A 56,280-nucleotide genomic window follows, 5' to 3' on the forward strand; every position below is an offset into this window, starting at 1 on the left:
CGAAGCCAAACGCGCGGAACTTGCCGAGCGTGAATGGGCGCGAATGAAAGAAAACAACTCGGCAACCTGCCGCTCCTGCCATAACTACGATGCGATGGATCATGCCAAGCAGCATCCTGAAGCGGCACGTCAGATGAAGGTGGCAGCGAAAGATAATCAATCCTGCATCGACTGTCATAAAGGTATTGCCCACCAGTTGCCGGATATGAGTAGTGGCTTCCGTAAGCAGTTCGATGAGCTGCGCGCCAGTGCTAATGACAGTGGCGACACACTGTACTCCATTGATATTAAGCCGATTTATACGGCGAAAGGCGATAAAGAAGCCTCTGGTTCTCTGCTGCCTGCCTCGGAAGTGAAAGTCCTTAAACGTGACGGCGACTGGCTGCAAATTGAAATTACCGGCTGGACAGAAAGCGCCGGACGTCAGCGTGTACTCACCCAGTTCCCTGGCAAACGCATCTTTGTTGCCTCGATTCGTGGTGATGTGCAGCAGCAGGTGAAAACGCTGGAGAAAACCACCGTTGCCGACACCAATACCGAGTGGAGCAAGTTGCAGGCCACTGCGTGGATGAAGAAAGGTGACATGGTGAACGATATCAAACCGATCTGGGCTTATGCTGATTCGTTGTACAACGGCACCTGTAACCAGTGCCACGGCGCACCGGAAATCTCTCACTTTGACGCTAACGGTTGGATCGGCACGCTCAACGGCATGATTGGCTTTACCAGCCTCGATAAACGTGAAGAACGCACCTTGTTGAAATATCTGCAAATGAATGCGTCTGACACCGCAGGTAAGGCTCACGGCGATAAGAAGGAAGAAAAATAATGAACAATAACGATCTCTTTCAGGCATCACGTCGGCGTTTTCTGGCACAACTCGGCGGCTTAACCGTCGCCGGGATGCTGGGGCCGTCATTGTTAACGCCGCGCAGTGCGACTGCGGCGCAAGCGGCGACTAAGGCTGTCACCTCGAAAGAGGGCATTCTTACCGGGTCGCACTGGGGGGCTATCCGCGCGACGGTGAAGGATGGTCGCTTTGTGGCGGCAAAACCGTTCGAACTGGATAAATATCCGTCGAAAATGATTGCCGGATTGCCGGATCACGTACACAACGCGGCGCGTATTCGTTACCCGATGGTACGCGTGGACTGGCTGCGTAAGCGCCATCTGAGCGACACCTCCCAGCGCGGTGATAACCGTTTTGTGCGCGTGAGCTGGGATGAAGCCCTCGACATGTTCTATGAAGAACTGGAACGCGTACAGAAAACTCACGGGCCGAGTGCCTTGCTGACCGCCAGTGGTTGGCAATCGACGGGGATGTTCCATAACGCTTCGGGGATGCTGGCGAAAGCGATTGCCTTGCATGGTAATAGCGTTGGTACGGGCGGAGATTACTCTACCGGTGCTGCGCAGGTGATCCTGCCGCGCGTAGTCGGTTCGATGGAAGTGTATGAACAGCAAACCTCCTGGCCGCTGGTATTGCAGAACAGCAAAACCATTGTGCTGTGGGGCTCCGATTTGCTGAAAAACCAGCAAGCGAACTGGTGGTGCCCGGATCACGATGTTTATGAATATTACGAGCAGCTAAAAGCGAAAGTCGCCGCCGGTGAAATTGAGGTCATCAGCATCGATCCGGTTGTCACATCCACCCATGAGTATCTGGGGCGCGAGCATGTGAAGCACATTGCGGTTAACCCGCAAACTGACGTGCCGCTGCAACTGGCTCTGGCGCATACGCTGTACAGTGAAAACCTGTACGACAAAAACTTCCTCGCTAACTACTGTGTAGGTTTTGAGCAGTTCCTGCCGTATCTGCTGGGTGAGAAAGACGGTCAGCCGAAAGATGCCGCATGGGCTGAAAAACTGACTGGCATTAATGCCGAAACCATTCGTGGGCTGGCGCGGCAGATGGCGGCGAACAGAACGCAGATTATTGCTGGCTGGTGCGTACAGCGTATGCAGCACGGTGAACAGTGGGCGTGGATGATTGTGGTTCTGGCGGCGATGCTGGGGCAAATTGGCCTGCCAGGTGGTGGCTTTGGTTTTGGCTGGCACTATAACGGCGCAGGCACGCCGGGACGTAAAGGCGTTATTCTGAGTGGTTTCTCCGGCTCTTCGTCGGTTCCGCCTGTTCACGACAACAGTGATTACAAAGGCTACAGCAGCACCATTCCGATTGCCCGTTTTGTCGATGCGATCCTCGAACCGGGGAAAGTGATCAACTGGAACGGTAAATCGGTAAAACTGCCGCCGCTGAAAATGTGTATTTTTGCCGGAACTAACCCGTTCCATCGTCATCAGCAGATCAACCGCATTATTGAAGGCTGGCGCAAGCTGGAAACGGTTATCGCCATAGATAACCAGTGGACCTCAACCTGCCGCTTTGCCGATATCGTGCTGCCTGCGACCACGCAGTTTGAGCGTAACGATCTCGACCAGTACGGCAACCACTCCAACCGTGGCATTATCGCCATGAAACAGGTGGTGCCGCCGCAGTTCGAGGCGCGCAACGACTTTGATATTTTCCGCGAGCTGTGCCGCCGCTTTAATCGCGAAGAAGCCTTTACCGAAGGGCTGGACGAAATGGGCTGGCTGAAACGCATCTGGCAGGAAGGTGTACAACAAGGCAAAGGACGCGGCGTTCATCTGCCAGCGTTTGATGACTTCTGGAATAACAAGGAGTACGTCGAGTTTGATCATCCGCAGATGTTTGTTCGCCACCAGGCATTTCGCGAAGATCCGGATCTCGAACCGCTGGGCACGCCGAGTGGCCTGATTGAGATCTATTCGAAAACCATCGCTGATATGAACTACGACGATTGTCAGGGGCATCCGATGTGGTTTGAGAAAATCGAACGCTCCCACGGTGGGCCCGGCTCGCAGAAGTATCCGTTGCATCTGCAATCTGTGCATCCGGATTTCCGACTTCACTCGCAGTTATGTGAGTCGGAAACGCTGCGTCAGCAATATACGGTAGCGGGTAAAGAGCCAGTGTTCATTAACCCGCAGGATGCCAGCGCGCGCGGTATTCGTAACGGTGATGTGGTACGCGTCTTTAACGCTCGCGGTCAGGTGTTGGCAGGGGCAGTGGTTTCTGACCGCTATGCACCCGGCGTGGCACGAATTCACGAAGGGGCATGGTACGATCCAGATAAAGGCGGCGAGCCTGGTGCGCTGTGCAAATACGGTAACCCCAACGTGTTGACCATCGACATCGGTACTTCGCAGCTGGCGCAGGCGACCAGTGCGCACACTACGCTGGTGGAAATTGAGAAGTACAACGGAACAGTGGAGCAGGTGACGGCGTTTAACGGCCCTGTGGAGATGGTGGCGCAGTGCGAATATGTTCCCGCGTCGCAGGTGAAATCATGACCACGCTGACAGCACAACAGATTGCCTGTGTTTACGCCTGGCTGGCGCAGTTGTTCTCCCGTGAACTGGACGATGAACAACTGACGCAAATCGCCAGTGCGCAGATGGCTGAATGGTTTTCGTTGCTGAAAAGCGAACCTCCGCTCACTGCGGCGGTGAATGGGCTGGAAAACAGTATTGCCACTCTGACAGTACGTGACGATGCCCGTCTGGAACTGGCCGCTGACTTTTGCGGCCTGTTTCTGATGACCGACAAACAAGCGGCGCTGCCATATGCATCGGCCTACAAACAGGACGAGCAAGAGATTAACCGCTTGTTAGTTGAGGCAGGGATGGAAACCAGCGGCAATTTCAACGAACCGGCAGATCATCTGGCGATCTATCTCGAATTGCTCAGCCATCTGCATTTTTCGCTGGGAGAGGGGAGCGTTCCTGCGCGAAGAATCGACAATCTGCGGCAAAAAACACTGACGGCGCTGCGACAATGGTTACCAGAGTTTGCTGCGCGTTGCCATCAGTACGACAGTTTCGGTTTTTACGCGGCACTAAGCCAGTTATTGCTGGTGTTAGTGGAATGCGACCACCAAAACAGATAACGTCGTTTGTTGGCCTGATAAGACGCGTTTAGCGTCGCATCAGGCATCAGGACGCAGTTGCCGGATGCGTCATCACATCCGGCAAACACACATCACGGATGAGCTACAAACCGGGAAAGCCGCTGGCGTAGCAGGCGGTTTTCCTGCTTCAGGTGCGCAATATCATCCATTAACGTCAGCGCCACCGCGATCCCCGGCCAGTCCAGAGCCAGTTCATGACGCAGGCGTACTGCGCGTTGCACCACAATGGCGGCATGGTCGTCAAATACCCAGGTTGTTTCCTGGATCTCACGCGGTTCAACCACCCCCAAACCGACAATTTCATTCAGCTCCTCTTCAGAGATGCCGGTATGCAGGCAAAATTCGGTAATAGTAAAAGTCACCGTAACATTAGCCATTATGCTTTCCCCCAATCTTTACGTGGATCAAAAGACGACTGGGCGTCTGCCAGTTGCTGCCATAGCGCGGCAGTGTTTTCATCCGGTTTCGGCGGCATCACGATTTTCAGTACCGCATACAGATCGCCGGTCTGTTTTTTGCTCACCAGACCTTTGCCTTTAACGCGCAATCGTTGCCCTGCCTGGCTGCCAGGCGGGATAGTCAGCAAAATGCTTTCTTTCAGTGTTGGAACGGTGACTTTAGCACCCAGCGCCGCTTCCCATGGGCTAACCGGCACCACAATTTCCAGATCCTGGCCGACAATATCAAACAGCGGATGTGGCGCAATATGAATCACCAGCCACAAATCGCCATTTGGACCGCCGTTTTCGCCCGGCGTCCCCTGGCCTTTCAGGCGGATGCGTTGACCATTGCCGACGCCCGCCGGGATCTTCACATTCAGCGTTTTCGGGATTTCCTGTTCGATCATGCCAAAGGCGTTATAAACCGGCAGGTTATAGCTGATGGTACGCTTATGCTCAGTAAGCGTTTCTTCGAGGAATACCGCCACTTCGATTTCAATATCGTGGCCGCGTGTGGCGGGGCGTTGACGGCTCTGGCGGGCATGCTGACCGAAAATTGACGAGAAGATATCGTCAAAATCTTCGGCGTTAAAACTCTGACCGTCGCCATGATGGAACTGACGGTTAAATTGCGGATCGTTGCGATGTTGCCACATCTGATCATACTCAGCGCGACGTTGTTCATCACTTAACACTTCCCAGGCTTCAGCGACCTCTTTGAAGCGGGCTTCGGCATCCGGTTCTTTGCTGACATCAGGATGGTATTTGCGGGCCAGTCGACGATAGGCGGTCTTGATTGTCTTGAGATCGTCCGTCGGTTTCACGCCCATGATGGCGTAATAATCCTTTAATTCCATAGCGTTATCTCGCGTAAATCAACACAAATTGAAGGAACCCCTGTAAGGTAACTCCTATAAGTGTAGGGTAATCCTCAAAATTTCATATGCCAACACAGAATATGTTATTGAAATCATCGCGGAGAGGAGGTCGCCTCAAGGTGGGGTGTTGAACATATTTTAAACAGGTGAAAAAGGGTGAGCGATTTTTGATAGTTGAAACAGGCACTTTAAGTTTTACTAGTGCGTCATTATTTATTAAATTTTATAGGCGCTATATATGGGTAATATACATGGAATTAGTTGCACTGCAAATAATTATTTGAAGCAAGCCTGGAACGATATAAAAAATGAGTACAAAAAAAATCAAACATATTCAATCACGCTTTTTGAAAACACACTGGTGTGTTTTATGCGGTTGTATAAAGAAATCAGACGTCAACAAGCTGAAGACTACATTCCATGCCTGGAATGCGATTCACTAGAAAAAGAATTTGAGGAAATACAGAATGATAATGATTTATCATTATTTATGAAAACATTGCGTACTAATGATAAACAAATTTATTCAGGGGTTTCAGGAGGTATTACATATACTATACAATATGTTGAAGATGTTAATATTGTTAGAGTGTCCTTACCGGGCAGAGGGTCAGAGTCTATCACAGATTTTAAAGGTTATTATTGGTATGGCTTTATGGAATATATTGAAAACATTACTGCGTGTGATGATGTTTTTTCTGAGTATTGTTTGGATGATAATGAAAATATGAGTATCCAGCCAGCGCGGATAAATACGCCGGGAATATCTGATTTGGATTCTGGCATTGATTTGTCTGGTATATCTTTTATTCAGAGTGAAACTAACCAGGCATTAGGATTAAAATATGCTCCTGTAGATGGCGATGGATATTGTCTGTTAAGAGCTATACTGGTTTTAAAACAACATGATTATTCATGGGCGCTGGTCAGTTATAAGACGCAAAAGGAAGTTTACGACGAATTCATTAAAATGGTTGATAAAAAAACGATCGAGGTTCTTGTTGATACGGCATTCTATAATCTCAGGGAAGATGTAAAGACGTTATTTGGCGTTGATCTACAATCTGACAACAAAATTCAGGGGCGGGGTGGTTTTTTATCATGGAGTTTTTTGTTTTTTAAAAAAGAATTTATTGATAGTTGCTTGAATGACAAAAAATGCATACTGAATTTACCCGATTTTATATTTAATGATAACAAGACACACCTTGTTTTAGACACCGACCCAGAGAAGAGGATTAATGAGGTGAAAAATTTCCTCACTGCTCTTTCAGATAGCATTTGCTCATTATTTATTGTTAATAGTAATGTGGCATCAATCTCCTTGGGGAATGAATCCTTTTCAACAGATGAAGATCTTGAGTATGGTTATTTGATGAACACTGGCAATCATTATGACGTTTACCTCCCTCCTGAACTTTTTGCTCAGGCTTACAAGTTAAACAATAAGGAAATGAATGCGCAACTCGACTATTTAAATCGTTATGCAATTTACTGACAAGGGCATGTGCTAAAAACCATTGTTATTAGTCTCACACTTTTTTATTGGTAAATATTGCCTCTGTATTGGTAACGCCGCTGATATTCTGTTTAGCCACAGGTGTAATCATCAGCGGCGTGCATGAGGCAGGGGCTAATCAGGTATAGTTTTGCGTCATAACTTGCCTGTTTTTAAAGATGAAGATACAAAAACAGGCGCTCAACAAGCCATTTTGCGAACCTGTTCCCGGAAAAATGTCATATTTCTGTCACACTCTTTAGTGATTGATAACAAAAGAGGTGCCAGGAATGAACAAAACGCTAATCGCCGCAACTGTGGCAGGGATAGTTTTACTCGCTTCAAATACTCAGGCACAAACCGTACCGGAAGGCTATCAGCTACAGCAAGTGCTCATGATGAGCCGCCATAACTTACGTGCGCCGCTGGCGAACAATGGCAGTGTGCTGGAGCAGTCGACGCCGAATAAATGGCCAGAATGGGACGTCCCCGGTGGGCAACTCACCACCAAAGGTGGCGTGCTCGAAGTGTATATGGGCCATTACATGCGTGAATGGCTGGCAGAGCAGGGGATGGTAAAATCGGGGGAATGCCCGCCGCCGGACACCGTTTATGCCTATGCCAATAGTCTGCAACGTACCGTTGCGACCGCACAGTTCTTTATTACCGGCGCATTCCCCGGCTGTGATATTCCTGTGCATCACCAGGAAAAAATGGGCACCTTGGACCCAACCTTTAACCCGGTGATCACCGATGATTCCGCCGCATTCAGTGAACAGGCGGTGGCGGCAATGGAGAAAGAGCTCAGCAAACTCCAGCTTACCGACAGCTACCAGCTACTGGAAAAAATCGTTAACTATAAAGATTCCCCTGCCTGTAAAGAGAAACAACAGTGTTCGCTGGTGGATGGCAAAAATACCTTTAGCGCCAAGTATCAACAAGAACCAGGTGTTTCCGGGCCGCTGAAAGTCGGCAACTCGCTGGTAGATGCGTTTACTTTGCAATACTACGAAGGTTTTCCGATGGATCAGGTGGCCTGGGGAGAAATCAAATCTGACCAGCAGTGGAAGGTGTTGTCGAAGCTGAAAAACGGCTACCAGGACAGCCTGTTTACCTCACCGGAAGTGGCGCGCAATGTTGCGAAACCGCTGGTCAGTTATATCGACAAAGCCCTGGTCACCGATCGCACCAGCGCACCGAAAATCACGGTGTTAGTTGGGCACGACTCCAACATTGCCTCTCTGTTAACGGCGCTGGATTTCAAACCGTATCAGTTGCATGACCAGAACGAACGCACGCCGATTGGCGGCAAAATCGTTTTCCAGCGTTGGCATGACAACAAAGCCAATCGCGACCTGATGAAAATCGAGTATGTGTACCAGAGTGCGGAACAGTTACGTAATGCCGATGCGTTAACCCTTCAGGCACCTGCTCAGCGCGTGACGCTGGAATTAAGCGGTTGCCCGATAGATACCAACGGTTTCTGCCCGATGGATAAGTTTGATAGCGTATTGAATGAAGCGGTGAAATAACAGAAAACTCCCCCGCGTGAAGCGGGGGAGTCGCGGATTAAACGTTTTTACGTTCGATGGTCTGTTCGCCCCAAAAAAGCGAATCTTTATCGGTTTTAGCAAAGGCTTTGACTAACACTTCATCGCTACCTTCTTCCCAAATCTTTTCCGCCATTTTTTCGTCGTACCCGGCGACTTCGAAAATGGCCTCGGCTATTTCCGGCGACGTATTGCGCAGAGATGCCCATTCACCGACGTGATGAGCTTTCGCTTCTTGAGTTGGCATGCGTATCCTCCTGTTGAAGATTAGCCGTTAAGTTTAACTGCCAGACCTGCGACATATTCCCCTTGATAACGAGCAATAGACAGTTCTTCCTGGCTTGGCTGGCGTGAGCCGTCACCGCCTGCGATGGTGGTTGCGCCGTACGGCGTACCGCCGCGAACCTGTGAAACGTCAAATAATTCCTGCGCTGCGTAGCCAATGGGGACAATCACCATGCCGTGATGCGCAAGGGTCGTCCAGGTGGATGTGATGGTTTGTTCCTGACCGCCGCCAGTACCGGTGGAACTAAAGACGCTCGCCAGTTTTCCGTATAGTGCGCCGGAAGCCCACAGGCCGCCCGTCTGGTCGAGGAAGGTACGCATTTGACCGGACATGTTGCCAAAGCGGGTAGGTGTACCAAAAATAATGGCGTCGTAATCGGCCAGTTCTTGCGGGGTTGCAACCGGTGCAGTTTGCGTTTTACCGCCTGCTTTTTCAAATAATTGCGGCGGCATGGTTTCCGGTACACGCTTAACGACAACTTCTGCGCCATCCACTTTGCTTGCACCCTCAGCGACTGCGCGTGCCATCGTTTCAATATGTCCGTACATGGAATAATAAAGCACCAGAACTTTAGCCATTTCTAACCACTCCTCGTGTTATCTCTATTCCGTAGCGATTCGCTACCACTTATTTAAAGATAAGACGTCCTTTTCAGAGTGCAAATTTCACAACCACTTATTTGATTTATAACAACTTTCACAAGCACGTAATTTTGTCGCAAAATGACACATTTTTATCTCATCGCGTTTTTTTAATCATAAGAGCGGCTTATGGATAATTATTGGAGATGATATCTATTCTCGCTAAGAAGCTGTTGCAGGATATTACTAAACGCGGGTCTGCCCGCGTCAGTTCACTAAGCTTAGTCCCACGTAGCGAAAATATGGCAGCCGCCATACGCCGCGTTAATTCTATGCAATATGATGTCTATACCCAGACGGAGGTCAGTAATGGCAAACCATCGTGGCGGTTCCGGCAATTTTGCAGAAGACCGCGAAAGAGCATCAGAAGCAGGTAAAAAAGGTGGACAGCACAGCGGGGGTAATTTCAAGAATGACCCGCAGCGCGCATCAGAAGCAGGTAAAAAAGGTGGCAAGAGCAGTCACGGCAAAAGTGACAACTAGCCGGACTAATCAGTGACGAATGGACGAATGCATTTTTGTCTGAAGCTCGTCAAAAAGTCATCACCGCCGGTAACCCCGGCGGTTTTCTGTTTATGGCTCCTGATGAACAACTTCTGGCGGTGGAACGTCAACCAACCTTCTGCTTAACAACGCATTGAGTAAAATCGCGCCAAAGGTGGCTGTACCGATCCCTCCCAACGTAAAACCGCCCAGCGTGAGAGCAAAATCACCCGCGCCCAGCACTAAGGTTACTGCGACCATAATCAAATTACCGTTCTGGCTTAAATCGACACGGTTTTGTACCCAGATCCTTGCGCCTGCGACGGCAATCAGCCCGAACACAACAATTGATGCACCACCAATCACCGGTGCTGGAATGGTATGAATCAGCGCGCCAAATTTCGGCGAAAAACCCAACAGCATGGCGATGACGGCAGCAGCAACAAACACCAGCGTCGAATAGACTTTGGTCACGGCCATCACACCGATATTTTCAGCATAGGTGGTCACGCCGCTACCGCCGAAAGAGCCGGAAAGCATCGTTGCCAGCCCATCGCCCACGAATGCCCGCCCCATATATGGATCCATATTGCGTCCGGTCATCCCGGCGACCGCCTTGAGATGACCTAAGTTTTCTGCCACCAGAATCACCGCCACGGGCGCAATCAGCATCATTGCCTGACCATTGAAAGCAGGAGTGGAAAAATGTGGCAAACCGAACCAGGCAGCATGGCTGACGAGAGTAAAATCGACGGCTTTTCCCAGCCCTAAAACGTTGGTCATCACGCCATACAGCAGACAGGCGACAATTAATCCTACGAGAATCAATAATCGCTGGATCATGCCACGGGTAAACACCGCCACCAGCCCAATACACAGCACCGTCATTACCGCCATCCAGCTATCAAAGGCCGAAGCCGATACACTTTTCACTGCGATAGGCGCTAAGTTCAGGCCAATCGCCATCACCACCGCACCCGTCACCACCGGCGGCATTAGCCGTTCAATCCAGCGCGTACCGATTTTCATCACCACCAGGCCAATGACGGTATAAACCAGCCCACAGGCGATAATCCCGCCCAGCGCAATGCTGATATTCGGGTTAATGCCCTGACCGTTAAAGCCCGTTGCGGCGATCACCACGCCGACAAAAGCCGCGCTGGAGCCGAGATAACTGGGCACGCGCCCGCCGGTAATAAAGAAAAACAGTAACGTGCCGATCCCTGACATTAAAATGGAAAGATTGGGATCCAGCCCCATCAGAATCGGCATTAACACCGTCGCGCCAAACATCGCCACCGCGTGTTGAACGCCCATTATTGCCGTCTGAGCAAACGGCAATCGTTCATCCGGCGCGACCACGCCGCTCTCTGTAGAGGTCGATTTTAACTGCCAGTGAGGAAGACCGAACATTGCCATCAGCTGTCTCCTTAAGGAGGTTAACAAGCAGGGCGCATCAGCGCGTGATAACTGCGATCGAACCACACCAGCCCGTAGGGTGTGGCGTGACGATGAATCGCTTCGATGGCGCAAAACAAAATGTCGTGGGTGCCGACGCTCACCACCTGGCTGATACGGCAGTCAAACGAAACCAGCGCCTCTTCCAGTTGCGGGCATCCGGTCACACCAGTCTGCCAGCGGGCGGCGGCAAAGCGTTGTTCCATGGGCGTTTTGCCGCCAAAAAGGTTTGAAAGCGGCTCCTGCCCGGCGCTAAGTGTATTTACACACAGCGTTCGATTTTCATTGAATACCGGCCAGACGGACGCCCCACGATTCAGGCACACCAGTAATGTGGGCGGCGTATCGGTCACGCTGCAGACCGCGCTGGCGGTGAACCCGGCGCGCCCGGCTGGACCGTCCGTGGTGATGATATTGACCGCCGCGCCCATACAGGACATCGCATCGCGAAAAGTTTGTTGATCGACAATGTTCATAGTTTGCTCCTTACAACAGCCCGCAGGCTTCTTCAAAGGACAGACGTGGCAGGCGCGCAAAAAGTTTGCTGCTATCGCCATAGCCGATATTAATCAGCAGATTGCTCTTCAGCGTGCTGCCTGCAAAAAAAGCGTCGTCTACGTGTTGACGATCAAAACCCGACATCGGGCCGGTATCCAGCCCCAGCGCACGGCAGGCGATGATCAGATAAGCCGCCTGCATGGAACTGTTGCGAAACGCTGTTTCTTCGGCAAGTTGTGGGCTGGAGGTAAACCAACTGCGGGCATCGCCGTGAGGAAACAGCTGTGGTAACCGTTCATAAAATTCACTGTCCCAGGCGACGATCGCGGTGACGGGCGCGGTCAGGGTTTTTTGCAGATTGCCGCTGGAAAGCGCCGGGCGCAGACGTTCTTTTCCTTCTGCAGTGCGGATAAACACGATCCGTGCCGGAGAACAGTTAGCTGATGTCGGCCCCCATTTCATCAGGGCATAAAGCTCCCGTAACGTCTCATCGCTGACGGGTGTCTCCCGCCAGCCGTTGTGAGTGCGGGCATCGGTGAACAAGGTACTAAGCGCACCTGGGCTAATGGCTTCGTTCATAGCAATTCCTTACAGGGCGGCTTCACGGTGATGTAACAGGCTGGCAAGCCCGTTGAGTAACAGAGCATTAAACGTTTCGGGATCGGTCACGTTGCAGGCGTGTCCGCCATAGCGCATCACCATTTTCTGGCTATCGGGCAGGGCGGCATGAAGTTCACTGGAACATGCTGATGGCACCAGCAGATCATCACTGGCGCAGATGATTTGCACCGGGCAGCGAATGCGATCCGCATGGCGACTAAAGTCAGCGCGTTTGAGGGCGTTAAGTCGACGCAGTAAATTATTTTTGCCCTGAAAATGCGCCAGTGCCAGCGCGTCTTCAGCTTCCAGGCGAGGTGCGCGGGCCGCCATCCAGTCGGCGGGATAGAGGAACAATGGCTGAGCTTCCACCCATGCCTGCGCGCCGCCGCTATGTAGTAACTGCTCGCGAACCTGAAAACAGCGGCGCGTATGGGCGTTTATTCGTAGCCAGCCGTTAACGCTGACCAGCACAGTTACCGACGCGGGATAATCCAGCGCCAGCTGCATTCCCACCAGCGCACCGAGCGCATGGCCGACCACCGCGTAACGCTCAATCCCTGCGGCTACCAGCGCCTGATGCAGTTCCGCTGCCATCAGGGTGATACTGTAATCTTCTGCCAGCGTGTCGGGATTATTGCCGGTGCCGCGCTGGTCGTAACAGACTACCTGATACTCCTGCTCCAGTACCGCCAGTTGCGGTAACCAGTAACTGCCGCTACCGCCAAGACCCGAAATCAACACCACTACGGGCGCATCAGCATAAGGGGGAGGTGAGAGTGAAAGTTTCATCGCGGCCTCACTTGGCGATATGCGCAATTGTGGCGATTTCCACCAGCGCGTCAGGTTTTACCAGTCCGCACTGAATGCAGAATCGCGCCGGTTTATCACCCGGAAAAAACTCGGCGTAGATTTCGTTAATCGCGGCGTAATTTTTCCAGTCGGTAATAAAGATGCTGTTGAAGGTCACATCCGCCATCGTGCCACCCGCCGTCTCGATCACCTTGCGGATAGTTTCCAGAACGTGGCGGGTTTGCGCCTTTGGGTCATCGGCAAACAGCACGTTATTATGTTGATCAAAAGCCAGCGTACCGGAGACATACACCACGCCATCAGCCAGTGTGCCGGGAACGAAGGGGGCCAGCGGTACGCTGCTGCCAGCGGGAATAATTACGGATTTTGGCATCGTTAAACTCCTTAAGCGATACGAGCAAAGGTCGTGGGAGAAAGCGCGTCGCAGAACGTTTCGACGTCGCTGACCCAGCCAAAAAAGGTTTCGATATTGAACAACGCGGCTTTCTGTGCAAATTCCGGCCCCGCCTGGTGTGTTGCGTCTTCCAGCACCACGCCGAAATACTCCAGAAAAAAGCCATCGCGTAGCGTCGATTCGACGCAGACGTTGGTAGCGATACCGGTGAAAACCAGATGGCGTATTCCGCGGCTGCGCAAAATGCTGTCCAGCGGTGTATTGAAGAAACCGCTGTAGCGCGGCTTCGGCAGCACAATATCGCCAGGCTGCGGCACCAGTTCATCCACCAGTTGATAATCCCAGGAGCCTTTCGCCAGCAATTTTCCCTGCAGCTGCGGCTGCTTACGCATGGTTTTCAGGGCGTTCGATTTATGAAAATTTGGTGAGCCGGGGCCGCCAGCCTCGACATACTGTTCATCCCAGCCATTTTGAAACCAGATAATCAACATCCCTGCCGCTCGCGCTGCGGTCACGGCGGTTTGAATGTTGGCAATGACCGGGCGAGTGGTTGAGACATCAAACCCGGCGAGATCTAAGTAGCCGCCTGGCGTGGCATAAGCGTTTTGCATATCCACCACGATCAGCGCACTTTGCTGCGGATCGAAGGTAATGGCTTCTGGTCGAGCGGTTAAGGTCGTCATCATGCCACCTCCTGAGTCAGCGCAGGGAGATGGGCGCGGCACTGCATCAGTGGTTGAATGCGCTCGCCGAAGGTTTCGATTCCCGACAGAAAATCATCGAAGGTTAACAGCACGCCTTCGGCACCAGGCACGCTTGCGACTTCATCTAACATGCGCGCGACACTGGCGTAAGAACCGACTAACGTCCCCATGTTGATGTTTACCGCCGAAGTGGGATCGGCCATCTGACGGACGTTGGTGTCAGTACCGGAGCGGGTATCTTTCTGACTTTGTTCGGTTAGCCAGCTTAACGCCTCTTCATCCGCGCCCGCTTTGTAGTGTTCCCATTTGGTGCAAGCGGCATCGTCGGTTTCGTCGGCAATCACCATAAACAACACATAAGAGCCAACGTCGCGCCCGGTTTGCTCTGCGGCCTGTTTCATCCGCGCAGCGGTCGGGGCGAAAGCCGTGGGCGTATTTACGCCTTTGCCGAAACAGAAGTTGAAATCGGCATACTGAGCGGAGAACGCCATGCCAGCGTCGCTTTGCCCGGCGCAGATCACTTTCATGGGTACGCTCGGTTGCGGACTGACGCGACAATCATTCATGGTGAAAAAATCGCCTTTAAAATCGCTTTTGCCCGTGCCCCACAGGTCGCGCAGCACCTGAACATATTCGGTGAGATAGTCGTAACGACGGGAGAAATAGTCATCGCCAGGCCAGATACCCATCTGCTCATACTCAGGCTTTTGCCAGCCAGTCACGAGGTTGACGCCAAAACGCCCGCCAGAGATGGAGTCAATGGTTGCGGCCATACGGGCGACGATTGCCGGAGGTAACGTTAAGGTGGCGGCAGTGGCGTAAATCTGAATGCGCGAGGTGACGGCCGCCAGCCCCGCCATCAAGGTGAACGACTCAAGGTTGTGATCCCAGAACTCAGTTTTGCCGCCAAAGCCACGCAGTTTGATCATCGACAGGGCGAAGTCGAAATGGCAGTGCTCCGCTTTTTGCACAATGGCTTTATTCAGTTCAAAGGTCGGCATGTACTGCGGCGCGTGGGTCGAAATGAGCCAGCCGTTGTTGCCAATAGGTACGAATACGCCAATTTTCATCATCAACCTCTCTTCGTCTCGTAAAGTGAAAGTCAGACGGGGCGCTGCATCCTGCATATCCTTTTCAGCCGCGTAATGGTTTGTTTGCAAAGCGGATGCCAGTTTTTAAAAAGTGAATGTTATTAATATGTTAATGTTAAGTTGTCTAAAATATCTGGAAAAAAGTGGACTAAACGGTCAAAACAGTTGCACATAAAACATGCATCCGTGCGCGATGAAAGTGCAGAAGGTCGAGGCCGGGCAGGGGTTTTGCTATCCTGTTGCCAATCTACAAGAGGGGAGAGCGCATGACGCAAGGCGCAGTGAAAACAACGGGTAAACGTTCGCGCGCAGTGAGCGCGAAGAAAAAAGCGATTCTTAGCGCAGCACTGGACACTTTTTCACAATTCGGTTTTCACGGCACAAGGCTGGAGCAGATCGCAGAGTTGGCGGGTGTTTCAAAAACCAATCTGCTGTATTACTTTCCGTCAAAAGAGGCGCTGTATATTGCCGTGCTGCGGCAGATTCTCGATATCTGGCTGGCACCGTTAAAAGCGTTTCGTGAAGATTTCGCCCCGCTGGCGGCGATCAAAGAGTACATCCGTCTGAAGCTGGAAGTCTCACGCGATTATCCGCAGGCTTCGCGCCTGTTCTGTATGGAGATGCTGGCAGGCGCGCCGTTGTTAATGGATGAACTGACGGGCGATTTGAAGGCATTAATTGATGAGAAATCGGCGCTGATTGCCGGTTGGGTAAAAAGCGGCAAACTCGCGCCGATTGACCCGCAGCATTTGATTTTTATGATTTGGGCTTCCACTCAACATTACGCCGATTTCGCCCCTCAGGTGGAGGCGGTGACAGGCGCGACGTTGCGCGATGAGGTATTTTTCAATCAAACGGTTGAAAACGTGCAGCGGATTATTATTGAGGGGATTCGACCACGTTAAAGATGCCGGAGGAGGTTGTAACATCCTCCGGCTACCTGTTTAACCGATCGTCATTAAACTGGCGTTACCGCCAGCGGCAGCGGTATTCACACTCAGCGAGCGTTCGATATACAGCCGTTCCAGAAGGATATTGCTTTCGCCTCGGGCAAAACCCTGCACCGAAACAATTGCGCCATCCCGCGCGGCAACGGCTTCACACAATGCGCGAAGCTGATCCGAATCACCGTGGAAGATCACCGCATCAAAGGGTTGAGCGGTTATATTTTCCGCTTTCGCCAGTTGAATACGTTCGCTGACTGCCGATGGCAATGCCTTCACTAACTGACGATGCAGCGTGTCATCCGGCCACAGTACCTGGCTGCCCACCGCCAGCACGGCGGCGAGCTGAGTCAGCGCATCCTGTTCATCATCCGCAATACACAACACGCGCTCACGCGGCAGCAGCGTCCAGGTGTTGCGTTCACCCGTCGGCCCTGGCAGCAATCGTTGTGTTCCTGCCTGCGCCAGCTCGCCATATTGCGTACATAACGCCTGCAATTCTGGACGGTTTGCCGCCCATTCCCGCAGTGCATTTAGCGGCTGAGTCAATGCGGCTTTCAACTGCACATCGACCGGATACTCTGCATCCTGACGCGCGAGCGTCACTGCCAGTGCACTTTCCGGGCGATTCGCCAGCAGACGGTAGAGATAGAGCGGACCGCCTGCTTTCGGCCCGGTACCGGACAACCCTTCGCCGCCGAACGGCTGCACACCCACCACTGCGCCCACCATATTACGGTTAACGTACAGGTTACCGACATGCGCCGAGCCAGTGACCTGGGCGATGGTTTCATCAATACGCGTATGAACGCCAAGCGTCAGGCCATAACCGGAAGCGTTAATCTGCTCGATCAGCTCCGGCAGCTGGTTACGGTTGTAACGCACCACATGCAGCACCGGACCAAAGACCTCTTTTTGCAATTCGGCAAAGTCATCCAGTTCGATCAGCGTCGGGGCGACAAAGGTGCCGCTTTGCCATTCACGGGCATCTTCGCTGTTTTCCCGCACCGCCTGGAACACCGGACGGCCTTTGCTACGCATGGTCTGAATATGACGCTCGATATTGGCTTTCGCTTCGCTATCAATCACCGGACCGATATCGGTGGTCAGGCGACCAGGATTACCCATCCGGCATTCGGCCATTGCGCCGCGCAGCATTTTCAATGTGTGGTCGGCAATCTCATCTTGCAGGCACAGCACGCGCAGCGCCGAACAACGCTGACCCGCACTGTCGAACGCCGAGGCCAGTACATCCACGACGACCTGTTCGGTCAGTGCTGAAGAATCGACAATCATCGCGTTCATGCCGCCGGTTTCAGCGATGAGCGGAATAGGGCGACCCTGAGCGTCCAGGCGGCTGGCGATATTGCGTTGCAGTAACGTAGCGACTTCGGTTGAACCGGTAAACATCACCCCGCGCACGCGATCATCACCCGTCAGTTGCGCGCCCACGGTTTCACCCTGACCTGGCAGCAATTGCACCACGCCTGGCGGTACACCCGCTTCCAGCAAAATGGCGATCCCTTGCGCGGCAATCAGCGGCGTTTGTTCTGCCGGTTTTGCCAGTACGCTGTTACCTGCCGCCAGTGCGGCAGCGATCTGCCCGGTGAAAATCGCCAGCGGGAAGTTCCACGGGCTGATACATACCACAGGCCCTAATGGACGGTGGGTTTCGTTAGCGAAATCATCTCGCACCTGTCCGGCGTAGTAGTGGAGAAAATCGACCGCTTCGCGCACTTCGGCAATGGCGTTACTGAAGGTTTTTCCGGCTTCACGCACCAGAATACCAATCAGTTGCTGCATCTGGCTTTCCATCAGCACGGCAGCGCGATGCAAAATTGCCGCGCGTTCAGCCGGAGGCGTGGCAAACCAGATTGGTGCGTTATTAACCGCACTTTCCAGCGCCTGTTCTACTTCACTCGGCGTGGCTTCGCGCACATAGCCCACAATATCTTTCGGCTCTGCCGGGTTAATAACGGGCGACATCTCACCAGCCGCGACCGATTGTTCCAGCATTGGCAAGGCCTGCCATTTTTGCAGTGCACTATTGAGCAGGGCAGAAGAGAGCGATGCCAGACGGTGTTCGTTAGCGAGATCCAGCCCTGCCGAGTTGTCGCGCCCGTGACCGTAAAGATCGCGCGGCAGGGGAATTTTCGGATGTGGTAATCCAGTTTGACCTTCCTGTTGCGCCAGTTTTTCTACAGCAGTGACCGGATCGGCAACCAGTTCATCCAGTGGCAAAGAGGTGTCAGCAATACGGTTAACAAACGAGGTGTTAGCACCGTTTTCCAGCAGGCGACGCACCAGATACGCCAGCAGCGTTTCATGGGTACCGACAGGAGCATAAATACGACATGGACGGTTAAGTTTGCCGTCGGCAACTTTCCCGGTGACCTGCTCATACAGTGGCTCGCCCATACCGTGCAGGCACTGGAACTCGTACTGACCCGGGTAGTAGTTCTGACCCGCCAGTTGATAAATTGCCGCCAGCGTATGGGCGTTATGCGTTGCGAACTGCGGGTAGATTAGATTCGGCACCGCCAGCAGCTTTTTCGCACAGGCGAGATATGAAACGTCGGTATACACCTTGCGGGTATAAACCGGATAACCTTCAAGGCCGTCCATCTGCGCGCGCTTGATTTCACTATCCCAGTACGCGCCTTTCACCAGGCGAATCATCAGACGGCGACGGCTGCGGGTGGCGAGATCAATCAGGTAATCAATCACCAGTGGGCAGCGTTTTTGATAAGCCTGAATAACAAAACCGATGCCGTTCCAGCCTGCCAGTTCCGGCTCGAAACAGAGTTTTTCCAGCAGATCGAGGGAGATCTCCAGACGATCGGCCTCTTCGGCATCGATGTTAATACCAATATCGTACTGACGCGCCAGCAGGGTGAGTGATTTCAGACGTGGGTAAAGCTCTTCCATTACCCGGTCATACTGGGCGCGGCTGTAACGCGGATGCAGCGCCGACAGCTTGATTGAAATGCCCGGACCGTCATAGATGCCACGACCATTGGACGCTTTACCAATGGCGTGAATCGCCTGCTGATAGGAAACCATATACGCCTGTGCATCTGCGGCGGTCAGCGCGGCTTCGCCCAGCATATCGTAGGAGTAACGGAAACCTTTCTCTTCCAGCTTGCGGGCATTGGCTAACGCTTCCGCGATGGTTTCGCCAGTGACGAACTGCTCGCCCATCAGGCGCATCGCCATATCCACACCTTTGCGGATCAGCGGTTCACCGCTCTTACCGATAATGCGGTTCAGCGAGCGGGAGAGGCTGGCTTCGTTATGGGTGGAAACCAGTTTGCCGGTAAACAGCAGCCCCCAGGTGGCGGCATTAACAAACAGGGACGGGCTACGACCAATGTGTGACTGCCAGTTACCGTTGCTGATTTTGTCGCGAATTAACGCATCACGGGTGGCTTTGTCGGGAATACGCAACAACGCTTCTGCCAGACACATCAGCGCCACGCCTTCCTGCGATGACAGCGAAAACTCCTGCAATAACCCCTGGACCATACCTGCGCGACCACTGGCATTTTTTTGATTACGCAGTTTATCGGCCAGTTGATATGCCAGTTTATGCGCCTGTTCAGCAACTGGCTGCGGCAGGCGGGCTTGTTCCAGCAGCATCGAAACCGCTTCGGTTTCCGGGCGGCGATAGGCAGCGGTGATCGCGGCGCGGGAAACCGACTGGGGCAAAATTTGCTCGGCAAAGTCGAGGAAAGGCTGGTGTGGTTCCTCTGCCGGAGTCGGTGCTTCATCGCTCTCATTGGCAGCGCCAGAAAGCAGCGCAGGTAGCTCCGGAAGAGTATCGCTGTTTTCCAGTTGTTCGAGATAAGAAAAAATCGCCTGCTTAATTAACCAGTGTGGTGTGCGATCGATACGTGTCGCGGCAGACTTAATACGCTCACGCGTCGCGTCGTCCAGCTTAACCCCCATGGTGGTGGTTCCCATGCCATTACTCCTGTTGTTCTGAAAGGTGCAACTTAACGTTATCGTGAAATATCCATGATGTTGCAACTTTGTGCAACCATGTTAAATGTGACCTGCGTAGCAAGCTTAAAAATGAATGAAATGTTAATAAAAGAAATCGATATGACAGGGATTAAAAAAATAACTCAGACTTTTTCTCTGCGGCAGTTAACATTTTTGAAAGGTGCAACCGCAAAAAATGTGAGAGAGTGCAACCTGATGAAAAATAGTGTCGCTGAGCACTAAAATTTAATGTAAATGGTGTGTTAAATCGATTGTGAATAACCAGCGCTTCCGGCAGGATACGGGCGCCCTGGTAAAACATAAACTCTGTTACCCCGTTCCGGTGGCAGATATAACGGCAAGTTTCGACATTGCCGATAATAATTTTTTGGAGACTTTAGATGGCTATTAGCACACCGATGTTGGTGACATTTTGTGTCTATATCTTTGGCATGATATTGATTGGGTTTATCGCCTGGCGATCAACGAAAAACTTCGACGACTATATTCTGGGCGGTCGTAGCCTTGGGCCATTCGTGACGGCATTATCGGCGGGTGCATCGGATATGAGCGGCTGGCTGTTAATGGGGTTGCCGGGCGCTGTTTTTCTTTCCGGGATTTCCGAAAGCTGGATCGCCATTGGCCTGACATTAGGCGCGTGGATTAACTGGAAGCTGGTGGCCGGGCGGTTGCGTGTGCATACCGAATACAACAATAACGCCTTGACATTGCCGGATTATTTCACCGGGCGCTTTGAAGATAAAAGCCGTATTTTGCGCATTATCTCCGCGCTGGTGATTTTGCTGTTCTTCACCATTTATTGCGCTTCGGGCATCGTGGCAGGCGCGCGTCTGTTTGAAAGTACCTTTGGCATGAGCTACGAAACGGCTCTGTGGGCGGGCGCTGCGGCGACGATCCTTTACACCTTTATTGGCGGTTTCCTCGCGGTGAGCTGGACTGACACTGTACAGGCCAGCCTGATGATTTTTGCCCTGATCCTGACGCCGGTTATCGTCATTATCAGTGTCGGTGGCTTTGGTGACTCGCTGGAAGTAATCAAACAAAAGAGCATCGAAAACGTGGATATGCTCAAAGGGCTGAACTTTGTTGCCATTATCTCGCTGATGGGCTGGGGACTGGGTTACTTCGGGCAGCCGCACATCCTGGCGCGTTTTATGGCGGCGGATTCTCACCACAGCATTGTCCATGCGCGTCGTATCAGTATGACCTGGATGATCCTCTGCCTGGCAGGGGCGGTGGCTGTCGGCTTCTTTGGTATTGCTTACTTTAATGAGCACCCGGCGGTAGCAGGTGCGGTAAACCAGAACGCTGAACGCGTGTTTATCGAACTGGCGCAAATTCTGTTTAACCCGTGGATTGCCGGGATTCTGCTGTCGGCGATTCTGGCGGCGGTAATGTCAACGTTAAGTTGCCAGCTGCTGGTATGTTCCAGTGCGATTACCGAAGATTTATACAAAGCGTTTCTGCGTAAACATGCCAGCCAGAAAGAGCTGGTGTGGGTAGGGCGTGTGATGGTGCTGGTGGTGGCGCTGGTGGCGATTGCGCTGGCGGCGAACCCGGAAAACCGCGTGCTTGGCTTAGTGAGCTACGCGTGGGCAGGCTTTGGCGCGGCGTTTGGTCCGGTGGTGCTGTTCTCGGTGATGTGGTCACGCATGACGCGCAACGGTGCGCTGGCGGGGATGATCATCGGTGCGCTGACGGTTATCGTCTGGAAGCAGTTCGGCTGGCTGGGACTGTACGAAATTATTCCGGGCTTCATCTTCGGCAGTATCGGGATTGTAGTGTTTAGTTTGCTGGGTAAAGCGCCGTCAGCGGCGATGCAAAAACGCTTTGCCGAGGCCGATGCGCACTATCATTCGGCTCCGCCGTCACGGTTGCAGGAAGGGTAAGCTGAAGAGCAATAATTTATCTTTTGCTTTTTAATCCGAATGTTCCCTGCCATGCCGTATAAATTGCCTGGCAGGGAGTGTTCGGGGGCAATTGCTATTTGCCACCTGGCTCAGATGAACAAAATTGCCGCTATCGGTACCTTCAGCTTATGTCCTGCGGCTGGTAGGTTGGGCGAGATAGTGTGGATTCGACATATTCCCGCTCTTGTTCAGCCACGCCAGTTTTTTCGCGCCTTGTACCGTCAATCCGCTCAATTTCAGGTAGGATCTGGAAGTAGACCACTGGAAGCCGCGTCCTTTACTCCACTTGTGGGCTCCCCCTGCGCGGTCACGATCCTCCTGGCTCATATTCGCCCATTGCACGATGTCCCCGAAGGTGAAAGAGACACATTTCTGCGGCCCTTTCAGCTTCAACTCACCCAGGGCGGTAAGCCCGTCGTTCTTCAGGTAGTTCCTGGCAGTAGTCCGCGAGAGGTTTCTTTTCTTACACCACTTTTCTAAATAACCAACCGGTTTTCGCACATGCTTGTCTAAGGCTGCCCACTGGCGGATATGTTCAAGGGTGAATTTGGCATATTCATGCGGCCCGTTTACCTTTACCTCTCCCGCGTAGTTCAGGCCGTGATCGGTCAGGTAATTCCTGGCATTTTTGATATTAAAATGATTGTGCGTACACCATCCTTGAACTCCCCCTAGATCGTTTCGCGCCTGCTGGTCCATCGCCGCCCATTTTCGCATGTCGTCGACAGTCAATTTAACATATTGCTGTGGCTCGTCCGCCTCTGGCTGGTCCTCGGTGGTCTGCCTGGTGTTGTTTATGTCGTCATTTGCATTATTTGGTGGGAAGTTGCTTGTATTACACGATTGCTGTAATTCCCCATCGTTACGCCACGCCAGCGGGGACATATTTCCAAATTCTCGCATGCCGTTGTTGGTAATGTGTGTTTCTTCTCCTCCGTATTGTTGGGCCGGGGAGTAGCGAGCTGCTTCATGCACCCTGTTTTGACTTTCATCCGTGAGTATTGGCCGTACGGACCAGAGATCAAATGTTCCATACTGACTGCGTGACATCAGTGTTGTGACGATGGAGTGAAACAGCTCAAGAGCAATATTTGTGCTGGTGCATACACCGTTCTTACTGACTGCAATTTTCACGAGAGTGCCCGTGTTGTCATGCTCTTGCGTCTTCGTGAAGGTGATGGTGAAACCGGCAACATCGAAGGTGAACGGTTCAGGAAGTTGCAGATCATTTGCATTTACCACCGGTTGAAACTGATGTCGATGTAGTTCGGTTGTCATCGCAACAGCCAGCAAGTGAACCTCTTCAGGAACCAGTGGAGTAACAGCCATGCCCGTGCTGTAGTCCGCATCCCTTTTGATATAATTATTCATCTGCACCAGAAGCGACAAAGTTTCCAGACAACTACTCGGGAGTTGCTGCGGTGGAATATAGGTTGCTGCGCTCGTATTGAGGTTGGATATTGGTCTCATGTCATGCTCTCCGTATCCTTACAGGGTTAATGATTCGTATTAAGTCGTAGCCATCCGCATGGCTCCGGGCGATTCAGTCTGCGCACCAGGATGTACACTTCGGATGCGTTCTTGATGTAGTAATCAATCCGCTCATTCTGGTGTTAATGGTGTAACTACGAAAGCACCCGTAAAAAGCAGGAGGAATGCCAGTTATTGGCGAATTTACAATGCTGCCATCGGGGTGAGTTTCATGAAGATTGTTATTTTTTTTACGCCTTGAATCATCGCGGTAAATAATAATTTCTTCCTGTGTTTCATAAAGTACGTAGTTACAATTATTCGTGAGCCTTGTTGTTAATTCGATGTTAGCCCTTGGCCAGAGGGAAAATTAACGCGTAAGATTTTCAAATTCATCGACCGAGAAATAGATGGATTATATGCTCGACCCTAATTACAGGGTTCATCTGAAAACAGTGGCGTCTCATCTTATTCCTTCTCTTTCTGTATTCAATACTAGTGGGGTTGTAATAATATAGTAAAAAATCGTGAGTAAAAAGCTTTGATTAATTATCAGCTTATTGATTTTTATGTGTTAGTGTGTTTGATGATTGATTTTCACGAGAATCTCTTACTTTTGGTTAAGATTTCTATTTTTATTCTATGTGACTTTTTTAATTCGCATCCTGCTTCGTTTTATCGTGATGTAGAATTGTATATAGCATTAGCCATAAAATGATATCACTGGAAATATAATAAGGAGGATTATAGTTTTTGGGGTTAATTACGCACTATCAAAAATCGCTCATTCCAGGCTTAAATACACGTTTTCTCCTGTTTAGGTTGGGGCGAAAAATTCGATGAGGAGATGAGGTATAATTTTATTCACAACCTTATCACTATCTATTAATAAGCAAAAAACAACGTTCTTTTGTGAAACCACAAAATGAAAATTCAACCCTTCGGGGCACGCTGCAGCGAGTTTGTCGCCACCAACATTCGTGCAAGCTTCATCTGCCGGGCGAAAAGTCAGCTAAATACCTTAAAATAATCGCTTTTATCTCCTGATTTGATCTCCTCGTTTTTACATTCCAACATCATTTTATAAACATTCCGCTTGTATTTTTCTTTACCGTAATGATAATCGCTATCACTGCGATTTACTTTTCTTTGCATAGATTGACTCAGAAAAACGTTTAAGGGTGGGTGGCATGTTTGTTCCGTTTCTCATTATGTTGCGCGAAGGACTTGAAGCCGCGCTGATTGTCAGTTTGATTGCCAGCTATCTTAAGCGTACCCAGCGAGGCCGATGGATTGGTGTGATGTGGATTGGCGTGCTGTTTGCCGCTGCGTTGTGCCTGGGCTTGGGTATCTTCATTAACGAAACCACCGGCGAATTTCCGCAAAAAGAACAGGAACTGTTTGAAGGTATCGTGGCGGTGATCGCCGTGGTGATCCTTACCTGGATGGTTTTCTGGATGCGCAAAGTGTCGCGCAACGTCAAAGTGCAACTGGAACAGGCAGTCGATAGCGCATTGCAGCGTGGAAATCATCATGGCTGGGCGCTGGTGATGATGGTCTTTTTTGCCGTTGCAAGGGAAGGGCTGGAGTCGGTCTTTTTCCTGCTGGCGGCATTTCAACAAGATGTCGGGATCTGGCCGCCGCTGGGTGCAATGCTCGGTCTTGCTACAGCCGTGGTGCTCGGCTTCCTGCTCTACTGGGGCGGTATTCGCCTCAATCTTGGTGCATTTTTTAAATGGACCAGCCTGTTTATTCTCTTCGTCGCCGCAGGGCTGGCAGCTGGTGCTATTCGCGCATTTCATGAAGCCGGATTGTGGAACCACTTTCAGGAAATCGCCTTCGATATGAGCGCGGTGCTGTCAACTCACTCGCTGTTTGGCACGCTGATGGAAGGGATTTTTGGCTATCAGGAAGCGCCAAGTGTCAGCGAAGTCGCCGTCTGGTTTATTTATCTCATCCCGGCGCTGGTGGCATTTGCCCTGCCACCACGCGCAGGGGCGACAGCGTCTCGCTCCGCGTAGCAAATACGACGCAAACTCTTGCTTAGTTACAACATACTTTAAAGGGATAGTCTCGTCATGACCATTAACTTCCGCCGTAACGCATTGCAGTTGAGCGTGGCTGCGCTGTTTTCTTCTGCTTTTATGGCTAACGCCGCTGATGTGCCGCAGGTCAAAGTGACCGTGACGGATAAGCAGTGCGAACCGATGACCATTACGGTTAACGCCGGGAAAACACAGTTCATTATTCAGAACCACAGCCAGAAGGCGCTGGAGTGGGAGATCCTCAAAGGCGTGATGGTGGTGGAAGAGCGAGAAAATATCGCCCCTGGCTTTAGCCAGAAAATGACGGCGAATTTACAGCCTGGCGAATACGATATGACCTGCGGTCTGCTGACTAACCCGAAAGGGAAGTTGATTGTCAAAGGTGAGGCAACGGCGGATGCGGCGCAAAGTGATGCGCTGTTAAGTCTTGGTGGTGCAATTACTGCATATAAAGCGTATGTCATGGCGGAAACCACACAGCTGGTGACCGACACCAAAGCCTTTACCGACGCGATTAAAGCAGGCGATATCGAAAAAGCGAAAGCACTGTATGCACCGACGCGCCAGCACTATGAGCGCATTGAACCGATTGCTGAATTGTTCTCCGATCTGGATGGCAGCATTGACGCCCGTGAAGATGATTACGAGCAAAAAGCCGCCGATCCGAAATTCACCGGTTTCCACCGTCTGGAAAAAGCATTGTTTGGCGACAACACCACCAAAGGGATGGATAAGTACGCTGACCAGCTTTATACCGATGTGGTCGATTTGCAAAAACGCATCAGTGAACTGGCTTTCCCACCTTCAAAAGTGGTCGGCGGTGCAGCCGGACTGATTGAGGAAGTGGCAGCCAGCAAAATCAGCGGTGAAGAAGATCGCTACAGCCACACCGATCTGTGGGATTTCCAGGCTAACGTTGAAGGCTCGCAGAAAATTGTCGATCTACTGCGTCCACAACTGCAAAAAGCCAACCCGGAACTGTTGGCAAAAGTCGATGCCAACTTTAAAAAGGTCGATACCATTCTGGCGAAATACCGTACTAAAGACGGTTTTGAAACCTACGACAAATTGACCGATGCCGACCGGAATGCACTGAAAGGACCGATTACTGCGCTGGCGGAAGATCTGGCGCAACTTCGCGGTGTGCTGGGACTGGATTAAACGTTATGCAGTATAAAGATGAAAACGGCGTGAATGAACCGTCACGCCGACGTTTACTGAAAGGGATTGGTGCACTGGCGCTGGCGGGAAGTTGTCCGGTCGCTCATGCACAAAAAACGCAAAGTGCGCCGGGTACGCTTTCACCGTATGCACGCAATGAGAAACAGCCGTTTTATGGTGAGCATCAGGCAGGGATCCTGACACCACAACAGGCTGCAATGATGCTGGTGGCGTTTGATGTGCTTGCCAGCGATAAAGCCGATCTTGAACGGTTGTTTCGCTTGTTGACTCAGCGTTTTGCTTTTCTGACTCAGGGCGGAGCGGCACCAGAAACGCCAAATCCGCGCCTGCCACCACTCGATTCCGGCATTCTTGGCGGCTACATTGCGCCCGATAATCTCACCATCACGTTATCGGTGGGTCACTCATTGTTTGATGAGCGCTTTGGCCTTGCGCCACAGATGCCAAAAAAGTTGCAGAAGATGACGCGTTTCCCTAATGACTCGCTGGATGCGGCGTTATGTCATGGTGATGTGTTGCTACAAATTTGCGCCAACACCCAGGATACGGTGATCCATGCGCTGCGCGATATCATCAAACACACGCCGGATTTGCTCAGTGTGCGCTGGAAGCGGGAAGGGTTTATTTCCGATCACGCGGCGCGTAGTAAAGGCAAAGAGACGCCGATAAATTTGCTGGGTTTCAAAGACGGCACTGCCAATCCCGATAGCCAGAATGATAAGTTGATGCAACAAGTGGTGTGGATGACGGCAGATCAGCAGGAGCCTGCGTGGACAATCGGCGGCAGCTACCAGGCGGTGCGGTTGATTCAGTTTCGGGTGGAGTTTTGGGACAGAACGCCACTGAAAGAACAGCAGACGATTTTTGGTCGCGACAAACAAACCGGTGCGCCGCTGGGAATGCAGCATGAGCATGATGTTCCCGATTACGCCAGCGATCCGGAGGGGAAGGTGATTGCGCTGGACAGCCATATCCGGCTGGCGAATCCCCGCACGCCAGAGAGTGAGTCCAGCCTGATGCTGCGTCGTGGCTACAGTTATTCGTTGGGCGTCACCAACTCCGGACAACTGGATATGGGGCTACTGTTTGTCTGTTACCAACACGATCTGGAAAAAGGCTTCCTGACAGTACAAAAAAGGCTCAATGGCGAAGCGCTGGAGGAATACGTTAAACCTATCGGCGGCGGTTATTTTTTTGCGCTGCCGGGGGTGAAGGACACGAACGATTATCTGGGAAGGGCGCTATTACAGGTTTGAACGACGCAAATATGCCCGATGCGCAGGTTTATCGGGCATGAGTTTGGTGCACAAATTATTAATCACTTGTAGGTCGGGTAAGGCGTTCACGCCGCATCCGGCAAGCTTTTACCAGTACTGCGAATCCTGCTGAAAGCACACAGCTTTTTTCATCTCTGTCATCACTCTGTCATCTTTCCAGTAGAAACTAATGTCACCGAAATGGGTGTTTATCGTTAAATATAAGTGAATATATTGTTGCAATGAATGCGAGATCTGTTGTACTTATTAAGTAGCAGCGGAAGTTCCCGGCAGTGATAGTCAGTCACTATGGAGATCGCGGATGGTAACGTCCTGTACTGGACATGTTTTAGATAATCAGCGCGCCACCACTCGCGGAGATTTCTCCTCCGGTAGTCATCTCGTCACTTTGTATTTTCAACCTCATCCTTTCTTTTCATGTGTTACCGACGCCGTAAACGGTGCGCGTAGCCGTTTTTCGGCATTTTATCCAAAAGCAAACTATGGCTTACAAGGAAGCCAACCCTCTGATGTTCGTGCGCATAATCGCGCTGCCAACGGCGCGTGTGATGAATACAAACAACTCAAGGTGCTCTCCATGGGAAGACAAAAAGCAGTGATCAAAGCTCGTCGCGAGGCAAAACGTGTGCTGAGACGGGATTCGCGCAGCCATAAGCAGCGTGAAGAAGAATCGGTCACCTCGCTTGTGCAGATGAGCGGCGTAGAAGCCATTGGTATGGCCCGCGACAGTCGCGATACCTCGCCCATCCTCGCGCGAAATGAAGCGCAATTGCACTATCTGAAGGCTATTGAGAGTAAGCAGCTGATATTCGCCACGGGCGAAGCCGGGTGCGGAAAAACCTGGATCAGCGCAGCAAAAGCGGCAGAGGCCCTGATACATAAGGATGTCGACAGGATTATCGTCACCCGTCCAGTTCTGCAAGCCGATGAAGATCTTGGCTTCTTACCTGGAGATATCGCAGAAAAGTTTGCTCCCTATTTTCGTCCGGTCTACGACGTGCTGGTCCGGCGCTTAGGGGCTTCTTTTATGCAGTACTGCCTGCGACCGGAAATAGGGAAGGTGGAAATTGCGCCGTTCGCCTATATGCGTGGACGTACCTTTGAAAATGCAGTCGTCATTCTTGACGAGGCGCAGAATGTGACTGCCGCGCAAATGAAAATGTTTTTAACCCGCCTCGGGGAGAACGTGACGGTTATCGTCAACGGTGATATCACGCAATGCGATTTGCCTCGCGGCGTGCGATCCGGATTAAGTGACGCGCTGGAACGTTTCGAAGAAGATGAAATGGTCGGGATCGTCCGATTCGGTAAAGAGGATTGCGTACGTTCGGCACTTTGCCAACGTACGCTACATGCATACAGTTAAGTGTATTATTGGTGCAGAGCCCGGGCGAACCGGGCTTTGTTTTATTTCATTAACAGCAAAGACTTTCACTTCAGGTTAACGTTCAGGGGGGCGACTTTGAGCGTGTTGATAAGCTGAAATGAATTCTGGTTTAGATACTCTTACCAGGCATTTTTCGTCATAGCACCCGACCAGTGTAATGCCGCCAGCGCGGAGAGTTTTTTGCCTATCTTTTTTCAGCCATTCAACCTGTACAGGAGGTCTGGTGCCAATTTTGCGTATGAGGTTTAATCAACAATGGGCCAAAATTTGACTGACTGATTAACACCGAATATATTCTCCTGATTTTATTTTTTAGGGATAATATTAAAAATATAAGGTTAATTTTAATTAATTTTTTGGCTAATATTGTGTGTTGTTATTTTTTGTGGACGGCAAGCCGCAATGGCAAAATAGGTATGGTTGTAATAATCAAAACATGATACTAACTATATATAGATCGTTGAATTGTTGGCATGTAACTCGCTACAGCGAGTAGCGTTAGTAATGAAATATAATCAACATGGATAGGTGAAGATTAATTATGAGCTTTATGGTTTTTGTAACTTGTTTGACAATTGCATTTGTCGCCGGTTTTGCTGTTGCCAGAAAATTGACACTACGAAAAGTTGCCTCATCGGTAATCATCACTAAATCGCAACCAGTCCCTTCCTCTGCAACTTCCCCTGCTGCTAAGGCGTCGACAAGGAGCTATACACCGCAGAAAACCTATCGTGACTCTCGTTGGCAAGAACGAGATGAGTTATTTCATGGAATGGTTGCCGAAGGTATTTTATTGGAAGGAAAAGAGTGGTTAATTACGCGTTGTGAAAAAATCTATTTTGATAATCTGGAGAAATGGTTTGGACATTATTGTCATATCCATTGCCAGGTCTCTCTGGGGCGCTTGATCAACTTTCCAGAACAACCCGAGTTTAGCGAAGAAGAAAGAAAGCGTTTCTTTGCAATTTATAATGGAATGGCAATGGATTATGTTCTGGTTTCAAAGAAGAACAACAAAATAGTCTGTGTTATTGAGCTGGATGATCCGAGTCATGAAAGGGCAGATCGCATTATTCGTGACCGTTGGTTGAATACGATTATGACTATTGCACGGGGGCCTTTTGTACGAGCTTCTGTCACTAAATTGGATGAAATCCCTCCGGTCTGGGATACCCGTGACAAAATTCGCCCATTAGCCGCGGCGACAAAGGGTGAACCGTTGCATTAACTAAGTACCCCGGTCGGGGCTTCTCATCCCCCCGGTGTGTGCAATATACGAAAAAAAAGCCCGTACTTTCGTACGAGCTCTTCTTTAAAGATGGCGGTGAGGGGGGGATTCGAACCCCCGATACGTTGCCGTATACACACTTTCCAGGCGTGCTCCTTCAGCCACTCGGACACCTCACCAAATTGTCGTTCCTGTCTTGCTGGAACGGGCGCTAATTTAGGGAAATCATGACCTGAGGTCAACAAACTTTTTTAAAAAATCGCGCGTTTATTCAAACTTCAATCAATATGCAGTTTTAATAAGCGAAATCTGCTTTTTTTGCCACCGACCACGGATTTGTTATGCTGATGGCCTTTGTAGATCATAACGATAAGTGCGAATAAATTTCGCGCAACGCTTTTCGGGAGTCAGTATGGATATCATCTTTTATCACCCAACGTTCGATACCCAATGGTGGATTGAGGCACTGCGCAAAGCTATTCCTCAGGCAAGAGTCAGAGCATGGAAAAGCGGAGATAATGACTCTGCTGATTATGCTTTAGTCTGGCATCCTCCTGTTGAAATGCTGGCAGGGCGCGATCTTAAAGCGGTGTTCACACTCGGGGCCGGTGTTGATTCTATTTTGAGCAAGCTACAGGCACACCCTGAAATGCTGAAGCCTTCCGTTCCACTTTTTCGCCTGGAAGATACCGGTATGGGCGAGCAAATGCAGGAATATTCTGTCAGTCAGGTGCTGCATTGGTTTCGACGTTTTGACGATTATCGCATCCAGCAAAATAGTTCGCATTGGCAACCGCTGCCTGAATATCATCGGGAAGATTTTACCATCGGCATTTTGGGCGCAGGCGTACTGGGCAGTAAAGTTGCACAGAGTCTGCAAACCTGGCGCTTTCCGCTGCGTTGCTGGAGTCGAACCCGTAAATCGTGGCCTGGCGTGCAAAGCTTTGCCGGACGGGAAGAACTTTCTGCATTTCTGAGCCAATGCCGGGTATTGATTAATTTGTTACCGAATACCCCTGAAACCGTCGGCATTATTAATCAACAATTAATCGAAAAATTACCGGATGGCGCGTATCTCCTCAACCTGGCGCGTGGTGTTCATGTCGTGGAAGATGACCTGCTCGCGGCGCTGGATAGCGGCAAAGTTAAAGGTGCAATGCTGGATGTTTTTAATCGCGAACCCTTACCGCCGGAAAGTCCGCTCTGGCAACATCCACGCGTGGCGATAACACCACATGTCGCCGCAATTACCCGTCCCGCTGAAGCTGTGGAGTACATTTCTCGCACCATTGCCCAGCTCGAAAAAGGGGAGAGGGTCTGCGGGCAAGTCGACCGCGCACGCGGCTACTAATAAAGCATCAGGTTTCCTGCTATCCTTGGCGGGAATTGAATACAGGAGAGAGTTATGTATCCCGTCGACCTTCATATGCATACCGTTGCCAGCACGCATGCATATAGCACATTGAGTGATTACATTGCCCAGGCCAAACAAAAGGGCATTAAACTTTTTGCGATCACCGATCATGGCCCGGATATGGAAGATGCGCCGCATCACTGGCACTTCATTAACATGCGTATCTGGCCGCGAGTGGTTGATGGGGTTGGGATCCTGCGCGGCATCGAAGCTAACATTAAAAATGTTGACGGTGAAATTGACTGCAGTGGCAAAATGTTTGATTCGCTGGATCTGATTATTGCCGGTTTTCATGAGCCGGTGTTTGCGCCGCATGACAAAGCGACTAATACGCAAGCGATGATCGCCACTATCGCCAGCGGCAATGTGCATATAATAAGCCATCCCGGAAATCCGAAATATGAAATAGATGTTAAAGCCGTTGCTGAAGCAGCTGCGAAACATCAGGTGGCGCTGGAAATCAATAATTCCTCATTTTTACACTCACGTAAGGGCAGTGAAGACAACTGTCGTGCGGTAGCCGCAGCGGTACGTGACGCTGGAGGTTGGGTGGCATTAGGTTCGGATTCTCACACCGCGTTTACCATGGGTGAATTTGAAGAGTGTCTTAAAATCCTCGACGCGGTAGATTTTCCGCCAGAGCGCATTTTGAATGTTTCTCCGCGCCGCTTACTGAACTTCCTTGAATCTCGCGGTATGGCACCGATTGCGGAATTTGCAGACCTTTAATTACTAGTAATGGAAATATATTAATGAACGAGTTTTCTATCCTCTGTCGTGTGCTGGGTTCGCTCTATTACCGCCAACCACAAGATCCTTTACTGGTGCCGCTGTTTACCCTGATTCGTGAGGGGAAACTGGCTGCGAACTGGCCACTGGAGCAGGATGAGTTGCTGACACGTTTGCAGAAAAGCTGTGATATGGCGCAAGTCTCTGCCGATTACAATGCGTTGTTTATCGGCGATGAATGTGCTGTGCCGCCATATCGTAGCGCATGGGTTGAGGGCGCGACGGAAGCGGAAGTGCGCGCTTTTCTTTCTGAACGAGGGATGCCATTAGCGGATACGCCAGCCGATCACATCGGTACATTGCTGCTCGCGGCTTCCTGGCTGGAAGATCAGTCAACGGAAGATGAGAGCGAAGCACTGGAAACACTGTTCAGTGAGTATCTGTTACCCTGGTGTGGTGCGTTCCTTGGCAAAGTGGAGGCCCATGCAACTACGCCTTTCTGGCGCACCATGGCACCGCTAACCCGCGATGCTATTAGTGCAATGTGGGACGAGCTGGAAGAAGATTCTGAAGAGTAAATGTGATCTGCATCACTCATAACTGCAACAGATAATTTGTTGTTGCATAAAATGTGTGCTCGATCTCATTCATGGCCGCGTTTTCTGCTATCATGCGCGGCATGAACATACTTCTCTCTATTGCAATCACAACAGGCATTCTCTCCGGTATCTGGGGATGGGTGGCTGTTTCCCTGGGCTTACTAAGCTGGGCGGGCTTCCTGGGCTGTACGGCCTACTTTGCCTGCCCGCAAGGTGGGCTGAAAGGGCTGGCGATCTCCGCTGCAACCCTGCTTAGTGGCGTGGTGTGGGCGATGGTCATTATTTACGGTAGTGCACTGGCACCACATCTGGAAATTCTCGGTTATGTCATAACCGGTATTGTCGCGTTTCTGATGTGTATTCAGGCGAAACAGCTGCTGCTTTCATTTGTTCCGGGGACGTTTATAGGCGCATGCGCGACGTTTGCCGGGCAGGGTGACTGGAAACTGGTGTTACCTTCGCTGGCGCTCGGGTTGATATTTGGTTACGCAATGAAAAACAGCGGCCTGTGGCTGGCGGCGCGTAGTACGAAGACCGCTCACCGTGAGCAGCAAATCAAAAATAAAGCGTGAGAGGCACTCACGCTTTCGCTTAAACAGTAAAATGCCGGATTATTAATTCCGGCATTTTTATCTATCAGGATTCCGGTGGAACCGACATATGGCGGTATTTCACCAGAATGTCATTCTGCCGTTCTGCTTTGTTCTGCAAATCCCAAAGACCGCGGTCGATACCATCATTAATCAGGAAAATGACGCCTGTTTCGATAGCCGACATCAGGCACAGCATAACGGGTTCGTTCGAGGTGTAACCTACTTCCCCTTCCAGCAAGCGCTGGTAGTCAATAAAGCGGAAGACCCCGGCCTGAACTTCATAGGAAAGTATCGTCTTACTGGTGTTCACCGAGGAGAGGATCTCACCGGTACTCACATTGACGACACGCAGGTTCACGGCAATCTGATCAAGCTGGTATTGCGTGTCGGCACCGATCCCAAAATATCTTGCCCCAACCCCGCCCGATTTAACGTTGCTTTCATAACCAATAATTGAACCTTCAACCATGATATTTGCCGCCGTTAAAGATTGCAGCGGGATTCGGTTATTAATGGCAACCGTGCCGTTTTCTTGTGCTGCACGAATAATCTTGCGCTCGTTAAGCAGGTTTTGTAAGCCCTGGCGCTCCAGCGGTATAAACCAGCGAGAATCTTTTAATGCCGTGACCAGCATTGCCGTGGCGCTTTGCGGAACAGCAGTGGAGAAGTTACTTGCCGGGTAGGGTTTAAATTGCCCGGTTTCGTCCTGAATGTTGTATACCGAAACAAAGATCTTACCCGTCGGCGCTGGCAGATGGGTCAAATCTTTGTAGCTCTGAGCACGAGGCATTAATGTCGGTCTGGCGGCTTCTTTAGGCGGGGCGGTTAAGCATCCGCTCAGTAACATGACGGCAACCAAAAGAAATAAGCGCTGCATGATTATTTTCCTTATGAAGCTGGGGCTTAAAAATCGGTTGAGTTATTTTGTAAACCCGAAACCTGGATAGTCGAGGTTTGTCCGGTTTTACGATCTGTCACGTTCAACTGCAATTGACCATCGCGGTTAGCAATATCAACGATATAATCGTTGGTCACCATGCGGCCCGGTTTGCCGGTATTAATATTCGACAGTAGCCCACCTAAAATTTGTGACTGGATGGCCTGAGTAAAGTTATCTAACGCTGAGGGCGTTTCAATACCAAAGTCATCGTTATAGCTCGGATCTTTATAAGAGTTTTGGGCCTGGGCGCTATTTAATAAAAAAGCGCCATTATTTGGGTTACCACCAAAGTTTGGATTACGGAACTGAAAAGTCATGGTTCCAGCCCAACTTAATGGCGAAATAAGCATGAGTAGAACTACTGCATGTTTGACACGCATTGCAGCCTCCGAACAATTTTTTATTTAGAATTCATCATGCGCCAAATCGCCCGTACTTAATAACGCCTGATTTATCTGGCGACGATTTAGTGCTTCTTCAGTTTGAATCAGTGCAAAGACGACAGTTTTTTCGAAGTCTCTTTTCAACGGGAATAAAAAAGTCTGGAAAATAACGTCCTGATTGACCGTTATAGTGATCCAGCTTCCCCATCGTGCACTGGGCCTTTCATTAATCGTTAAGTTACCCGTATAGTCACTTTCCCATTTATCACTAAAGGCTCGGTAAAAATCATGGCCAATAGATGAAACAGTATGGTCAGTTAACAATCCCGGGACTTCTACCTCAACGGCGTGAAGATTCCCTGCGGCGAACAGAAATTCTGCCGCCACAATCCAGCGTAAATAACGTTTCATGGCTTTATCGCCTGAGGTTATCGTTTGCCCAGGAAACCGCTTGTGTCCGGTTTTTTACGGCTATCTTCTTGAAAAGATTATAAAGATGCGTTTTAACCGTATTTTCGCTGATGAACAACGAACGAGCGATCTCGTTATTAGACGCGCCGATACGCAGCTTATTCAGGATCTCTTTTTCCCGATGAGTAAGGAGGGCTGATTCCGTGCTGTTATAACGATAGTTACCTGAATGCGTAATCAGGTAACTGGCAAGCTTTTGCGTAAAGTAGCATTCGCCGCGCAGGACGCCTTGCAACCCATTGACAACACGTTCTTGATCCTCCATGGCATAAAAAACGCCGTTGATATGAGGCCAGTTTTCAATGTCGCGGTACGGGTAATCTTCAGGCGTATTTAGCAACAATATTTTGATATTGTTGTTTTTCCTGCTCAAAGTATCCTGCCAATAATGGATAAGCTTTTTATCCGCTTCCATCATATCCAGAAGAATAATAGAGCCTGAAGATATATCGTCCAGAGAACGTTGAATATTATGTAATTTTCCTGTAATTGCCAGCGATTGTTTAAGGTGCTGCAAGAGAGCTGTCGCCTGCAAAGAAGGTTTAGTGATCAACAATAATGTATGACCATGAATACTATGGACTTCATTAAACATGATGAAACCCCGCCTTTTTTATTGATCGCACACCTGACAGCTGCCTCTAAAATAGAAGCACCAGAAGTACTGACAGATGTTGCACTGCTGTGTGTAGTAATAAATCAGCCCTAAATGGGTAAAATATAAAACTAATGGATTACATCTAATTTCAATCTAGCCATTACAAATCTTAAATCAAGTGTTAAACATGTAACTAAATGTAACTCGTTATATTAAAATGTTAATCTTAAGGTTTTATTAAGTTTAGAAATGATAGAAAAGTTGTACATTTGGTTTTTATTGCACAATTTTAAAAAATCATACAAATGGTGCTGACTTACTAATAATGCATATAAAAAATATTTCGGTGTAGTCCTTTCGTCATGTAAAACGTTCTTGTTTTTTCTTCACACCTCCGTGGACAATTTTTTACTGCAAAAAGACGAGGTTTGTCACGGCTTGTGCGCAAGACATATCGCAGCAATCAGCGACGGGCAAGAAGAATGGCTGTCTGGTGATTTTTGATTGCGGAAAACGGAGATTTAAAAGAAAACAAAATATTTTTTTGCGTAGATAACAGCGTATTTACGTGGGTTTTAATACTTTGGTATGAACAAAAAAAGAAAAATACAACGCGCGGGTGAGTTATTAAAAATATTTCCGCAGACATACTTTCCATCGTAACGCAGCGTTAATAAAATACAGATTGCGTTAACAACCAAGTTGAAATGATTTAATTTCTTAAATGTACGACCAGGTCCAGGGTGACAACATGAAAAACAAATTGTTATTTATGATGTTAACAATACTGGGTGCGCCTGGGATTGCAGCCGCAGCAGGTTATGATTTAGCTAATTCAGAATATAACTTCGCGGTAAATGAATTGAGTAAGTCTTCATTTAATCAGGCAGCCATAATTGGTCAAGCTGGGACTAATAATAGTGCTCAGGTACGGCAGGGAGGCTCAAAACTTTTGGCGGTTGTTGCGCAAGAAGGTAGTAGCAACCGGGCAAAGATTGACCAGACAGGAGATTATAACCTTGCATATATTGATCAGGCGGGCAATGCCAACGATGCCAGTATTTCGCAAGGTGCTTATGGTAATACTGCGATGATTATCCAGAAAGGTTCTGGTAATAAAGCAAATATTACACAGTATGGTACTCAAAAAACGGCAATTGTAGTGCAGAGACAGTCGCAAATGGCTATTCGCGTGACACAACGTTAATTTCCATTCGACTTTTAAATCAATCCGATGGGGGTTTTACATGAAACTTTTAAAAGTAGCAGCAATTGCAGCAATCGTATTCTCCGGTAGCGCTCTGGCAGGTGTTGTTCCTCAGTACGGCGGCGGTGGCGGTAACCACGGTGGTGGCGGTAATAACAGCGGCCCGAATTCAGAGCTGAACATTTACCAGTACGGTGGCGGTAACTCTGCTCTTGCTCTGCAAGCTGACGCCCGTAACTCTGATCTGACCATTACCCAGCACGGCGGCGGTAACGGCGCAGATGTTGGCCAAGGTTCTGATGACAGCTCAATCGATCTGACTCAGCGTGGTTTCGGCAACAGCGCTACTCTTGATCAGTGGAATGGTAAAGATTCTACTATGACTGTTAAACAGTTCGGTGGCGGTAACGGTGCTGCTGTTGACCAGACTGCATCTAACTCCAGCGTTAACGTCACTCAGGTTGGCTTTGGTAACAACGCGACCGCTCATCAGTACTAATACATCCTCTGTATTAAAGAAACAGGGCGCAAGCCCTGTTTTTTTTCGGGAGAAGAATATGAATGCGTTATTACTCCTTGCGGCACTTTCCAGTCAGATAACCTTTAATACGACCCAGCAAGGGGATATGTACACCATTATTCCTGAAGTCACTCTTACTCAATCTTGTCTGTGCAGAGTACAAATATTGTCCCTGCGCGAAGGCAGTTCAGGGAAAAGTCAGACGAAGCAAGAAAAGACCCTCTCATTGCCTGCTAATCAACCCATTGCTTTGACGAAGTTGAGTTTAAATATTTCCCCGGACGATCGGGTGAAAATAGTTGTTACTGTTTCTGATGGACAGTCACTTCATTTATCACAACAATGGCCGCCCTCTTCAGAAAAGTCTTAATTTGTTGAAATATCGAGCATAAGATGAATCTGGAGAGAATGGTCTGCTGCGGATCAGCCAACCTGAAAGTATGGATAACACAACCCTCAAGGATGACTAATCATTGAGGAAATAGAATAAATGTTCAGACCTTTTTTAGACTCTCTCATGCTCGGCAGTATGTTTTTTCCTTTTATTGCCATCGCAGGAAGCAGCGCGCAAGGGGGCGTGATCCACTTTTATGGCCAAATTGTGGAACCGGCATGTGACGTCAGCACCCAGTCATCACCCGTAGAAATGAACTGCCCACAGAATGGCTCTGTTCCGGGCAGAACCTATTCCAGCAAAGCGTTAATGAGCGGCAATGTCAAAAACGCGCAAATAGCCTCAGTAAAAGTGCAGTATCTTGATAAACAGAAAAAGCTGGCTGTAATGAACATCGAATATAACTAAGTTTCTGAACAACTCACCTTGCTGAGCAGAAAAATGCGATTTAACCAAAAAGCCTGCTGTACACTTAAGAAACAAGAAGGTGTAAGGAGGCGTTATGAAAACGCGTATTCATGTTGTGCAGGGTGATATTACCAAACTGGCCGTTGATGTGATTGTGAATGCGGCTAATCCGTCATTAATGGGAGGCGGCGGCGTCGATGGGGCCATTCATCGCGCAGCGGGTCCGGCGCTGCTGGATGCCTGTTTAAAAGTCAGGCAACAGCAGGGCGATTGCCCTACGGGGCATGCCGTTATTACGCTTGCAGGCGATCTTCCCGCTAAAGCCGTAGTGCACACCGTCGGGCCAGTCTGGCGTGGTGGTGAACAAAACGAAGACCAGCTTTTGCAGGATGCCTATCTCAATAGCCTACGACTGGTGGCGGCAAACAGCTATACGTCAGTGGCTTTTCCTGCAATTAGTACTGGGGTTTATGGTTACCCTCGTGCGGCAGCGGCTGAAATCGCAGTAAAAACCGTTTCAGAATTTATTACCCGTCACGCTTTACCCGAACAGGTATACTTTGTCTGTTATGATGAAGAAAACGCCCACCTCTACGAAAGACTCCTTACTCAACAAGGAGATGAATGATTTGCCCCGGCTGGCGAGCGCGGTGCTGCCACTGTGTTCGCAACATCCCGGTCAGTGTGGCCTTTTTCCTCTGGAGAAAAGTCTGGATGCGTTTGCCGCCCGGTATCGTCTGGCCGAAATGGCAGAGCATACGCTGGATGTTCAGTATTACATCTGGCAGGACGATATGTCGGGTCGGTTACTGTTTTCCGCCCTGTTAGCCGCAGCAAAGCGTGGCGTTCGCGTCCGTTTGTTGCTGGATGACAACAATACGCCCGGACTTGACGACATTTTACGCTTGCTTGACAGTCATCCACGCATTGAAGTCCGGCTTTTTAATCCTTTCTCGTTTCGCTTGCTGCGTCCGCTTGGTTATATCACCGACTTTTCCCGTCTCAATCGCCGTATGCACAATAAAAGTTTCACTGTCGATGGCGTGGTTACCCTGGTGGGAGGACGAAATATTGGTGATGCCTATTTTGGTGCAGGGGAAGAGCCACTTTTTTCGGATTTAGATGTCATGGCAATAGGACCAGTTGTAGAGGACGTTGCCGATGATTTCGCCCGCTACTGGTATTGCAAATCGGTTTCACCCCTACAGCAGGTGCTGGATGTCCCGGAAGGTGAAATGGCGGATCGCATCGAGTTACCAGCATCCTGGCACAACGATGCCATGACGCATCGTTATTTACGCAAAATGGAATCCAGCCCGTTTATAAATCATCTGGTTGATGGAACGTTGCCGCTTATCTGGGCGAAAACACGTTTATTAAGTGATGATCCGGCGAAAGGGGAAGGCAAGGCAAAACGGCATTCACTGTTACCGCAGCGCCTGTTCGATATCATGGGCTCACCCAGTGAACGCATCGATATTATCTCTTCCTATTTTGTACCGACACGCGCAGGTGTGGCGCAACTCTTACGGATGGTGAGAAAAGGGGTAAAGATTGCGATCCTAACCAATTCTCTTGCCGCTAACGATGTTGCTGTCGTCCATGCCGGATACGCGCGCTGGCGCAAAAAATTGCTCCGCTATGGCGTGGAATTATATGAACTCAAGCCGACGCGTGAACAAAGTAGTACGTTACACGATCGCGGCATAACCGGTAATTCCGGTGCCAGCCTGCATGCTAAAACCTTTAGCATCGATGGTAAAACGGTGTTTATCGGCTCTTTCAATTTCGATCCACGTTCGACATTGCTCAATACTGAAATGGGCTTCGTGATAGAGAGCGAAACGCTGGCACAGTTAATTGATAAACGCTTTATTCAGAGCCAGTATGATGCGGCCTGGCAGCTCCGTCTGGACAGGTGGGGACGGATCAACTGGGTTGATCGTCATGCAAAGAAAGAGATTGTTCTCAAAAAAGAACCCGCCACCAGTTTCTGGAAGCGGGTTATGGTCAAACTGGCGTCGATATTGCCCGTGGAATGGTTATTGTAAACGCGGCTTAACGGGCTGGTGCTTTATCGTTCTCACGCTTAACAACCGGTTTACCAGAGAACAAAAACTTCAGTAATGGGATGCGTAAATGAATTTCATACAGAATTATCGCAATCCCTACTACGAATATCAGGCCACAGAGAAAACCAAGCCAGTTGGAGGTGATGTGCGGTGTAATGTACGCGCCGAAAAACAGCGTTAACGGGTGGTGAACCAGATAGATAAACAGCGATGCGTTAACAAAGTAAGTCACCCGCGCTGACTGGAAGTTAAGCAAACGGTGGCCGAAGGAGAAGACCACATTCACCATCCACAGACCGAGGACCATGGTGATCACCGACTCGGTTTCGTACATCCAGGCATCGCCACTGCCATAGCGCTGGTTGAGTAAGTAAGCGACAAATGCCAATGCTGCTGCGAGGGTACAGCCACGAGACGGCGTGGTAAACAAGGCTTTAAGATGAGGGAAAATGAAAGCCAGTGCGCCGAGGATAAAGAACGGCAAATAAAATAGCGTTTGCATGACAATAAAATTGAACATGCCGTTACTCAGAATGGGCGGATACACAATAAAAATCGTTCTTCTTATTACCGCATAGCCGATGCCGAGGCACAAAAAAATCACCGATAGTTTTACCATCGAGAATTTTTTATTCGTTTTATCAGAATTTTCTAAATTATTTCTGATGCGTTTAAATATCCAGACGCACAGCGTCGTCATGACCACTAACACCAATAAAAACCACAGGTGCGATATTAATTCCCAGGCCAACGTATTATATTTGTCATACAATGACAGTCCAGGCCAACTTTCCGCTTTCCCTTTGACGTATTGCAGCATAATAAATTGCGGTAATGTCAGTAGGGGGATGGCTGTTAACATCGGGATACCTACACGTTCGACACGTACTTTCCACCATTTTTTCAAGGGATAGCGTAAAAAAAGCATGTAGGAAAAGTACCCGGATATAACGAAAAATACCTGCATGCGGAACGAGTGGATGAAGTCATTAAAAAGGGTCAGCCACAATGACGGTTCGGCGCTATTCACATGCCATGTATGGCTCGAATAGATTAAAGAAATATGAAAAGGGATCCCTAACAACATCAGCCAGGCGCGGATGGAGTCGAGAAAATATTCACGTTGCGCGGGTACTGGATTCATATATGGTTAACTAATCTCGGATTTTTCGTCTTATCCCTGTCGGGTTATGCCTTTAGGCTTGTTGCCATAGCGACACCGACCTGACCGCGCCAGGCGCAGGCTTCAAGGTTTTTATGCATAGCATCATCGCTACCACTAACCAGAATGGAAGCGTCTGTAAGACGGTTGATAAATAAATTTGCTGGCAAACCCTACACGAAGTCGATGCTTCTGTCTTTAGGAGAAGCACGGAAAGTGAAAACGGTTGCAATCAGGTGCTTAATCCATGAGCCAGCGTGCTGAACGATACCGGGATTCTGTTGTCGGAATGGCTGGTTATCCATTAAAATAGATCGGATCGATATAAGCACACAAAGGGGGAAGTGCTTACTAATTATGAAACATAAACTACAAATGATGAAAATGCGTTGGTTGAGTGCTGCAGTAATGTTAACCCTGTATACATCTTCAAGCTGGGCTTTCAGTATTGATGATGTCGCAAAGCAAGCTCAATCCTTAGCCGGGAAAGGCTATGAGGCGCCTAAAAGCAACTTGCCCTCCGTTTTCCGCGATATGAAATACGCGGACTATCAGCAGATCCAGTTTAATCATGACAAAGCGTACTGGAACAATCTGAAGACCCCATTCAAACTCGAGTTCTACCATCAGGGTATGTACTTCGATACCCCGGTCAAAATAAATGAAGTGACTGCCACCGCAGTCAAACGAATCAAATACAGCCCGGATTATTTCACTTTCGGCGATGTTCAGCATGACAAAGACACGGTAAAAGACCTTGGTTTTGCCGGTTTTAAAGTGCTTTACCCGATCAACAGCAAAGATAAAAACGATGAAATCGTCAGCATGCTCGGGGCCAGCTATTTCCGCGTGATTGGTGCAGGTCAGGTTTATGGCCTTTCTGCACGCGGCCTGGCAATTGATACCGCCTTGCCATCGGGTGAAGAATTTCCACGCTTCAAAGAGTTCTGGATCGAGCGTCCAAAACCGACTGATAAACGTTTAACCATTTATGCATTGCTTGACTCGCCGCGCGCGACAGGTGCTTACAAATTCGTAGTTATGCCAGGGCGTGACACGGTTGTGGATGTGCAGTCGAAAATCTATCTGCGCGATAAAGTCGGCAAACTGGGGGTTGCACCGTTAACCAGTATGTTCCTGTTTGGGCCGAACCAACCGTCGCCTGCAAATAACTATCGTCCGGAGTTGCACGACTCTAACGGTCTCTCTATCCATGCCGGTAATGGTGAGTGGATCTGGCGTCCGTTGAATAACCCGAAACATTTAGCGGTCAGCAGTTTCTCGATGGAAAACCCGCAAGGCTTCGGTCTGTTGCAGCGCGGTCGTGATTTCTCCCGCTTTGAAGATCTTGATGATCGTTACGATCTTCGTCCAAGCGCATGGGTGACTCCGAAAGGGGAGTGGGGCAAAGGCAGCGTTGAGCTGGTGGAAATTCCAACCAACGATGAAACCAACGATAACATCGTCGCTTACTGGACGCCGGATCAGCTGCCGGAGCCGGGTAAAGAGATGAACTTTAAATACACCATCACCTTCAGCCGTGATGAAGACAAACTGCATGCGCCAGATAACGCATGGGTGCAACAAACGCGTCGTTCAACGGGGGATGTGAAGCAGTCGAACCTGATTCGCCAACCTGACGGTACTATCGCCTTTGTGGTCGATTTTACCGGCGCAGAGATGAAAAAACTGCCAGAGGATACCCCGGTCACAGCGCAAACCAGCATTGGTGATAATGGTGAGATAGTTGAAAGCACGGTGCGCTATAACCCGGTTACCAAAGGCTGGCGTCTGGTGATGCGTGTGAAAGTGAAAGATGCCAAGAAAACCACTGAAATGCGTGCTGCGCTGGTGAATGCCGATCAGACGTTGAGTGAAACCTGGAGCTACCAGTTACCTGCCAATGAATAAGACAACTGAGTACATTGACGCAATGCCCATCGCCGCAAGCGAGAAAGCGGCATTGCCGAAGACTGATATCCGCGCCGTTCATCAGGCGCTGGATGCCGACCACCGTACCTGGGCGCGGGAGGATGACTCCCCGCAAGGCTCGGTAAAGGCGCGTCTGGAACAAGCCTGGCCAGATTCACTTGCTGATGGACAGTTAATTAAAGACGACGAAGGGCGCGATCAGCTTAAAGCGATGCCAGAAGCAAAACGCTCCTCGATGTTTCCCGACCCGTGGCGTACCAACCCGGTAGGCCGTTTCTGGGATCGTCTGCGTGGACGCGATGTCACGCCGCGCTATCTGGCTCGTTTGACCAAAGAAGAGCAGGAAAGCGAGCAAAAGTGGCGTACCGTCGGTACCATCCGCCGTTACATTTTGTTAATCCTTACGCTCGCGCAAACTGTTGTCGCGACCTGGTATATGAAGACCATTCTTCCTTATCAGGGGTGGGCGCTGATTAATCCTATGGATATGGTTGGTCAGGATGTGTGGGTTTCCTTTATGCAGCTTCTGCCTTATATGCTGCAAACCGGTATCCTGATCCTCTTTGCGGTGCTGTTCTGTTGGGTGTCCGCCGGATTCTGGACGGCGTTGATGGGCTTCCTGCAACTGCTTATTGGTCGCGATAAATACAGTATATCTGCGTCAACAGTTGGCGATGAACCATTAAACCCGGAGCATCGCACGGCGTTGATCATGCCTATCTGTAACGAAGACGTGAACCGTGTTTTTGCTGGCTTGCGTGCAACGTGGGAATCAGTAAAAGCCACCGGGAATGCCAAACACTTTGATGTCTACATTCTGAGTGACAGTTATAACCCGGATATCTGCGTCGCAGAGCAAAAAGCCTGGATGGAGCTTATCGCTGAAGTCGGTGGCGAAGGTCAGATTTTCTATCGCCGCCGCCGCCGTCGCGTGAAGCGTAAAAGCGGTAATATCGATGACTTCTGCCGTCGTTGGGGCAGCCAGTACAGCTACATGGTGGTGCTGGATGCTGACTCGGTAATGACCGGTGATTGTTTATGCGGCCTGGTGCGCCTGATGGAAGCCAACCCGAACGCCGGGATCATTCAGTCGTCGCCGAAAGCGTCCGGTATGGATACGCTGTATGCGCGCTGTCAGCAGTTCGCGACCCGCGTGTATGGGCCACTGTTTACAGCCGGTTTGCACTTCTGGCAACTTGGCGAGTCGCACTACTGGGGACATAACGCGATTATCCGCGTGAAACCGTTTATCGAGCACTGCGCACTGGCTCCGCTGCCGGGCGAAGGTTCCTTTGCCGGTTCAATCCTGTCACATGACTTCGTGGAAGCAGCGTTGATGCGCCGTGCAGGTTGGGGGGTCTGGATTGCTTACGATCTCCCAGGTTCTTATGAAGAATTGCCGCCTAACTTGCTTGATGAGCTAAAACGTGACCGCCGCTGGTGCCACGGTAACCTGATGAACTTCCGTCTGTTCCTGGTGAAGGGTATGCACCCGGTTCACCGTGCGGTGTTCCTGACGGGCGTGATGTCTTATCTCTCCGCTCCGCTGTGGTTTATGTTCCTCGCGCTCTCTACTGCATTGCAGGTAGTGCATGCGTTAACCGAACCGCAATACTTCCTACAACCACGGCAGTTGTTCCCGGTGTGGCCGCAGTGGCGTCCTGAGCTGGCGATTGCACTTTTTGCTTCGACCATGGTGCTGTTGTTCCTGCCAAAGCTATTGAGCATTTTGCTTATCTGGTGCAAAGGAACGAAAGAATATGGCGGCTTCTGGCGCGTTACATTATCGTTGCTGCTGGAAGTGCTGTTTTCCGTGCTGCTGGCTCCGGTACGCATGCTGTTCCATACGGTCTTCGTCGTCAGCGCGTTCCTTGGCTGGGAAGTGGTGTGGAATTCACCGCAGCGTGATGATGACTCCACTTCCTGGGGTGAAGCGTTCAAACGCCACGGCTCACAGCTGCTATTAGGGTTAGTGTGGGCTGTTGGGATGGCGTGGTTGGATCTGCGTTTCCTGTTCTGGCTGGCACCGATTGTCTTCTCGTTGATCCTGTCACCGTTTGTTTCGGTGATTTCCAGCCGTGCCACCGTTGGTCTGCGCACCAAACGCTGGAAACTGTTCCTGATCCCGGAAGAGTATTCACCGCCGCAGGTACTGGTTGATACCGATCGGTTCCTTGAGATGAACCGTCAACGCTCCCTTGACGATGGCTTTATGCACGCAGTGTTTAACCCGTCATTTAACGCTCTGGCAACCGCAATGGCGACCGCGCGTCACCGGGCCAGTAAGGTGCTGGAAATCGCCCGTGACCGCCACGTTGAACAGGCGCTGAACGAGACGCCAGAGAAGCTGAATCGCGATCGTCGCCTGGTGCTGCTAAGCGATCCGGTGACGATGGCCCGTCTGCATTTCCGCGTCTGGAATTCCCCTGAGAGATATTCTTCATGGGTGAGTTATTACGAAGGGATAAAGCTCAATCCACTGGCATTGCGTAAACCGGATGCGGCTTCGCAATAAAAACGTAGTTGCCTGATGAGCTACGCTTATCAGGCCTACATCGCTCCTGCAATATGTTGATTTTGCAAGATTTTGTAGGTCGGATAAGGCGTTCACGCCACATCTGGCAAAAACAACGAGCCAATAAAAATACCGGCGTTATGCCGGTATTTTTTACGGAAGAGGTATCAAATGCGTTTAATTGTGGTGAGCATCATGGTGACCTTGCTGAGTGGCTGTGGCAGCATTATTAGTCGCACTATACCGGGGCAGGGGCATGGCAACCAATATTATCCCGGTGTGCAATGGGATGTGCGTGACTCCGCCTGGCGTTATGTCACGATCCTTGATCTGCCATTCTCCCTGGTTTTTGATACTTTACTGCTGCCGATCGACATTCATCATGGCCCGTATGAGTGATTAACGTTCATCCCACTCATCAGCTGCTGCGCGTCCTTCCTCGGTATCCAGCGGTGGCTCAAGCTGAAATTCCCCCTCGTCCCATTCATGTAATGTATTCTCTTCCTGCCACTCCTGGCGGATCTCTATCTCATCATAGTCGCCATCAAAAACACTTTGCGCGGCTTCACCGCTAAGCATAGGTAAACATTCACCTTCTTCCCCTTCGTCGGCAAAAAACTCAACTTGCCACATGATGTCGCCGTCCTGCAAAACGTATTTTTGGGCATTGAACTGTTGCACATTCGCGTCTTCGGCGTCGATGCCGGGGTTGTCTGCAAGAAATTCTTCGCGTGCAGCGTCAATGGCTTCTTCAAGCGTTGCGTACATGGTCATCACGATTCTCCCTTTGAGTTGATGAGGTTTCAGGGAAAAGGATAGCTGATTCTCCGCTTTTGCAAGTATGAAAGGCGAAAAATCAGTTCGATACCTGGGGTATTCGACGACGACGTAGACTGTTCCATGAATAGACTGCGTTGAATAATACTACGCCAGCGGTGACGAGAAATACCGCTCTGAAACCGTAGTTCGCTGAAATCGCGGCTCCCATCAATGGTCCGGTAACGTTGCCAATATCACGAAACGATTGGTTATAGCTGAAGATACGCCCGGCGATCTGGTTGCTCGAGTTATAAACTAACAGTGTCTGTACGGCGGGGAGTAGTGCACCATCAGCGGCACCGAGCAAAAAACGTAAAATCCCAAGTTGCAATGGCGTCTGAACGTAAGACATTGGGATCAACAGCAGTACAGAAAAGATCAGCGCCGTAATCAGGATCTTTTCGGGGCCGATTCGATCGCCAAGTTTGCCGAGTCGTGGTGCACTCAGCAGAGCAGCTACGCCTGGCACCGAGGCGATCATGCCACTGATAAAGGCGACGTTACTGACGTTACCCGCCAGTTCGCGGACATACAGCGTCAGAATGGGGGCAATTGAGCCCGTTGCCACCTGGATGATTAACGTGGTGACAAACAGGCTGAGTACCAGTTTCGGGTTTTTAAGTGATGTCACCACTTCACGCATGTGCAGCATCTCTTTTTTGCTGACCGGCTGGAATTTTTCTCTGATGCAAAACAGGGTGACGAAAAAGCAGAGTATGAGCACACTGGCGGTAATAAAGAATACCGGACGTAAGCCGTAGCTATCGGCGAGCAGGCCGCCAGCCATTGGGCCGAGCAACGCACCGCTAACGCCGCCTGTGGAAAGCGTCCCCAGCGCCCAGCCGCTTTTATTACGCGGTACTTGTGTGGCGATAAGAGCATTAGCGTTGGGGACAAATCCGCCAAGTAACCCAAGAAGCGCCCGCAGGATCAAAAACTGCCAGATATTTTGTGCCAGCCCCATCAACACCATCACGATGCCCATGCCGAGGGCAGAGCGTAATAGCATGAGTTTGCGGCCTTTACGGTCGGCGAGTCCACCCCAAAACGGTGAGGCGATGGCCGAAAATAAAAATGTAATGCTGAAGACAATACCGGACCACATATTCAAGGCGGAGTGGCCCGTAACGCCAAGCTGCTCAACGTAGAGGGGTAAGAAGGGCATTACCAGGCTGAAGGCGGCACCCGTAAGAAAACAGCCTAGCCAGGCGACGATCAGGTTTCGTTTCCAGTTTATAGGGGTGTCATTTTCACAGGGTGACATAGCAATCCGCTGTTGGTGCGCCAGGCGCGGTGAACATAAGAAGAAAAGATAAGCACACTAATTATGCGCCCGACTTCCAGGGGGCGCAATCCAGAGAGCTTTTATCGCTAAATCAGGGGGATTTGCTGTGGTAATGCCGGATACCCTTCTGAAGCATCCGGCATGGGAGATTTAATAGCGTGAAGGAACGCCTTCCGGGCGTGTTTTAAAGCGACGGTGTAACCACATATACTGCTCTGGTGCCATCATGATGCATTTTTCTACCACTTTGTTCATCCACGCGGCGGTGGTTTCGGCATCATCCAGCGGCGGAGAACACTCTGGCGGCAGCATAATCAACTGATACCCTTTGCCATCTGGCTTACGGCGTGGAACGAAGGGCACCAGACATGCGCCGGACATCCGTGCCAGCATCCAGGTTCCGGTTGTGGTCGCAGCCTGCTCAACGGCAAACAACGGGACGAAAACGCTTGAGCGCGGGCCGTAATCATGATCCGGTGCGTACCAGACCACTTCGCCTTTTTTCAGGGCTTTAATCATGCCTTTTAAATCTTTGCGGTCGAGCATCGATTTATTTGAGCGCAAACGGCCCCAGGTTTGTAGCCAGTCAATCAGTGGATTATCGTTCGGGCGGTAAACGCCAATGCCCGGCTCCTGCATACCAAACTGCCGCGCACCCAGCTCCAGGGTCAGAAAATGGATGCCAACTAACAGGATGCCGCGTTTTTGCGCCTGCACGTCACGAATGTGTTCCATGCCGATCACTTCCGTCCAGCGGGCGATTCTGCGGTCCGGCCAGAACCACGCCATGCCAGTTTCCATCAGTCCCATGCCAACGGATTCGAAATTCTTCACCACCATTTTACGGCGTTCTTGTTCGCTCATTTCCGGGAAGCACAGTTCCAGGTTGCGATGCACAATTTTTGCGCGTCGTTTCATAAAACGTAACGCAAGTTTTCCTAATCCACAACCGAGGCGGTAGATAACCGGGTAGGGCAATTGCACGACTAACCAAAGTACGCCAATACCCAACCAGGTTAACCAATAACGCGGATGAAGCAGTGCGGTGGAGAACTTGGGTAGATTCGTCATATCAATCCTGTTTTTCAACCTATACGGGCAATTGTATGTATTGTCGCATTTTTTCGCCCGCAACCAAAATTTGTGACTGAAGACTGGGCGAAATTGCCGCGCTTGTAAATAACAAATAATTTTTAATGCGCAAATGTAGCGTAAAATGTGTGGATGTTAATTATCGATAATTGCTATATCATGCCGCGGATTTTTACTTTCCCATCTCGCAGGAACCGTACACCATGCCAGTGTTACACAACCGCATTTCCAACGACGCGTTAAAAGCCAAAATGTTGGCTGAGAGCGAACCGCGAACCACCATTTCGTTTTATAAGTATTTCCACATCGCCGATCCTAAGGCGACCCGTGACGCTTTATATCAGCTGTTTACCGCGCTGGATGTTTTTGGGCGAGTGTATCTGGCGCATGAGGGCATTAACGCGCAAATCAGCGTACCTGCGAGCAATGTTGAAACATTTCGCGCGCAGCTTTATGCCTTCGACCCGGCTTTAGAGGGCTTACGCCTGAATATCGCGTTGGATGATGACGGGAAATCCTTCTGGGTACTGCGCATGAAGGTCCGCGATCGTATCGTTGCCGACGGTATTGACGATCCTCACTTTGATGCCAGCAATGTGGGTGAGTATCTGCAAGCGGCGGAAGTGAACGCCATGCTTGACGATCCCGATGCATTGTTTATCGACATGCGTAACCACTATGAGTATGAAGTGGGGCACTTTGAAAACGCGCTGGAAATTCCGGCAGATACCTTCCGTGAGCAGCTGCCAAAAGCAGTCGAGATGATGCAGGCACATAAAGATAAAAAAATCGTCATGTACTGCACCGGCGGCATTCGTTGTGAAAAAGCCAGTGCCTGGATGAAACATAACGGATTCAACAAAGTCTGGCATATCGAGGGCGGAATTATTGAATACGCCCGTAAGGCGCGCGAGCAGGGCTTGCCGGTGCGTTTTATTGGCAAAAATTTTGTTTTTGACGAGCGGATGGGCGAACGTATCTCTGATGAGATTATCGCGCATTGCCACCAGTGCGGTGCGCCGTGCGACAGCCATACCAACTGTAAAAATGATGGCTGCCACCTGCTTTTTATTCAGTGTCCAGTATGTGCGGAAAAATACAAAGGTTGTTGTAGTGAGATTTGCTGCGAAGAAAGCGCGTTACCGCCTGAAGAACAGCGACGCCGTCGGGCAGGACGTGAAAATGGCAATAAGATCTTTAATAAGTCTCGTGGACGTCTGAATACAACACTGGGCATTCCTGATCCAACAGAATAAATATCATTGCCGGATGCGTGCCATCCGGCAACATTTCACGCTTACTTCTGCTGTACGCCTTCCACTGAAATAATCAGATCCACTTCCTGAGAAGCTGGACCTAAATCTGTTTTGATATTGAAGTCCTTGAGCTTAATTTTGCCTTCGGCATCGAAGCCTGCACGTTTACCGCCCCACGGGTCGTCGCCCTGACCAATTAATTTCGCTTCCAGCGTGACGGGTTTGGTTACGCCATTCAGCGTCAGATCGCCGGTAATATCCAGGTCGTCACCGTCTTTCTTCACGCTGGTGGAGGTGAATGTTGCCTGTGGATATTTTGCGGTATTGAGAAAATCCGCACTGCGAAGATGTTTATCGCGTTCGGCGTGGTTAGTATCGACGCTGGTGGTGTTAATTGTCACATTCACTTTATCGGCAGCTGGATTTTTTTCATCAAAGGTAAAAGTACCGTCGAAATCTTTAAAGGTGCCGTATAACCAGCTATAGCCAAGGTGCTGTATGCGGAAGTTAACAAAGGCGTGCTGACCTTCTTTGTCAATTTTGTAATCGGCGGCAACCGCTGAACCGGCAGAGAACATCAGGGAAGCGAAGGTTAAACCAAGCAGGCTTTTTTTCATTTTTTATACTCCATAGTCAGATGACGACTTTCCCAGCATGCGCTTCAGAGTGTCGTCTTTATCGATGAAATGATGCTTCAGGGCCATAAATCCGTGCATAACGGACAGTACTACGACGCTCCACGCGAGCCAAAAATGCAGGGCACCGGCAAAGTCAGCCTGTGCGCCAGCGTCGGCGAGGGTCGCGGGGACGTCAAACCAGCCAAAAACGCTGATCGGTTTACCATCGGCAGTTGAGATCAGATAGCCGCTGATGCCGATGGCGAACAGCAATAAGTACAATGCGAGATGTCCAGCCTTTGCGCCAAGACGAGTCATGGGCGAATAACTCTGCAGCGGACCCGGCGGTGGAGATATGACGCGCCACAGAACGCGAATAACCAGCCCCATCATTAACAAAATACCGATGCTTTTATGCAGTTCGGGTGCTTTGTGATACCAGCCATCGTAATAACTGAGCGTGACCATCCACAGACCTAAAGCAAACATGCCGTAGACAATAATTGCGCTTAGCCAATGGAAGGCCGCAGATATAACACCATAGCGTTCAGGGGTATTTGTGAATGACATAAGTGCATCCAAAACGAATTTGCGAGAGAAAGAAAATGGCGTGTCGGAGAGTGAATTGCAACACAAAAAAAACAAATTGAATGATATTTATTTTTATTTCAATAATTTTGAATTAATAATGAAAGAATCTTCATAAGTTTAGTGGGTTCAGCATCAGAGATGTCTGGTGAGTGCTGTAGAAGCAGGAATAATCTCATTCAATTTTTCACGCTAAATGAAAGGGAGATTAAATATTTGTCAGTTTATGTCAGTGCGGAAAACTAAAAATAAAACACATAGATCAGATCCATAATTGCCAACAATCCCCAGAGAAAAAGATAAAGCATCAGATGCTCGCGAATATTATTGATGAGATAGTGCAACAGCCGACGCATTAAATACTCCTGTAAAAACGGCCTCATTCTGGAGGCCGTAATGATGATTATTGGAAGCGGGAAAGCCTGAATGGCGTCAAATCAAAATCGCTTTTTTTGTCTTGCGCAAAATCGGCAGCTATTTCCCCTAAAACTGACGCAAATTTAAAACCGTGCCCGCTCAGGCCGGTAATGAGCAGTGTATTATCGTGGCCGGGTAGAGTATCGATAATAAAATCTTCGTCAGGCGAATTATCATAGGTGCAGGCAGCGCCGTACAGGCAGCAACCGATACCCGGCAAGACATTGCGCAAGAACGGGAAGGCTTCCGAACCATCGCTGACCACTTCCGCAAACGGAACACGTTCATCCGCTGAATGGATAATCTGGCCTCCGTTATGTTTGCCAATCTTCAACGCGTCGTTTTCTGCCGGAAAACCATAATATTGATCGCCATTGGGCAGTTCACCGGTAAACGCCGGGAATTTATTCTTCACGCTATAGCGCCCATCGGCCTGATACCAGGCAAATACTTTGCGTACGGGCTGGACAGGCAACTCCGGGAGCAGGTCTTTTACCCATGTTCCCGCGCAGACAATCGCTTTTTTCGCCTGATACTCACCGTCAGCCGTTTCAATAGTTACGCCATCATCGTCATGACGAATTGCGGTGACCGGGCAGTTGAACAGCTGCGCACAGCCCGCTTCCTTCGCCAGTTGGATCCAGGTTTTAATCGCCAGTTCGCTGCGCAAAAAACCGGAATCAGTCTCAAATAAGCCGATGTAGTTGTCCGGGACGCGTATTTCCGGCCAGCGGGCCATAATCCCTTGCGCATCGAGCTTTTCAACGTTGAGTTGCCATTGTTCGGCGCTGTGGGCGACGTTGGCGAGAAATGTGGAATCAGCCGGGCCAAGGTTAATGACGCCAGAGCGTACAAAAATGGGATCTTCTTCGTTGTGGCGGGAGAGTTCATCCCACAGCGTTTGCGCGCGAAGAACCAGCGGGACATACTTTTCGCCTTCACCATAAGCATGGCGAATTAATCGCGTATCGCCGTGGTGGCTGCCGTGTTGATGTGGTGGCATATGGGCGTCGGTCATTAGCACGTTTAAACCGGCACGGGTTGCATAATACCCGGCGGCAGCGCCTACGGAACCGCTGCCAATAATGATGAGATCGTATTTCATTTTTTTCTCTCTGCTCTCATGGTTTAAGCAGAGTAATTAACTGAATGCAGATATACAACCCAGAAATGGTAAAGGCACCGGTGAGGTGCCTTTTGGGTGGATGGTCATGTCATGTTAATGACGCCGATACTCGTTTACCGGGAAATCACCGGATTCAATTTTGGCGATTCCTGCTTCTAATATCGAAATAAATTGTCTGGCAACATCAGTGGTTAACCAGAGCGTCTGACCAACTTCAGTCCCTTCCTGCTCGGACTTATTTGGGGTCTGGTAGTGCAAACGCAACATCAGCGCATCATAGCTATCAACGGTGCTGATGTCCCACCCTACGAGCGGATGAGTCTGAATGACTTCATTATTTTTTTCCATCATGGCCCCCTAATTCGTGTTACTAGACAACGTTATTCGAGGTTCAATGCGTTTTTATCTGAAGCAACTTCAGTATACCAATAAGTAAGGGTATTCACCGAATTTTTAAAGGGGGGAACAGATAAATTTTTGCTTTTAAGATTTATATGAACAATAAAACAGCATGTCATTCATATTTTTTTAGCATATTGTGCAATTATTTTGAGGAAGTGTAGAAATTTTGTACTCAAAATTTGTAAGTAAAATAAAAAAGCCGGGGCGACCCGGCAAAAACAAAAATCACTGCATATTATTCGCTGACAAACCAGTCATCGGCGCTTTCCCACGTTTCCTGGAGAATTTCGCTAATGCGCTGTTTATCTTCTTTTGTTGCGCCAATAACCGATAAATTATTCGCTGCGGCATAACGTACCGATACGTGGCCTTCATTATCAGGAAACGCATACTGAATACGGCGGGAAAGTTCGCCAGCCAGGGCGTCAATAGCCCCAGCTGGCAATGGAGAAGTTTTCGCTATGGTGACTTCAATTCGCATAATAGCCCCCTGTTGAATATACTGGTTATTTATACAGGTAAAATAACCTAATGACAACAGGAAGCTACGATTTTTATTGTTTAACGGACCAGCGTACCGTTTCCCCGGCGAGGAATGGCACCAGTGTGTCATCAGTCAGTGCGATGCTTGCAGCAACCTGTTGTTCTTCGTGGACCAGTTCGATGAATGTGTCGTTGACCGGCAAGCCATAGAACTGCGGGCCGTTTACAGAACAGAATGCTTCAAAGTGCTGCAGAGCATTCATCTCTTCAAAGACGGTAGCGTAACTGCCCAGCGCGGTTGGGGCGTTGAAGCAGCCCGCGCAGCCGCAGCTGCTCTCTTTGCGATGACGTGCATGCGGCGCAGAATCCGTACCGAGGAATACGCGATTAAAACCGCTGGCGACCAGTTCACGCAATGCCTGTTGGTGAATATTGCGTTTGAGGATGGGTAGACAATACAGATGTGGACGCACGCCACCAACCAGCATATGGTTGCGGTTAAACATCAGATGCTGCGGAGTGATGGTGGCAGCCAGCCGTTCATTTCCGTTACGGACATAGTCGGCAGCATCTTTGGTGGTGATGTGCTCAAAAACGACTTTCAGCGCAGTCAGGCGCTGGCGCAGCGGTTCCATCACGCTTTCTATAAAGCGTGCTTCACGATCAAAAATGTCGATATCTGCATGTGTCACTTCACCATGCACCAGTAACGGCATACCGATTTTTTCCATGCGCTCAAGTACCGGCATGATTGCGTCAACTGACGTCACGCCGTGACTTGAGTTAGTAGTTGCGTTTGCCGGGTAAAGTTTTGCAGCGGTGAACACGCCTTCGTTAAATCCGCGCTCTAGCTCATTAGGGTCTAGTGAATCTGTCAAATAACAGGTCATCAGCGGGGTGAAATCGTGCCCGGCAGGTACGGCGTCAAGAATACGCTGGCGATACGCCACGGCGGCCCCAACGCTGGTCACGGGCGGAGCCAGATTGGGCATTACGATAGCCCGTCCATAAATTTCGCTGGTATACGGCACGACAGTTTTTAACATGTCGCCATCGCGGAGGTGAAGGTGCCAGTCGTCTGGGCGGCGGATCTTTAATACCTGGGATGGTGCAGTCATTAATCTCTATGCTCCGGCTGAAGGGATGTTTTTGCCGGACACAAAGGATAAGCGGAAACGTTTTCCTTTGCACGAAAAATAAAGGGCGCGAATGCGCCCTCGTGATTAATCAGTAAACGGAATGACAATTTCGCCTGGCTTCACTTCAATGCCTTTCGCCAGTTTCTTCGCCATTGCTTCGCCCTGGCTGCCATCTTCGCGCAGGACGTAAGCTGGTTGCTGGTTAAAGTAATTGCGTAATGCCTGGTTCAAATAGGGGAGCAACGTTTGCATCACCGTTTGCATTTTTTCCGGTTGTACCGTCGCACCGACCACTTCCATCTCTTTCAGGAAGATCGCACCTTTTTCTTTATCAAACACGGGCAGCGC

Annotated in this window: 57 protein-coding genes and 1 tRNA gene (2 of these 58 cut by a window edge); 28 read left to right on the forward strand and 30 right to left on the reverse strand. The window is 50.0% G+C overall.

Annotation, left to right across the window (positions count from 1 at the left end; genetic code table 11):
• The 3 genes in view from torC to torD are tightly spaced (each overlapping or abutting the next) and all read left to right on the forward strand, a layout consistent with a single transcriptional unit that may run on beyond the window.
• Nucleotides 1-829: the 3' portion of a pentaheme c-type cytochrome TorC gene (gene torC, locus ACJHX3_RS05485; protein WP_094322066.1), read on the forward strand. It extends 344 nt beyond the left edge of the window; the window shows 829 of its 1,173 coding nt (coding positions 345-1,173); the start codon falls outside the window, past its left edge; it ends in the stop codon at nt 827-829.
• Nucleotides 829-3,375, forward strand: coding sequence for a trimethylamine-N-oxide reductase TorA (gene torA / locus ACJHX3_RS05490; protein WP_094322065.1), 2,547 nt, complete (start codon nt 829-831; stop codon nt 3,373-3,375). Before torC ends, torA begins: the two co-directional genes overlap by 1 nt.
• Nucleotides 3,372-3,971, forward strand: coding sequence for a molecular chaperone TorD (torD, locus tag ACJHX3_RS05495; RefSeq protein ID WP_094308135.1), 600 nt, complete (start codon nt 3,372-3,374; stop codon nt 3,969-3,971). The genes torA and torD overlap by 4 nt, the downstream gene beginning before the upstream one ends.
• A 92-nt stretch (nt 3,972-4,063) precedes the next feature.
• Here the strand turns inward: torD and cbpM are convergent, their stop codons facing one another.
• Nucleotides 4,064-4,369 (reverse strand): chaperone modulator CbpM, encoded by a 306-nt coding sequence (gene cbpM / locus ACJHX3_RS05500; RefSeq protein WP_000024560.1) that lies wholly within the window; start codon nt 4,367-4,369, stop codon nt 4,064-4,066.
• On the reverse strand, nt 4,369-5,289 hold the full coding sequence (gene cbpA / locus ACJHX3_RS05505) for a curved DNA-binding protein (protein WP_000420621.1): 921 nt from the start codon (nt 5,287-5,289) through the stop codon (nt 4,369-4,371). Before cbpA ends, cbpM begins: the two co-directional genes overlap by 1 nt.
• 259 nt (nt 5,290-5,548) lie before the next feature.
• Between cbpA and ACJHX3_RS05510 the strand changes: the two genes are divergently transcribed.
• Both ACJHX3_RS05510 and agp read left to right on the forward strand, forming a co-directional pair.
• Nucleotides 5,549-6,808 (forward strand): YccE family protein, encoded by a 1,260-nt coding sequence (locus ACJHX3_RS05510; RefSeq protein WP_094308136.1) that lies wholly within the window; start codon nt 5,549-5,551, stop codon nt 6,806-6,808.
• A 290-nt stretch (nt 6,809-7,098) separates the two neighbouring features.
• Nucleotides 7,099-8,340: a bifunctional glucose-1-phosphatase/inositol phosphatase gene (agp, locus tag ACJHX3_RS05515; RefSeq protein WP_094308137.1), complete on the forward strand. Its 1,242-nt coding sequence runs from the start codon at nt 7,099-7,101 to the stop codon at nt 8,338-8,340.
• 37 nt (nt 8,341-8,377) lie between these two features.
• Here the strand turns inward: agp and ACJHX3_RS05520 are convergent, their stop codons facing one another.
• A complete protein-coding gene (locus ACJHX3_RS05520) occupies nt 8,378-8,605 on the reverse strand; it encodes a YccJ family protein (RefSeq protein ID WP_001143120.1) in 228 nt (75 codons plus the stop codon).
• 20 nt (nt 8,606-8,625) lie between these two features.
• Nucleotides 8,626-9,222 (reverse strand): NAD(P)H:quinone oxidoreductase, encoded by a 597-nt coding sequence (gene wrbA, locus ACJHX3_RS05525; protein ID WP_001151437.1) that lies wholly within the window; start codon nt 9,220-9,222, stop codon nt 8,626-8,628.
• A gap of 372 nt (nt 9,223-9,594) precedes the next feature.
• Between wrbA and ACJHX3_RS05530 the strand changes: the two genes are divergently transcribed.
• A complete protein-coding gene (locus ACJHX3_RS05530; protein ID WP_001273658.1) occupies nt 9,595-9,768 on the forward strand; it encodes a general stress protein in 174 nt (57 codons plus the stop codon).
• A 90-nt stretch (nt 9,769-9,858) separates the two neighbouring features.
• Here the strand turns inward: ACJHX3_RS05530 and rutG are convergent, their stop codons facing one another.
• The 7 genes from rutG to rutA are packed head-to-tail and all read right to left on the reverse strand — an operon-like array spanning nt 9,859 to nt 15,302.
• Nucleotides 9,859-11,187 carry a pyrimidine utilization transport protein G gene (gene rutG, locus ACJHX3_RS05535; RefSeq protein WP_094308139.1) on the reverse strand — a complete coding sequence of 443 codons (1,329 nt, stop codon included), beginning with the start codon at nt 11,185-11,187 and terminating at the stop codon, nt 9,859-9,861.
• Nucleotides 11,188-11,207: 20 nt separating this feature from the next.
• Nucleotides 11,208-11,702, reverse strand: coding sequence for an NADH-dependent FMN reductase RutF (gene rutF, locus ACJHX3_RS05540; RefSeq protein ID WP_033869666.1), 495 nt, complete (start codon nt 11,700-11,702; stop codon nt 11,208-11,210).
• A 10-nt stretch (nt 11,703-11,712) separates the two neighbouring features.
• Entirely contained in the window at nt 11,713-12,303 is a 591-nt protein-coding gene (locus ACJHX3_RS05545) for a malonic semialdehyde reductase (RefSeq protein WP_033869667.1), read from the reverse strand.
• A 9-nt stretch (nt 12,304-12,312) separates the two neighbouring features.
• The gene (gene rutD, locus ACJHX3_RS05550; RefSeq protein WP_001544440.1) at nt 12,313-13,113 is read right to left on the reverse strand and encodes a pyrimidine utilization protein D; all 801 of its coding nucleotides are present in this window, start codon (nt 13,111-13,113) and stop codon (nt 12,313-12,315) included.
• A gap of 7 nt (nt 13,114-13,120) precedes the next feature.
• Complete coding sequence (rutC, locus tag ACJHX3_RS05555; protein WP_001126795.1) at nt 13,121-13,507, reverse strand: 3-aminoacrylate deaminase; 387 nt, start codon at nt 13,505-13,507, stop codon at nt 13,121-13,123.
• A gap of 11 nt (nt 13,508-13,518) precedes the next feature.
• On the reverse strand, nt 13,519-14,211 hold the full coding sequence (gene rutB, locus ACJHX3_RS05560; protein ID WP_001308546.1) for a peroxyureidoacrylate/ureidoacrylate amidohydrolase RutB: 693 nt from the start codon (nt 14,209-14,211) through the stop codon (nt 13,519-13,521).
• Complete coding sequence (gene rutA / locus ACJHX3_RS05565) at nt 14,211-15,302, reverse strand: pyrimidine utilization protein A (protein WP_140427131.1); 1,092 nt, start codon at nt 15,300-15,302, stop codon at nt 14,211-14,213. The genes rutB and rutA overlap by 1 nt, the downstream gene beginning before the upstream one ends.
• A gap of 287 nt (nt 15,303-15,589) precedes the next feature.
• Here rutA and rutR point away from each other — a divergent pair, with 287 nt between their 5' ends.
• A complete protein-coding gene (gene rutR / locus ACJHX3_RS05570; protein ID WP_000191701.1) occupies nt 15,590-16,228 on the forward strand; it encodes an HTH-type transcriptional regulator RutR in 639 nt (212 codons plus the stop codon).
• Nucleotides 16,229-16,267: 39 nt separating this feature from the next.
• Here rutR and putA read toward each other — a convergent pair whose 3' ends face one another.
• Nucleotides 16,268-20,230: a trifunctional transcriptional regulator/proline dehydrogenase/L-glutamate gamma-semialdehyde dehydrogenase gene (putA, locus tag ACJHX3_RS05575; RefSeq protein WP_094322063.1), complete on the reverse strand. Its 3,963-nt coding sequence runs from the start codon at nt 20,228-20,230 to the stop codon at nt 16,268-16,270.
• A 54-nt stretch (nt 20,231-20,284) separates the two neighbouring features.
• Here putA and ACJHX3_RS05580 point away from each other — a divergent pair, with 54 nt between their 5' ends.
• Complete coding sequence (locus tag ACJHX3_RS05580; protein ID WP_000979516.1) at nt 20,285-20,494, forward strand: hypothetical protein; 210 nt, start codon at nt 20,285-20,287, stop codon at nt 20,492-20,494.
• Between the two features lie 158 nt (nt 20,495-20,652).
• A complete protein-coding gene (putP, locus tag ACJHX3_RS05585) occupies nt 20,653-22,161 on the forward strand; it encodes a sodium/proline symporter PutP (RefSeq protein WP_001018485.1) in 1,509 nt (502 codons plus the stop codon).
• Nucleotides 22,162-22,308: 147 nt separating this feature from the next.
• Here the strand turns inward: putP and ACJHX3_RS05590 are convergent, their stop codons facing one another.
• On the reverse strand, nt 22,309-23,652 hold the full coding sequence (locus tag ACJHX3_RS05590) for a hypothetical protein (protein ID WP_024041961.1): 1,344 nt from the start codon (nt 23,650-23,652) through the stop codon (nt 22,309-22,311).
• Nucleotides 23,653-24,842: 1,190 nt separating this feature from the next.
• Between ACJHX3_RS05590 and efeU the strand changes: the two genes are divergently transcribed.
• The 5 genes from efeU to ACJHX3_RS05615 all read left to right on the forward strand — a co-directional run bounded on the left by efeU (nt 24,843) and on the right by ACJHX3_RS05615 (nt 30,771).
• The gene (efeU, locus tag ACJHX3_RS05595; RefSeq protein WP_000497935.1) at nt 24,843-25,673 is read left to right on the forward strand and encodes an iron uptake transporter permease EfeU; all 831 of its coding nucleotides are present in this window, start codon (nt 24,843-24,845) and stop codon (nt 25,671-25,673) included.
• Between the two features lie 57 nt (nt 25,674-25,730).
• Entirely contained in the window at nt 25,731-26,858 is a 1,128-nt protein-coding gene (gene efeO, locus ACJHX3_RS05600) for an iron uptake system protein EfeO (protein ID WP_000154395.1), read from the forward strand.
• Between the two features lie 5 nt (nt 26,859-26,863).
• Nucleotides 26,864-28,135 carry an iron uptake transporter deferrochelatase/peroxidase subunit gene (efeB, locus tag ACJHX3_RS05605; RefSeq protein ID WP_094322062.1) on the forward strand — a complete coding sequence of 424 codons (1,272 nt, stop codon included), beginning with the start codon at nt 26,864-26,866 and terminating at the stop codon, nt 28,133-28,135.
• Between the two features lie 598 nt (nt 28,136-28,733).
• Nucleotides 28,734-29,522: a phosphate starvation-inducible protein PhoH gene (gene phoH, locus ACJHX3_RS05610; RefSeq protein WP_000533536.1), complete on the forward strand. Its 789-nt coding sequence runs from the start codon at nt 28,734-28,736 to the stop codon at nt 29,520-29,522.
• 562 nt (nt 29,523-30,084) lie between these two features.
• Nucleotides 30,085-30,771, forward strand: a complete 687-nt coding sequence (locus tag ACJHX3_RS05615) for a DUF2726 domain-containing protein (protein ID WP_094308555.1) — start codon at nt 30,085-30,087, stop codon at nt 30,769-30,771.
• 91 nt (nt 30,772-30,862) lie between these two features.
• Here ACJHX3_RS05615 and ACJHX3_RS05620 read toward each other — a convergent pair.
• A tRNA-Ser gene (locus ACJHX3_RS05620) sits at nt 30,863-30,950 on the reverse strand.
• 233 nt (nt 30,951-31,183) lie between these two features.
• Here ACJHX3_RS05620 and ghrA point away from each other — a divergent pair.
• The 4 genes from ghrA to ACJHX3_RS05640 all read left to right on the forward strand — a co-directional run bounded on the left by ghrA (nt 31,184) and on the right by ACJHX3_RS05640 (nt 34,085).
• Complete coding sequence (ghrA, locus tag ACJHX3_RS05625; protein ID WP_000351328.1) at nt 31,184-32,122, forward strand: glyoxylate/hydroxypyruvate reductase GhrA; 939 nt, start codon at nt 31,184-31,186, stop codon at nt 32,120-32,122.
• A gap of 54 nt (nt 32,123-32,176) precedes the next feature.
• Entirely contained in the window at nt 32,177-32,914 is a 738-nt protein-coding gene (gene ycdX / locus ACJHX3_RS05630; RefSeq protein ID WP_000283664.1) for a zinc-binding phosphatase, read from the forward strand.
• Between the two features lie 23 nt (nt 32,915-32,937).
• A complete protein-coding gene (gene ycdY / locus ACJHX3_RS05635) occupies nt 32,938-33,492 on the forward strand; it encodes a molecular chaperone YcdY (protein ID WP_001001909.1) in 555 nt (184 codons plus the stop codon).
• A gap of 101 nt (nt 33,493-33,593) precedes the next feature.
• Nucleotides 33,594-34,085, forward strand: coding sequence for a DUF1097 domain-containing protein (locus ACJHX3_RS05640; protein ID WP_001308552.1), 492 nt, complete (start codon nt 33,594-33,596; stop codon nt 34,083-34,085).
• 64 nt (nt 34,086-34,149) lie between these two features.
• On the opposite strand, the gene csgG is transcribed toward ACJHX3_RS05640, so the two are convergent.
• From csgG to csgD, 4 genes are read right to left on the reverse strand one after another with little or no spacing between them, the layout of a single operon-like run.
• Nucleotides 34,150-34,983: a curli production assembly/transport protein CsgG gene (gene csgG / locus ACJHX3_RS05645; protein WP_001189321.1), complete on the reverse strand. Its 834-nt coding sequence runs from the start codon at nt 34,981-34,983 to the stop codon at nt 34,150-34,152.
• 26 nt (nt 34,984-35,009) lie between these two features.
• Nucleotides 35,010-35,426: a curli production assembly/transport protein CsgF gene (gene csgF / locus ACJHX3_RS05650; RefSeq protein WP_001264088.1), complete on the reverse strand. Its 417-nt coding sequence runs from the start codon at nt 35,424-35,426 to the stop codon at nt 35,010-35,012.
• Between the two features lie 24 nt (nt 35,427-35,450).
• Nucleotides 35,451-35,840 carry a curli production assembly/transport protein CsgE gene (gene csgE / locus ACJHX3_RS05655; protein ID WP_000833288.1) on the reverse strand — a complete coding sequence of 130 codons (390 nt, stop codon included), beginning with the start codon at nt 35,838-35,840 and terminating at the stop codon, nt 35,451-35,453.
• Between the two features lie 4 nt (nt 35,841-35,844).
• Entirely contained in the window at nt 35,845-36,495 is a 651-nt protein-coding gene (csgD, locus tag ACJHX3_RS05660; RefSeq protein ID WP_000481500.1) for a biofilm master transcriptional regulator CsgD, read from the reverse strand.
• Nucleotides 36,496-37,249: 754 nt separating this feature from the next.
• Between csgD and csgB the strand changes: the two genes are divergently transcribed.
• From csgB to clsC, 6 genes are all read left to right on the forward strand, one after another.
• Nucleotides 37,250-37,705: a curli minor subunit CsgB gene (csgB, locus tag ACJHX3_RS05665; protein ID WP_001389579.1), complete on the forward strand. Its 456-nt coding sequence runs from the start codon at nt 37,250-37,252 to the stop codon at nt 37,703-37,705.
• A 40-nt stretch (nt 37,706-37,745) separates the two neighbouring features.
• Nucleotides 37,746-38,204: a curli major subunit CsgA gene (csgA, locus tag ACJHX3_RS05670; RefSeq protein WP_000771429.1), complete on the forward strand. Its 459-nt coding sequence runs from the start codon at nt 37,746-37,748 to the stop codon at nt 38,202-38,204.
• A gap of 58 nt (nt 38,205-38,262) precedes the next feature.
• Entirely contained in the window at nt 38,263-38,595 is a 333-nt protein-coding gene (gene csgC, locus ACJHX3_RS05675) for a curli assembly chaperone CsgC (RefSeq protein ID WP_000992814.1), read from the forward strand.
• 120 nt (nt 38,596-38,715) lie between these two features.
• Nucleotides 38,716-39,027: a type 1 fimbrial protein gene (locus tag ACJHX3_RS05680; RefSeq protein ID WP_000489565.1), complete on the forward strand. Its 312-nt coding sequence runs from the start codon at nt 38,716-38,718 to the stop codon at nt 39,025-39,027.
• 94 nt (nt 39,028-39,121) lie between these two features.
• Nucleotides 39,122-39,655, forward strand: coding sequence for an O-acetyl-ADP-ribose deacetylase (gene ymdB / locus ACJHX3_RS05685; RefSeq protein ID WP_000857405.1), 534 nt, complete (start codon nt 39,122-39,124; stop codon nt 39,653-39,655).
• Entirely contained in the window at nt 39,597-41,078 is a 1,482-nt protein-coding gene (gene clsC / locus ACJHX3_RS05690; RefSeq protein ID WP_001605229.1) for a cardiolipin synthase ClsC, read from the forward strand. The genes ymdB and clsC overlap by 59 nt, the downstream gene beginning before the upstream one ends.
• A gap of 7 nt (nt 41,079-41,085) precedes the next feature.
• Here the strand turns inward: clsC and mdoC are convergent, their stop codons facing one another.
• Nucleotides 41,086-42,243: a glucans biosynthesis protein MdoC gene (mdoC, locus tag ACJHX3_RS05695; RefSeq protein ID WP_001070350.1), complete on the reverse strand. Its 1,158-nt coding sequence runs from the start codon at nt 42,241-42,243 to the stop codon at nt 41,086-41,088.
• A 393-nt stretch (nt 42,244-42,636) separates the two neighbouring features.
• Here mdoC and mdoG point away from each other — a divergent pair, with 393 nt between their 5' ends.
• From mdoG to ACJHX3_RS05710, 3 genes are all read left to right on the forward strand, one after another.
• A complete protein-coding gene (gene mdoG / locus ACJHX3_RS05700; RefSeq protein WP_001300662.1) occupies nt 42,637-44,172 on the forward strand; it encodes a glucans biosynthesis protein MdoG in 1,536 nt (511 codons plus the stop codon).
• A complete protein-coding gene (mdoH, locus tag ACJHX3_RS05705) occupies nt 44,165-46,708 on the forward strand; it encodes a glucans biosynthesis glucosyltransferase MdoH (protein ID WP_001309403.1) in 2,544 nt (847 codons plus the stop codon). The genes mdoG and mdoH overlap by 8 nt, the downstream gene beginning before the upstream one ends.
• 171 nt (nt 46,709-46,879) lie before the next feature.
• Complete coding sequence (locus ACJHX3_RS05710; protein WP_001237205.1) at nt 46,880-47,107, forward strand: YceK/YidQ family lipoprotein; 228 nt, start codon at nt 46,880-46,882, stop codon at nt 47,105-47,107.
• Here ACJHX3_RS05710 and ACJHX3_RS05715 read toward each other — a convergent pair whose 3' ends face one another.
• From ACJHX3_RS05715 to lpxL, 3 genes are all read right to left on the reverse strand, one after another.
• The gene (locus ACJHX3_RS05715) at nt 47,108-47,482 is read right to left on the reverse strand and encodes a MysB family protein (protein WP_000180056.1); all 375 of its coding nucleotides are present in this window, start codon (nt 47,480-47,482) and stop codon (nt 47,108-47,110) included.
• A gap of 82 nt (nt 47,483-47,564) precedes the next feature.
• Nucleotides 47,565-48,791 (reverse strand): multidrug efflux MFS transporter MdtG, encoded by a 1,227-nt coding sequence (gene mdtG / locus ACJHX3_RS05720; RefSeq protein WP_000074172.1) that lies wholly within the window; start codon nt 48,789-48,791, stop codon nt 47,565-47,567.
• Nucleotides 48,792-48,962: 171 nt separating this feature from the next.
• Complete coding sequence (gene lpxL, locus ACJHX3_RS05725; RefSeq protein WP_000183364.1) at nt 48,963-49,883, reverse strand: kdo(2)-lipid IV(A) lauroyltransferase; 921 nt, start codon at nt 49,881-49,883, stop codon at nt 48,963-48,965.
• Between the two features lie 224 nt (nt 49,884-50,107).
• Here lpxL and ACJHX3_RS05730 point away from each other — a divergent pair, with 224 nt between their 5' ends.
• On the forward strand, nt 50,108-51,160 hold the full coding sequence (locus tag ACJHX3_RS05730; RefSeq protein WP_001305889.1) for a rhodanese-related sulfurtransferase: 1,053 nt from the start codon (nt 50,108-50,110) through the stop codon (nt 51,158-51,160).
• 41 nt (nt 51,161-51,201) lie between these two features.
• Here ACJHX3_RS05730 and ACJHX3_RS05735 read toward each other — a convergent pair whose 3' ends face one another.
• The 8 genes from ACJHX3_RS05735 to ACJHX3_RS05770 all read right to left on the reverse strand — a co-directional run.
• Entirely contained in the window at nt 51,202-51,777 is a 576-nt protein-coding gene (locus tag ACJHX3_RS05735; protein WP_000749257.1) for a YceI family protein, read from the reverse strand.
• 3 nt (nt 51,778-51,780) lie between these two features.
• A complete protein-coding gene (locus tag ACJHX3_RS05740) occupies nt 51,781-52,347 on the reverse strand; it encodes a cytochrome b (protein ID WP_000011118.1) in 567 nt (188 codons plus the stop codon).
• A gap of 260 nt (nt 52,348-52,607) precedes the next feature.
• Nucleotides 52,608-52,721 (reverse strand): YceO family protein, encoded by a 114-nt coding sequence (locus ACJHX3_RS05745; RefSeq protein ID WP_001253418.1) that lies wholly within the window; start codon nt 52,719-52,721, stop codon nt 52,608-52,610.
• Nucleotides 52,722-52,768: 47 nt separating this feature from the next.
• Nucleotides 52,769-53,887, reverse strand: a complete 1,119-nt coding sequence (gene solA, locus ACJHX3_RS05750; protein ID WP_000872831.1) for an N-methyl-L-tryptophan oxidase — start codon at nt 53,885-53,887, stop codon at nt 52,769-52,771.
• A gap of 114 nt (nt 53,888-54,001) precedes the next feature.
• The gene (gene bssS, locus ACJHX3_RS05755) at nt 54,002-54,256 is read right to left on the reverse strand and encodes a biofilm formation regulator BssS (protein ID WP_000414437.1); all 255 of its coding nucleotides are present in this window, start codon (nt 54,254-54,256) and stop codon (nt 54,002-54,004) included.
• Nucleotides 54,257-54,545: 289 nt separating this feature from the next.
• Nucleotides 54,546-54,791 (reverse strand): DNA damage-inducible protein I, encoded by a 246-nt coding sequence (dinI, locus tag ACJHX3_RS05760; RefSeq protein WP_001217754.1) that lies wholly within the window; start codon nt 54,789-54,791, stop codon nt 54,546-54,548.
• 73 nt (nt 54,792-54,864) lie between these two features.
• Complete coding sequence (pyrC, locus tag ACJHX3_RS05765) at nt 54,865-55,911, reverse strand: dihydroorotase (protein ID WP_000126523.1); 1,047 nt, start codon at nt 55,909-55,911, stop codon at nt 54,865-54,867.
• 105 nt (nt 55,912-56,016) lie between these two features.
• Nucleotides 56,017-56,280: the 3' portion of a lipoprotein gene (locus tag ACJHX3_RS05770; protein ID WP_001366232.1), read on the reverse strand. 297 nt of this gene lie beyond the right edge of the window; only the last 264 of its 561 coding nucleotides appear in the window; its start codon lies off the right edge, out of view; the stop codon is at nt 56,017-56,019.

The organism is Escherichia sp. WS1265 (assembly GCF_046487585.1).
Taxonomy (GTDB): Bacteria; Pseudomonadota; Gammaproteobacteria; order Enterobacterales; family Enterobacteriaceae; genus Escherichia; species Escherichia coli.

What these genes read in the sequence shown, in the direction of transcription:
- torA (WP_094322065.1), top strand. Translation starts at nt 829, where the DNA reads ATGAACAATAACGATCTCTTTCAGGCATCACGTCGGCGTTTTCTGGCA.
- torD (WP_094308135.1), top strand. Translation starts at nt 3,372, where the DNA reads ATGACCACGCTGACAGCACAACAGATTGCCTGTGTTTACGCCTGGCTG.
- cbpM (WP_000024560.1), bottom strand. Translation starts at nt 4,369, where the DNA reads ATGGCTAATGTTACGGTGACTTTTACTATTACCGAATTTTGCCTGCAT.
- cbpA (WP_000420621.1), bottom strand. Translation starts at nt 5,289, where the DNA reads ATGGAATTAAAGGATTATTACGCCATCATGGGCGTGAAACCGACGGAC.
- ACJHX3_RS05510 (WP_094308136.1), top strand. Translation starts at nt 5,549, where the DNA reads ATGGGTAATATACATGGAATTAGTTGCACTGCAAATAATTATTTGAAG.
- agp (WP_094308137.1), top strand. Translation starts at nt 7,099, where the DNA reads ATGAACAAAACGCTAATCGCCGCAACTGTGGCAGGGATAGTTTTACTC.
- ACJHX3_RS05520 (WP_001143120.1), bottom strand. Translation starts at nt 8,605, where the DNA reads ATGCCAACTCAAGAAGCGAAAGCTCATCACGTCGGTGAATGGGCATCT.
- wrbA (WP_001151437.1), bottom strand. Translation starts at nt 9,222, where the DNA reads ATGGCTAAAGTTCTGGTGCTTTATTATTCCATGTACGGACATATTGAA.
- ACJHX3_RS05530 (WP_001273658.1), top strand. Translation starts at nt 9,595, where the DNA reads ATGGCAAACCATCGTGGCGGTTCCGGCAATTTTGCAGAAGACCGCGAA.
- rutG (WP_094308139.1), bottom strand. Translation starts at nt 11,187, where the DNA reads ATGGCAATGTTCGGTCTTCCTCACTGGCAGTTAAAATCGACCTCTACA.
- rutF (WP_033869666.1), bottom strand. Translation starts at nt 11,702, where the DNA reads ATGAACATTGTCGATCAACAAACTTTTCGCGATGCGATGTCCTGTATG.
- ACJHX3_RS05545 (WP_033869667.1), bottom strand. Translation starts at nt 12,303, where the DNA reads ATGAACGAAGCCATTAGCCCAGGTGCGCTTAGTACCTTGTTCACCGAT.
- rutD (WP_001544440.1), bottom strand. Translation starts at nt 13,113, where the DNA reads ATGAAACTTTCACTCTCACCTCCCCCTTATGCTGATGCGCCCGTAGTG.
- rutC (WP_001126795.1), bottom strand. Translation starts at nt 13,507, where the DNA reads ATGCCAAAATCCGTAATTATTCCCGCTGGCAGCAGCGTACCGCTGGCC.
- rutB (WP_001308546.1), bottom strand. Translation starts at nt 14,211, where the DNA reads ATGACGACCTTAACCGCTCGACCAGAAGCCATTACCTTCGATCCGCAG.
- rutA (WP_140427131.1), bottom strand. Translation starts at nt 15,302, where the DNA reads ATGAAAATTGGCGTATTCGTACCTATTGGCAACAACGGCTGGCTCATT.
- rutR (WP_000191701.1), top strand. Translation starts at nt 15,590, where the DNA reads ATGACGCAAGGCGCAGTGAAAACAACGGGTAAACGTTCGCGCGCAGTG.
- putA (WP_094322063.1), bottom strand. Translation starts at nt 20,230, where the DNA reads ATGGGAACCACCACCATGGGGGTTAAGCTGGACGACGCGACGCGTGAG.
- ACJHX3_RS05580 (WP_000979516.1), top strand. Translation starts at nt 20,285, where the DNA reads ATGATGTTGCAACTTTGTGCAACCATGTTAAATGTGACCTGCGTAGCA.
- putP (WP_001018485.1), top strand. Translation starts at nt 20,653, where the DNA reads ATGGCTATTAGCACACCGATGTTGGTGACATTTTGTGTCTATATCTTT.
- ACJHX3_RS05590 (WP_024041961.1), bottom strand. Translation starts at nt 23,652, where the DNA reads ATGAGACCAATATCCAACCTCAATACGAGCGCAGCAACCTATATTCCA.
- efeU (WP_000497935.1), top strand. Translation starts at nt 24,843, where the DNA reads ATGTTTGTTCCGTTTCTCATTATGTTGCGCGAAGGACTTGAAGCCGCG.
- efeO (WP_000154395.1), top strand. Translation starts at nt 25,731, where the DNA reads ATGACCATTAACTTCCGCCGTAACGCATTGCAGTTGAGCGTGGCTGCG.
- efeB (WP_094322062.1), top strand. Translation starts at nt 26,864, where the DNA reads ATGCAGTATAAAGATGAAAACGGCGTGAATGAACCGTCACGCCGACGT.
- phoH (WP_000533536.1), top strand. Translation starts at nt 28,734, where the DNA reads ATGGGAAGACAAAAAGCAGTGATCAAAGCTCGTCGCGAGGCAAAACGT.
- ACJHX3_RS05615 (WP_094308555.1), top strand. Translation starts at nt 30,085, where the DNA reads ATGAGCTTTATGGTTTTTGTAACTTGTTTGACAATTGCATTTGTCGCC.
- ghrA (WP_000351328.1), top strand. Translation starts at nt 31,184, where the DNA reads ATGGATATCATCTTTTATCACCCAACGTTCGATACCCAATGGTGGATT.
- ycdX (WP_000283664.1), top strand. Translation starts at nt 32,177, where the DNA reads ATGTATCCCGTCGACCTTCATATGCATACCGTTGCCAGCACGCATGCA.
- ycdY (WP_001001909.1), top strand. Translation starts at nt 32,938, where the DNA reads ATGAACGAGTTTTCTATCCTCTGTCGTGTGCTGGGTTCGCTCTATTAC.
- ACJHX3_RS05640 (WP_001308552.1), top strand. Translation starts at nt 33,594, where the DNA reads ATGAACATACTTCTCTCTATTGCAATCACAACAGGCATTCTCTCCGGT.
- csgG (WP_001189321.1), bottom strand. Translation starts at nt 34,983, where the DNA reads ATGCAGCGCTTATTTCTTTTGGTTGCCGTCATGTTACTGAGCGGATGC.
- csgF (WP_001264088.1), bottom strand. Translation starts at nt 35,426, where the DNA reads ATGCGTGTCAAACATGCAGTAGTTCTACTCATGCTTATTTCGCCATTA.
- csgE (WP_000833288.1), bottom strand. Translation starts at nt 35,840, where the DNA reads ATGAAACGTTATTTACGCTGGATTGTGGCGGCAGAATTTCTGTTCGCC.
- csgD (WP_000481500.1), bottom strand. Translation starts at nt 36,495, where the DNA reads ATGTTTAATGAAGTCCATAGTATTCATGGTCATACATTATTGTTGATC.
- csgB (WP_001389579.1), top strand. Translation starts at nt 37,250, where the DNA reads ATGAAAAACAAATTGTTATTTATGATGTTAACAATACTGGGTGCGCCT.
- csgA (WP_000771429.1), top strand. Translation starts at nt 37,746, where the DNA reads ATGAAACTTTTAAAAGTAGCAGCAATTGCAGCAATCGTATTCTCCGGT.
- csgC (WP_000992814.1), top strand. Translation starts at nt 38,263, where the DNA reads ATGAATGCGTTATTACTCCTTGCGGCACTTTCCAGTCAGATAACCTTT.
- ACJHX3_RS05680 (WP_000489565.1), top strand. Translation starts at nt 38,716, where the DNA reads ATGTTCAGACCTTTTTTAGACTCTCTCATGCTCGGCAGTATGTTTTTT.
- ymdB (WP_000857405.1), top strand. Translation starts at nt 39,122, where the DNA reads ATGAAAACGCGTATTCATGTTGTGCAGGGTGATATTACCAAACTGGCC.
- clsC (WP_001605229.1), top strand. Translation starts at nt 39,597, where the DNA reads ATGATGAAGAAAACGCCCACCTCTACGAAAGACTCCTTACTCAACAAG.
- mdoC (WP_001070350.1), bottom strand. Translation starts at nt 42,243, where the DNA reads ATGAATCCAGTACCCGCGCAACGTGAATATTTTCTCGACTCCATCCGC.
- mdoG (WP_001300662.1), top strand. Translation starts at nt 42,637, where the DNA reads ATGATGAAAATGCGTTGGTTGAGTGCTGCAGTAATGTTAACCCTGTAT.
- mdoH (WP_001309403.1), top strand. Translation starts at nt 44,165, where the DNA reads ATGAATAAGACAACTGAGTACATTGACGCAATGCCCATCGCCGCAAGC.
- ACJHX3_RS05710 (WP_001237205.1), top strand. Translation starts at nt 46,880, where the DNA reads ATGCGTTTAATTGTGGTGAGCATCATGGTGACCTTGCTGAGTGGCTGT.
- ACJHX3_RS05715 (WP_000180056.1), bottom strand. Translation starts at nt 47,482, where the DNA reads ATGACCATGTACGCAACGCTTGAAGAAGCCATTGACGCTGCACGCGAA.
- mdtG (WP_000074172.1), bottom strand. Translation starts at nt 48,791, where the DNA reads ATGTCACCCTGTGAAAATGACACCCCTATAAACTGGAAACGAAACCTG.
- lpxL (WP_000183364.1), bottom strand. Translation starts at nt 49,883, where the DNA reads ATGACGAATCTACCCAAGTTCTCCACCGCACTGCTTCATCCGCGTTAT.
- ACJHX3_RS05730 (WP_001305889.1), top strand. Translation starts at nt 50,108, where the DNA reads ATGCCAGTGTTACACAACCGCATTTCCAACGACGCGTTAAAAGCCAAA.
- ACJHX3_RS05735 (WP_000749257.1), bottom strand. Translation starts at nt 51,777, where the DNA reads ATGAAAAAAAGCCTGCTTGGTTTAACCTTCGCTTCCCTGATGTTCTCT.
- ACJHX3_RS05740 (WP_000011118.1), bottom strand. Translation starts at nt 52,347, where the DNA reads ATGTCATTCACAAATACCCCTGAACGCTATGGTGTTATATCTGCGGCC.
- ACJHX3_RS05745 (WP_001253418.1), bottom strand. Translation starts at nt 52,721, where the DNA reads ATGCGTCGGCTGTTGCACTATCTCATCAATAATATTCGCGAGCATCTG.
- solA (WP_000872831.1), bottom strand. Translation starts at nt 53,887, where the DNA reads ATGAAATACGATCTCATCATTATTGGCAGCGGTTCCGTAGGCGCTGCC.
- bssS (WP_000414437.1), bottom strand. Translation starts at nt 54,256, where the DNA reads ATGGAAAAAAATAATGAAGTCATTCAGACTCATCCGCTCGTAGGGTGG.
- dinI (WP_001217754.1), bottom strand. Translation starts at nt 54,791, where the DNA reads ATGCGAATTGAAGTCACCATAGCGAAAACTTCTCCATTGCCAGCTGGG.
- pyrC (WP_000126523.1), bottom strand. Translation starts at nt 55,911, where the DNA reads ATGACTGCACCATCCCAGGTATTAAAGATCCGCCGCCCAGACGACTGG.